General features: G+C 70.1%; 61 protein-coding genes (2 of these 61 running past the window's edge). 16 read left to right on the top strand and 45 right to left on the bottom strand.

Translation table 11 applies throughout. The features are described from left to right. Window positions 1–126, bottom strand: the 5' portion of a protein-coding gene (gene rpmI, locus ACR3ZA_RS11695) for a 50S ribosomal protein L35 (protein ID WP_473662121.1). 69 nt of this gene lie to the left of the window's left edge; only the first 126 of its 195 coding nucleotides appear in the window; the start codon lies at window positions 124–126; its stop codon lies beyond the left edge, outside the window. Beyond that, entirely contained in the window at window positions 119–790 is a 672-nt protein-coding gene (gene infC, locus ACR3ZA_RS11690) for a translation initiation factor IF-3 (protein WP_473662246.1), read from the bottom strand. The genes rpmI and infC overlap by 8 nt, the downstream gene beginning before the upstream one ends. A 192-nt stretch (window positions 791–982) precedes the next feature. On the opposite strand from infC, the gene ACR3ZA_RS11685 reads away from it, so the two are divergent. Then, a complete protein-coding gene (locus ACR3ZA_RS11685) occupies window positions 983–1,324 on the top strand; it encodes a DUF1844 domain-containing protein (protein ID WP_473662120.1) in 342 nt (113 codons plus the stop codon). Here the strand turns inward: ACR3ZA_RS11685 and ACR3ZA_RS11680 are convergent. The 6 genes from ACR3ZA_RS11680 to ACR3ZA_RS11655 all read right to left on the bottom strand — a co-directional run bounded on the left by ACR3ZA_RS11680 (window position 1,317) and on the right by ACR3ZA_RS11655 (window position 5,701). Beyond that, window positions 1,317–2,075: an SseB family protein gene (locus tag ACR3ZA_RS11680; protein ID WP_473662119.1), complete on the bottom strand. Its 759-nt coding sequence runs from the start codon at window positions 2,073–2,075 to the stop codon at window positions 1,317–1,319. The genes ACR3ZA_RS11685 and ACR3ZA_RS11680 overlap by 8 nt on opposite strands. Window positions 2,076–2,083: 8 nt before the next feature. Continuing rightward, window positions 2,084–2,833 (bottom strand): bifunctional 1-(5-phosphoribosyl)-5-((5-phosphoribosylamino)methylideneamino)imidazole-4-carboxamide isomerase/phosphoribosylanthranilate isomerase PriA, encoded by a 750-nt coding sequence (priA, locus tag ACR3ZA_RS11675; protein WP_473662118.1) that lies wholly within the window; start codon window positions 2,831–2,833, stop codon window positions 2,084–2,086. A gap of 94 nt (window positions 2,834–2,927) precedes the next feature. After that, a complete protein-coding gene (gene hisH, locus ACR3ZA_RS11670) occupies window positions 2,928–3,563 on the bottom strand; it encodes an imidazole glycerol phosphate synthase subunit HisH (RefSeq protein WP_473662117.1) in 636 nt (211 codons plus the stop codon). 16 nt (window positions 3,564–3,579) lie between these two features. Beyond that, window positions 3,580–4,185: an imidazoleglycerol-phosphate dehydratase HisB gene (gene hisB, locus ACR3ZA_RS11665; RefSeq protein ID WP_473662116.1), complete on the bottom strand. Its 606-nt coding sequence runs from the start codon at window positions 4,183–4,185 to the stop codon at window positions 3,580–3,582. Between the two features lie 10 nt (window positions 4,186–4,195). Next, entirely contained in the window at window positions 4,196–5,284 is a 1,089-nt protein-coding gene (locus tag ACR3ZA_RS11660) for a histidinol-phosphate transaminase (RefSeq protein WP_473662115.1), read from the bottom strand. A 69-nt stretch (window positions 5,285–5,353) separates the two neighbouring features. Then, the gene (locus tag ACR3ZA_RS11655; RefSeq protein ID WP_473662114.1) at window positions 5,354–5,701 is read right to left on the bottom strand and encodes a LysM peptidoglycan-binding domain-containing protein; all 348 of its coding nucleotides are present in this window, start codon (window positions 5,699–5,701) and stop codon (window positions 5,354–5,356) included. Window positions 5,702–5,968: 267 nt separating this feature from the next. On the opposite strand from ACR3ZA_RS11655, the gene lexA reads away from it, so the two are divergent. Next, window positions 5,969–6,646, top strand: a complete 678-nt coding sequence (gene lexA / locus ACR3ZA_RS11650; protein WP_473662113.1) for a transcriptional repressor LexA — start codon at window positions 5,969–5,971, stop codon at window positions 6,644–6,646. On the opposite strand, the gene hflX is transcribed toward lexA, so the two are convergent. After that, entirely contained in the window at window positions 6,643–8,184 is a 1,542-nt protein-coding gene (gene hflX / locus ACR3ZA_RS11645; RefSeq protein ID WP_473662112.1) for a GTPase HflX, read from the bottom strand. The genes lexA and hflX overlap by 4 nt on opposite strands. A gap of 42 nt (window positions 8,185–8,226) precedes the next feature. Between hflX and ACR3ZA_RS11640 the strand changes: the two genes are divergently transcribed. Next, window positions 8,227–8,886 carry a methyltransferase gene (locus ACR3ZA_RS11640; RefSeq protein ID WP_473662111.1) on the top strand — a complete coding sequence of 220 codons (660 nt, stop codon included), beginning with the start codon at window positions 8,227–8,229 and terminating at the stop codon, window positions 8,884–8,886. Here the strand turns inward: ACR3ZA_RS11640 and dapF are convergent. The 18 genes from dapF to ACR3ZA_RS11550 all read right to left on the bottom strand — a co-directional run bounded on the left by dapF (window position 8,883) and on the right by ACR3ZA_RS11550 (window position 27,093). Beyond that, on the bottom strand, window positions 8,883–9,758 hold the full coding sequence (dapF, locus tag ACR3ZA_RS11635; RefSeq protein WP_473662110.1) for a diaminopimelate epimerase: 876 nt from the start codon (window positions 9,756–9,758) through the stop codon (window positions 8,883–8,885). The two genes, ACR3ZA_RS11640 and dapF, sit on opposite strands and share 4 nt — an antisense overlap. Window positions 9,759–9,767: 9 nt before the next feature. After that, a complete protein-coding gene (gene miaA, locus ACR3ZA_RS11630) occupies window positions 9,768–10,694 on the bottom strand; it encodes a tRNA (adenosine(37)-N6)-dimethylallyltransferase MiaA (RefSeq protein WP_473662109.1) in 927 nt (308 codons plus the stop codon). Between the two features lie 16 nt (window positions 10,695–10,710). Continuing rightward, on the bottom strand, window positions 10,711–12,246 hold the full coding sequence (miaB, locus tag ACR3ZA_RS11625) for a tRNA (N6-isopentenyl adenosine(37)-C2)-methylthiotransferase MiaB (RefSeq protein WP_473662108.1): 1,536 nt from the start codon (window positions 12,244–12,246) through the stop codon (window positions 10,711–10,713). A gap of 38 nt (window positions 12,247–12,284) precedes the next feature. Then, complete coding sequence (locus ACR3ZA_RS11620; protein ID WP_473662107.1) at window positions 12,285–12,968, bottom strand: regulatory protein RecX; 684 nt, start codon at window positions 12,966–12,968, stop codon at window positions 12,285–12,287. Between the two features lie 34 nt (window positions 12,969–13,002). Then, on the bottom strand, window positions 13,003–14,142 hold the full coding sequence (gene recA, locus ACR3ZA_RS11615; RefSeq protein WP_473662106.1) for a recombinase RecA: 1,140 nt from the start codon (window positions 14,140–14,142) through the stop codon (window positions 13,003–13,005). 305 nt (window positions 14,143–14,447) lie between these two features. Beyond that, entirely contained in the window at window positions 14,448–14,672 is a 225-nt protein-coding gene (locus ACR3ZA_RS11610) for a DUF3046 domain-containing protein (RefSeq protein WP_473662105.1), read from the bottom strand. A gap of 81 nt (window positions 14,673–14,753) precedes the next feature. Continuing rightward, a complete protein-coding gene (locus tag ACR3ZA_RS11605; RefSeq protein WP_473662104.1) occupies window positions 14,754–15,071 on the bottom strand; it encodes a helix-turn-helix domain-containing protein in 318 nt (105 codons plus the stop codon). Window positions 15,072–15,195: 124 nt separating this feature from the next. Further along, window positions 15,196–15,681, bottom strand: a complete 486-nt coding sequence (locus ACR3ZA_RS11600; protein WP_473662103.1) for a nicotinamide-nucleotide amidohydrolase family protein — start codon at window positions 15,679–15,681, stop codon at window positions 15,196–15,198. Window positions 15,682–15,688: 7 nt separating this feature from the next. Next, window positions 15,689–16,345, bottom strand: coding sequence for a CDP-diacylglycerol--glycerol-3-phosphate 3-phosphatidyltransferase (pgsA, locus tag ACR3ZA_RS11595; RefSeq protein ID WP_473662102.1), 657 nt, complete (start codon window positions 16,343–16,345; stop codon window positions 15,689–15,691). Between the two features lie 5 nt (window positions 16,346–16,350). Further along, window positions 16,351–19,140 carry a DNA translocase FtsK gene (locus ACR3ZA_RS11590; protein ID WP_473662101.1) on the bottom strand — a complete coding sequence of 930 codons (2,790 nt, stop codon included), beginning with the start codon at window positions 19,138–19,140 and terminating at the stop codon, window positions 16,351–16,353. Between the two features lie 82 nt (window positions 19,141–19,222). Next, window positions 19,223–20,452, bottom strand: coding sequence for an FtsX-like permease family protein (locus ACR3ZA_RS11585; RefSeq protein ID WP_473662100.1), 1,230 nt, complete (start codon window positions 20,450–20,452; stop codon window positions 19,223–19,225). Then, window positions 20,449–21,174 (bottom strand): ATP-binding cassette domain-containing protein, encoded by a 726-nt coding sequence (locus ACR3ZA_RS11580; RefSeq protein ID WP_473662099.1) that lies wholly within the window; start codon window positions 21,172–21,174, stop codon window positions 20,449–20,451. The genes ACR3ZA_RS11585 and ACR3ZA_RS11580 overlap by 4 nt, the downstream gene beginning before the upstream one ends. Then, window positions 21,174–22,184, bottom strand: coding sequence for an efflux RND transporter periplasmic adaptor subunit (locus ACR3ZA_RS11575; RefSeq protein ID WP_473662098.1), 1,011 nt, complete (start codon window positions 22,182–22,184; stop codon window positions 21,174–21,176). The genes ACR3ZA_RS11580 and ACR3ZA_RS11575 overlap by 1 nt, the downstream gene beginning before the upstream one ends. A 126-nt stretch (window positions 22,185–22,310) precedes the next feature. Continuing rightward, on the bottom strand, window positions 22,311–23,030 hold the full coding sequence (locus ACR3ZA_RS11570; RefSeq protein WP_473662097.1) for a hypothetical protein: 720 nt from the start codon (window positions 23,028–23,030) through the stop codon (window positions 22,311–22,313). 56 nt (window positions 23,031–23,086) lie between these two features. Continuing rightward, a complete protein-coding gene (locus tag ACR3ZA_RS11565; protein ID WP_473662245.1) occupies window positions 23,087–24,673 on the bottom strand; it encodes an RNase J family beta-CASP ribonuclease in 1,587 nt (528 codons plus the stop codon). A 116-nt stretch (window positions 24,674–24,789) separates the two neighbouring features. Beyond that, entirely contained in the window at window positions 24,790–25,767 is a 978-nt protein-coding gene (gene dapA, locus ACR3ZA_RS11560; RefSeq protein ID WP_473662096.1) for a 4-hydroxy-tetrahydrodipicolinate synthase, read from the bottom strand. A 10-nt stretch (window positions 25,768–25,777) separates the two neighbouring features. Beyond that, on the bottom strand, window positions 25,778–26,290 hold the full coding sequence (locus ACR3ZA_RS11555; protein ID WP_473662095.1) for a dihydrofolate reductase: 513 nt from the start codon (window positions 26,288–26,290) through the stop codon (window positions 25,778–25,780). Further along, the gene (locus ACR3ZA_RS11550) at window positions 26,287–27,093 is read right to left on the bottom strand and encodes a thymidylate synthase (RefSeq protein ID WP_473662094.1); all 807 of its coding nucleotides are present in this window, start codon (window positions 27,091–27,093) and stop codon (window positions 26,287–26,289) included. Before ACR3ZA_RS11550 ends, ACR3ZA_RS11555 begins: the two co-directional genes overlap by 4 nt. 50 nt (window positions 27,094–27,143) lie before the next feature. Between ACR3ZA_RS11550 and ACR3ZA_RS11545 the strand changes: the two genes are divergently transcribed. Further along, a complete protein-coding gene (locus tag ACR3ZA_RS11545) occupies window positions 27,144–27,569 on the top strand; it encodes an OsmC family peroxiredoxin (RefSeq protein ID WP_473555097.1) in 426 nt (141 codons plus the stop codon). After that, window positions 27,509–28,489 carry a TIGR01777 family oxidoreductase gene (locus ACR3ZA_RS11540; RefSeq protein WP_473662244.1) on the top strand — a complete coding sequence of 327 codons (981 nt, stop codon included), beginning with the start codon at window positions 27,509–27,511 and terminating at the stop codon, window positions 28,487–28,489. The genes ACR3ZA_RS11545 and ACR3ZA_RS11540 overlap by 61 nt, the downstream gene beginning before the upstream one ends. On the opposite strand, the gene ACR3ZA_RS11535 is transcribed toward ACR3ZA_RS11540, so the two are convergent. Next, entirely contained in the window at window positions 28,464–28,907 is a 444-nt protein-coding gene (locus ACR3ZA_RS11535) for a tetratricopeptide repeat protein (protein ID WP_473662093.1), read from the bottom strand. The two genes, ACR3ZA_RS11540 and ACR3ZA_RS11535, sit on opposite strands and share 26 nt — an antisense overlap. A 4-nt stretch (window positions 28,908–28,911) precedes the next feature. Next, window positions 28,912–29,661, bottom strand: coding sequence for a 4-hydroxy-tetrahydrodipicolinate reductase (gene dapB, locus ACR3ZA_RS11530; RefSeq protein ID WP_473662092.1), 750 nt, complete (start codon window positions 29,659–29,661; stop codon window positions 28,912–28,914). Between the two features lie 53 nt (window positions 29,662–29,714). On the opposite strand from dapB, the gene ACR3ZA_RS11525 reads away from it, so the two are divergent. Further along, a complete protein-coding gene (locus ACR3ZA_RS11525; RefSeq protein WP_473662091.1) occupies window positions 29,715–30,188 on the top strand; it encodes a GNAT family N-acetyltransferase in 474 nt (157 codons plus the stop codon). Window positions 30,189–30,206: 18 nt separating this feature from the next. Here the strand turns inward: ACR3ZA_RS11525 and ACR3ZA_RS11520 are convergent, their stop codons facing one another. Both ACR3ZA_RS11520 and ACR3ZA_RS11515 read right to left on the bottom strand, forming a co-directional pair. Next, entirely contained in the window at window positions 30,207–30,809 is a 603-nt protein-coding gene (locus ACR3ZA_RS11520; RefSeq protein ID WP_473662090.1) for a histidine phosphatase family protein, read from the bottom strand. Window positions 30,810–30,825: 16 nt separating this feature from the next. Further along, entirely contained in the window at window positions 30,826–32,196 is a 1,371-nt protein-coding gene (locus tag ACR3ZA_RS11515; RefSeq protein ID WP_473662089.1) for an insulinase family protein, read from the bottom strand. Between the two features lie 277 nt (window positions 32,197–32,473). Here ACR3ZA_RS11515 and ACR3ZA_RS11510 point away from each other — a divergent pair, with 277 nt between their 5' ends. Then, window positions 32,474–33,076, top strand: coding sequence for a TetR family transcriptional regulator (locus ACR3ZA_RS11510; protein WP_473662088.1), 603 nt, complete (start codon window positions 32,474–32,476; stop codon window positions 33,074–33,076). Window positions 33,077–33,094: 18 nt separating this feature from the next. Here ACR3ZA_RS11510 and ACR3ZA_RS11505 read toward each other — a convergent pair whose 3' ends face one another. Beyond that, window positions 33,095–34,102, bottom strand: a complete 1,008-nt coding sequence (locus tag ACR3ZA_RS11505; protein WP_473662087.1) for an aldo/keto reductase — start codon at window positions 34,100–34,102, stop codon at window positions 33,095–33,097. Between the two features lie 232 nt (window positions 34,103–34,334). Between ACR3ZA_RS11505 and ACR3ZA_RS11500 the strand changes: the two genes are divergently transcribed. After that, entirely contained in the window at window positions 34,335–34,676 is a 342-nt protein-coding gene (locus tag ACR3ZA_RS11500; RefSeq protein ID WP_473662086.1) for a hypothetical protein, read from the top strand. Window positions 34,677–34,746: 70 nt separating this feature from the next. On the opposite strand, the gene ACR3ZA_RS11495 is transcribed toward ACR3ZA_RS11500, so the two are convergent. After that, complete coding sequence (locus tag ACR3ZA_RS11495) at window positions 34,747–37,014, bottom strand: polyribonucleotide nucleotidyltransferase (RefSeq protein ID WP_473662085.1); 2,268 nt, start codon at window positions 37,012–37,014, stop codon at window positions 34,747–34,749. A 323-nt stretch (window positions 37,015–37,337) separates the two neighbouring features. On the opposite strand from ACR3ZA_RS11495, the gene ACR3ZA_RS11490 reads away from it, so the two are divergent. Together ACR3ZA_RS11490 and ACR3ZA_RS11485 are read left to right on the top strand one after the other, a co-directional pair. After that, a complete protein-coding gene (locus ACR3ZA_RS11490; RefSeq protein ID WP_473662084.1) occupies window positions 37,338–37,544 on the top strand; it encodes a dodecin domain-containing protein in 207 nt (68 codons plus the stop codon). 40 nt (window positions 37,545–37,584) lie between these two features. Continuing rightward, complete coding sequence (locus tag ACR3ZA_RS11485) at window positions 37,585–38,214, top strand: VTT domain-containing protein (RefSeq protein ID WP_473662083.1); 630 nt, start codon at window positions 37,585–37,587, stop codon at window positions 38,212–38,214. On the opposite strand, the gene ACR3ZA_RS11480 is transcribed toward ACR3ZA_RS11485, so the two are convergent. Beyond that, the gene (locus tag ACR3ZA_RS11480; RefSeq protein WP_473662082.1) at window positions 38,162–39,394 is read right to left on the bottom strand and encodes an MFS transporter; all 1,233 of its coding nucleotides are present in this window, start codon (window positions 39,392–39,394) and stop codon (window positions 38,162–38,164) included. The two genes, ACR3ZA_RS11485 and ACR3ZA_RS11480, sit on opposite strands and share 53 nt — an antisense overlap. A gap of 78 nt (window positions 39,395–39,472) precedes the next feature. Between ACR3ZA_RS11480 and ACR3ZA_RS11475 the strand changes: the two genes are divergently transcribed. Both ACR3ZA_RS11475 and ACR3ZA_RS11470 read left to right on the top strand, forming a co-directional pair. Further along, complete coding sequence (locus ACR3ZA_RS11475) at window positions 39,473–40,354, top strand: LysR substrate-binding domain-containing protein (protein ID WP_473662081.1); 882 nt, start codon at window positions 39,473–39,475, stop codon at window positions 40,352–40,354. Window positions 40,355–40,367: 13 nt separating this feature from the next. Continuing rightward, window positions 40,368–40,550: a DUF5302 family protein gene (locus ACR3ZA_RS11470; RefSeq protein WP_473662080.1), complete on the top strand. Its 183-nt coding sequence runs from the start codon at window positions 40,368–40,370 to the stop codon at window positions 40,548–40,550. Between the two features lie 54 nt (window positions 40,551–40,604). Here the strand turns inward: ACR3ZA_RS11470 and ACR3ZA_RS11465 are convergent, their stop codons facing one another. Beyond that, complete coding sequence (locus ACR3ZA_RS11465) at window positions 40,605–41,249, bottom strand: CE1759 family FMN reductase (RefSeq protein WP_473662079.1); 645 nt, start codon at window positions 41,247–41,249, stop codon at window positions 40,605–40,607. A 1-nt stretch (window position 41,250) separates the two neighbouring features. Then, window positions 41,251–42,378 carry a CE1758 family FMN-dependent luciferase-like monooxygenase gene (locus tag ACR3ZA_RS11460; protein WP_473662243.1) on the bottom strand — a complete coding sequence of 376 codons (1,128 nt, stop codon included), beginning with the start codon at window positions 42,376–42,378 and terminating at the stop codon, window positions 41,251–41,253. Window positions 42,379–42,550: 172 nt separating this feature from the next. Here ACR3ZA_RS11460 and trxA point away from each other — a divergent pair, with 172 nt between their 5' ends. Together trxA and ACR3ZA_RS11450 are read left to right on the top strand one after the other, a co-directional pair. Further along, window positions 42,551–42,928, top strand: coding sequence for a thioredoxin (gene trxA / locus ACR3ZA_RS11455; protein WP_473662078.1), 378 nt, complete (start codon window positions 42,551–42,553; stop codon window positions 42,926–42,928). Window positions 42,929–42,968: 40 nt separating this feature from the next. After that, window positions 42,969–43,370, top strand: a complete 402-nt coding sequence (locus ACR3ZA_RS11450) for a hypothetical protein (protein WP_473662077.1) — start codon at window positions 42,969–42,971, stop codon at window positions 43,368–43,370. Between the two features lie 7 nt (window positions 43,371–43,377). On the opposite strand, the gene ACR3ZA_RS11445 is transcribed toward ACR3ZA_RS11450, so the two are convergent. Beyond that, window positions 43,378–43,806, bottom strand: coding sequence for a hypothetical protein (locus ACR3ZA_RS11445; protein ID WP_473662076.1), 429 nt, complete (start codon window positions 43,804–43,806; stop codon window positions 43,378–43,380). Window positions 43,807–43,837: 31 nt separating this feature from the next. Continuing rightward, window positions 43,838–45,727 carry a CASTOR/POLLUX-related putative ion channel gene (locus ACR3ZA_RS11440; RefSeq protein ID WP_473662075.1) on the bottom strand — a complete coding sequence of 630 codons (1,890 nt, stop codon included), beginning with the start codon at window positions 45,725–45,727 and terminating at the stop codon, window positions 43,838–43,840. A gap of 153 nt (window positions 45,728–45,880) precedes the next feature. On the opposite strand from ACR3ZA_RS11440, the gene ACR3ZA_RS11435 reads away from it, so the two are divergent. Then, a complete protein-coding gene (locus tag ACR3ZA_RS11435; protein ID WP_473662074.1) occupies window positions 45,881–46,888 on the top strand; it encodes a hypothetical protein in 1,008 nt (335 codons plus the stop codon). Here the strand turns inward: ACR3ZA_RS11435 and ACR3ZA_RS11430 are convergent. The 5 genes from ACR3ZA_RS11430 to ACR3ZA_RS11410 form a co-directional block, all read right to left on the bottom strand. After that, on the bottom strand, window positions 46,885–47,793 hold the full coding sequence (locus tag ACR3ZA_RS11430) for a cation diffusion facilitator family transporter (RefSeq protein WP_473662073.1): 909 nt from the start codon (window positions 47,791–47,793) through the stop codon (window positions 46,885–46,887). The genes ACR3ZA_RS11435 and ACR3ZA_RS11430 overlap by 4 nt on opposite strands. Before the next feature lie 83 nt (window positions 47,794–47,876). Next, window positions 47,877–48,455: an RdgB/HAM1 family non-canonical purine NTP pyrophosphatase gene (gene rdgB / locus ACR3ZA_RS11425; RefSeq protein ID WP_473662072.1), complete on the bottom strand. Its 579-nt coding sequence runs from the start codon at window positions 48,453–48,455 to the stop codon at window positions 47,877–47,879. 1 nt (window position 48,456) lies between these two features. Then, window positions 48,457–49,209 (bottom strand): ribonuclease PH, encoded by a 753-nt coding sequence (rph, locus tag ACR3ZA_RS11420; protein WP_473662071.1) that lies wholly within the window; start codon window positions 49,207–49,209, stop codon window positions 48,457–48,459. Between the two features lie 20 nt (window positions 49,210–49,229). Continuing rightward, window positions 49,230–50,585 carry a UDP-N-acetylmuramoyl-L-alanine--D-glutamate ligase gene (gene murD, locus ACR3ZA_RS11415; protein WP_473662070.1) on the bottom strand — a complete coding sequence of 452 codons (1,356 nt, stop codon included), beginning with the start codon at window positions 50,583–50,585 and terminating at the stop codon, window positions 49,230–49,232. Continuing rightward, the gene (locus ACR3ZA_RS11410; RefSeq protein WP_473662069.1) at window positions 50,572–51,924 is read right to left on the bottom strand and encodes a MurL-like N-terminal domain-containing; all 1,353 of its coding nucleotides are present in this window, start codon (window positions 51,922–51,924) and stop codon (window positions 50,572–50,574) included. The genes murD and ACR3ZA_RS11410 overlap by 14 nt, the downstream gene beginning before the upstream one ends. Before the next feature lie 41 nt (window positions 51,925–51,965). On the opposite strand from ACR3ZA_RS11410, the gene ACR3ZA_RS11405 reads away from it, so the two are divergent. Next, window positions 51,966–53,258, top strand: a complete 1,293-nt coding sequence (locus ACR3ZA_RS11405) for a nicotinate phosphoribosyltransferase (RefSeq protein ID WP_473662068.1) — start codon at window positions 51,966–51,968, stop codon at window positions 53,256–53,258. 27 nt (window positions 53,259–53,285) lie between these two features. Here ACR3ZA_RS11405 and ACR3ZA_RS11400 read toward each other — a convergent pair whose 3' ends face one another. Together ACR3ZA_RS11400 and ACR3ZA_RS11395 are read right to left on the bottom strand one after the other, a co-directional pair. Next, complete coding sequence (locus ACR3ZA_RS11400) at window positions 53,286–53,561, bottom strand: DUF3039 domain-containing protein (protein WP_473554980.1); 276 nt, start codon at window positions 53,559–53,561, stop codon at window positions 53,286–53,288. Between the two features lie 4 nt (window positions 53,562–53,565). Beyond that, window positions 53,566–53,572 carry the end of a hypothetical protein gene (locus tag ACR3ZA_RS11395; protein ID WP_473662067.1) on the bottom strand. The gene runs 1,616 nt beyond the window's last position, so only the last 7 of its 1,623 coding nucleotides appear in the window; its start codon lies beyond the right edge, outside the window; it ends in the stop codon at window positions 53,566–53,568.

Genomic DNA, 53,572 nt, shown 5'->3' with positions numbered 1-53,572 from the left:
ACGCGTGAGCTTCGAGGACTTGCGCTCGAGGTTGTGACGCATGCCCGCGCCCTGCTTCACGACCTTGCCGCTGCCGGTGACCCGGAAACGCTTCTTGGCACCCGAGTGCGACTTCTGCTTAGGCATTCTTCTCTCCTGCGGTGGTGGGCGCCGCGACTTCCTGCGCCTCGCTCTGGGCACCGGACTGGGTCCGTGCCTTGGTCTCGGCCTTCTTGGCCTGGGCTTCGGCTTTCGCCTCGGCCTTGTTCTTGTGCGGTCCGATCACCATGACCATGTTGCGACCGTCGATGGTCGGCGTGGATTCCACGGTGCCGAACTCGGCAACATCTTCGGCGAAGCGCTGCAGCAGACGAACACCCTGCTCGGGTCGGGACTGCTCACGGCCTCGGAAGAGGATCATGGCCTTCACCTTGTCGCCCGCCTGGAGGAAGCCCTCCGCGCGCTTGCGCTTGGTCTCGTAGTCGTGCTTGTCGATCTTCAGACGGAAGCGAACCTCCTTGAGGATCGTGTTCGCCTGGTTGCGCCGAGCTTCCTTCTGCTTCTGGGCCTGCTCGTACTTGAACTTGCCGTAGTCCATGATCTTCACCACGGGCGGCTTCGAGGTCGGGGAGACCTCGACCAGGTCCAGGTCGGCCTCCTGCGCCAGGCGCAGGGCGTCCTCGATGCGGACGACGCCGACCTGCTCTCCGTTGGGTCCGACGAGGCGGACCTCGGGGACACGGATCCGGTCGTTCGTTCTGGGATCGCTGATGCGGAACTCCTTCGTGTGTGTGCGTAGCCCTGCTGCCAGGCACGAACGAAGACGAATTCCCTGTCGCGCGTCGAGTCGACGCCCTTCATCAATGCACCCTGGCTACCGCGTGAGCGGCGGAGTGCAACTGACCCGATAACCTGTTGGAAGCGGTCGGCGGGTGGGATTTCTCCACTTTCGTGTCCGGGGATCTGGCCCCGGAGCCCGCATCAGAATAGCAGAGGACAGCGCGTGAGCGAAGAGCAGGGTTACGACGACGAGATTCGCGACATCGCGGACGTGCCGGCGGTCGAGGTGATCAACACCGTCGCGGTGCACCTGCTGAGCGCGGCGGCCGTCAAGACCGGGCTCGCGGACGACCCCGACATGGCGACCGACCTCGACGAGGCGCGCAAGCTCATCGACGCGCTCGCCGGCCTCGTGACGGCGTCGGCCCCGCACCTCGGCGACCACCACGCGCGTGCGCTGCGCGACGGTCTGCGTTCGGTGCAGCTGGCCTTCCGCGAGGCGTCCGCGTTCCCCGACGAGATCGGCAAGGGTCCGGGCGAGAAGTGGACCGGGCCGGTCAACTAGCCGGACGGATCCCCACCCCGAGCGAGTCGACCCGCTCGGCGATGATCGGCTCGTTCGCCCAGCGTTCCGCGAGGCGCGCCACGAGCTCTTCGAGCGCCGTCGCATCGAGTCCCGGTTCGACCGTCAGCCGGATCTGAAGCTCCGGGCCCGCGAGCCGCGCCTCGGGATCTCCGGCGAGGGTATCCAGCTCGGACACGGCTGGCTCCCCCTCGATCGCGCGCTGCAGCACGGCGCGGACCTCCGCGTCGGCGTAGGACGGCGTCCAGCTCTCCCCCAGCGCCAGGGCGCGGAAGGCGGGTCGCCGCAGCACGAAGCCGTTCTCGCTCGCGGGATCGATGGCGATCAGCTCCGTGCCTTCGGTGGCGGCGGCGATCGCGACCCGCGGGGCCTGGATCGGAATCGGTCGCGCCTCCGGGTTCCAACGGCGCATCGACTCGACACCGCTGAACGCGGGGAGCACCGCGCGCCCGTCCGGCCCTTCGACCGTGACGATGGAGAGCTCCTGCGTCTTGTCGACCAGCTGGCCGTGAGCGCCCACGCCCTCGTCGCCGCGGACCGCGATCAGCGGGATGAGGAGGCGCACCTCGTGAAGCACCGCGATCAGCCGAGGCAGGTCGAGGTCTCCCGTGCGGAACGCCGCCACCGCGTCGCTCAGCCGCGGATCGGGCGAACCGTCATCGCTGCTGGGGGCGGTCTCCGGAAACGAGCGCCCCGCCCACGGGACGCCGGCGGAGTCGGTGGCGCCGGTCACGGCTCGGATCAGCCGCCGGCGACGTCGAGCGCCTCGGGCAGCGTGAACGCCCCCGAGTACAGCGCCTTGCCGATGATCGCGCCCTCGAGCCCGAGCGGCACGAGCTCGCGCAGCGCCGCGATGTCGTCGAGGTTGGCGATGCCGCCGGAGGCGATGACGGGCTTGTGCGTCTTCTCCATGACCTGACGCAGCAGCTCGATGTTCGGGCCCTTGAGGGTGCCGTCCTTGGTGACGTCGGTCACGACGTAGCGGGCGCAGCCGGCGGCCTCGAGGCGCTCCATGACGGTCCAGAGATCGCCGCCCTCCTGCGTCCATCCGCGCGCGGCGAGCGTCGTGCCGCGCACGTCCAGACCGACCGCGATCGCCTCGCCGTAGGCGCCGATCACATAGGAGGCCCACTCGGGGTTCTCCAGCGCGGCGGTGCCGAGGTTGATGCGCTTGGCGCCGGTCGCGAGCGCCGCCTCCAGCGTCTCGTCGTCGCGGATGCCGCCGGAGAGCTCGATGTTGACGTGCTTGGGTGTGTTCTTGATGACCTTCTTGATCACCGCGCGGTTGTTTCCGCGACCGAACGCCGCATCCAGGTCCACGAGGTGGATCCACTCGGCGCCCTCATCGGCCCACTGGTGCGCCGCGTCAACCGGATCGCCGTAGCTGGTCTCGGAGCCGGCCTCGCCCTGCGTCAGTCGAACGGCCTTGCCGCCCGCGACGTCGACGGCGGGCAACAGGGTCAGGGCAGGGGCGATATTGAATTCGCTCATCTCGGTCTTCCCGCGGGGAGTTCACAACCCGCAAACAAGATTCAGATCGTAGCGCGGTTTCGTGGACGCCGTGACCGCGGCCGCGGCCGCGCGCTCAGAGTCCGCGCAGCCAGTTCTTCAGCAGCGCGATGCCCGCGGCGCCGGATTTCTCCGGGTGGAACTGCGTGGCGGCGAGCGGACCGTTCTCGACAGCGGCGACGAAGCGCTCCCCGTGCTCGGCCCAGGTGACCCTCGGCGCCGGGAATGCGCCGGTCGCCTCCAGACTCCACTCGCGTGCCGCGTAGGAGTGAACGAAGTAGAACCGCTCGTCGCGGATGCCCGCGAACAGCCGGGAGTCCTCGGGCGCGTCGACCGTGTTCCAGCCGATGTGCGGCAGCACGGGCGCGTGCAGCTCCTCGATCGTGCCGGGCCACTCGCCCAGGCCCTCGACATCGCTGCCGCGCTCGATGCCGCGTTCGAACATCACCTGCATGCCGACGCAGATGCCCAGCACCGGGCGCCCGCCGGCGAGCCGGCGCTCGATCAGCTCACCGCCGCGAACGCTCTCCAGCCCGGCCATGACCGCCGCGAACGCGCCGACTCCGGGCACCAGCAGCCCGTCGGCCGCCGCCACCCGGTCGCGGTCGGCCGTGAGCTCGACGCGCGCGCCGGCCAGCTCCAGGGCCTTGGCGGCGGAGTGGACGTTGCCGGATCCGTAGTCCAGGACGACGACCGACGGGGATGCCGTCACGAGCGACGCCCCTCGGTCACAGCGAGCCCTTCGTCGACGGCACGCCGCTGACGCGCGCGTCGGGTTCGACGGCGCGACGGAAGGCGCGCGCGAGCGCCTTGAACTCGGCCTCGGCGATGTGGTGCGGGTCGCGACCGCCGAGCACCGTGAGGTGCACCGTGATGCCGGCGTGGAAGGTGATCGCCTCGAGCACGTGGCGCACCATCGAACCGGTGAAGTGGCCGCCGATCAGGTGGAATTCGAAGCCCTCGGGCTCGCCGGAGTGCACCAGGTACGGACGCCCGGAGACATCCACGACCGCGCGCGCGAGCGCCTCGTCGAGCGGCACGTGAGCGTCGCCGTAGCGACCGATTCCCGACTTGTCGCCGAGCGCCTGCTTGATCGCCTGGCCCAGCACGATGCCGGTGTCTTCGACGGTGTGGTGCACATCGATCTCGGTGTCACCGTGGGCGCGCACCGTGAGGTCGATGAGCGAGTGCTTGGTGAACGCGGTGAGCAGGTGATCGAAGAACGGAACCGTCGTGGAGATGTCGGCGATGCCGCTGCCGTCGAGGTTGAGTTCGAGTTCGATGCTCGACTCGCTCGTCTGACGGCGCAGGCTCGAGACGCGGGATGTGCTCATGCCTGGGAGTCTATCGAGCGCCGCCCGGCCCCAGCTCGGCGAGGGCCGCAAGGAACGCGCTCGTCTCGCTTCGGGTGCCGGCGGTGACGCGCAGCGACCCGGGGATGCCGACGTCGCGCACCAGGATGTCTCGCTCGAGAAGCGCCTCGAAGGTGGCCTTGGGCGATTCGAGGCCCTCGAAGAGCACGAAGTTCGCCCAGCTCTCGAACGGGCGGTATCCGAGCTTCGGGAGCTCGACGAGCAGCCGGTCGCGCTGACCGCGGATGTCGTCGACCATCGCCAGCATCGCGGGGGCGTGCTCGAGCGCCGCGACGGCAGCTGCCTGCGTGAGCGCGGACAGGTGGTACGGCAGCCGCACCAGCCGGAAGGCGTCGACCACGGCCGGCTCCGCGGCGAGGTAGCCCAGCCGCGCCCCGGCGAACGCGAAGGCCTTGCTCATCGTGCGCGAGACGAGCAGGCGCTCGCGGCCCGCGAGCAGCGTGAGCGCGCTCGGAGCCCCGTCGGGCATGAACTCGGCGTAGGCCTCGTCGACGAAGACGATCCCGTCGGTCGCGGCGTAGGCCGCCTCGATGGTCTCCAGCGGCACGGGGGTGCCGGTCGGGTTGTTGGGCGCGCAGAAGAACACCAGATCGGGCTGCTCGCGCTCGATCGCGGCGACCGCGGTCGCCGCCGAGATCTCGAAGTCGGCGTCGCGCGTCGCCTCGACCCACTCGGTGCCGGAGCCGTGCGCGATGATCGCGTGCATCGAGTAGGTCGGCGGGAAGGCCAGCACCTTGCGGCCGGGGCCGCCGAAGGCCTGCAGCGTCTGCTGGATGATCTCGTTGGAGCCGTTCCCGGCCCAGATGTTCTCGGGGTTCAGGTCGTGACCGAGGTAGGCCGCGAGGGCCTCCCGCAGCGCGGTGAACTCGCGGTCGGGGTAGCGGTTGATCTGCAGCACCGCCCGCGCGAGCGACTCCACGATGTGCCGCGCCGTGTCTTCGGGGATCGGGTGCGTGTTCTCGTTGACGTTGAGCGCGTAGCGCACGTGCAGCTGCGGTGCCCCGTAAGGGGTCTGACCGCGGAGGTCGTCACGAATCGGGAGGTCGGAGAGCGATACCACTCGCCGAGTCTACTGAGGGTCGCGGAGCTCAGTCGGGCCCGCGAGCGCTGCCCGACGCAGCCTCACCGATCAGGGAGCGTAGGCGGTCGGAATGGCGAGCTTCTGCCCCGGCTCCACCGCGCTCGACGCCAGCTGGTTCAGCGCCATGATGTCGGCGATGACCTCGCGCGGGTCGGCCCCGGGGGCGAGCGTCTCGGCGACCTGCCAGAGCGACTGCCCCGGCGCGACCGAGACATAGCTGAAGGTGTCGAGGGAGGCCGTGGCGCCCGCATCGGCGCTGGGCGCGCCCACGCCGAGCGCGAGCGCCAGCAGCACGAGCGGGATGGCGGCCAGCGTGCCGAAGACGGCACGACCGCGCGGGGTGAGCCGCAGACGCGGCAGTGCGACGACGGTCGGATTCATCACCATGGTGCTCATCTGTCGTTCCTCGCTCTCGAGTCGTTGGACAGCTCGGATCCGGTCACGGCCGGGCGACCGGATCCGAAGCTGTGTTCCGAACATATCTTCGATCGAACATATGTTCAAGTACTGATCGGGAGTTTCTCGCAGCCGATGTGCGACACACTCGAACATTTGTTTGCTCGGGCGAGTCGGAACGGATACAGTTTCGATCGTTGAGGAGATTCGACCAGAGGCCACCGACATTGGGCTCACCTCGACATACAACGCCTTCAGGAGGATGCGATGAGCGAGATCGATTCGACCGAGAACGGTCGCCCGGGAACCCGCCGGCGCACCAGCCTGAGCGACAAGCAGCGCGCCATTCTGGAATTCGTGCAGCGCTCGGTCGCCTCGCGGGGCTACCCGCCGAGCATGCGCGAGATCGGCGACGCCGTCGGCCTCGCCTCGCTGTCGAGCGTGACGCACCAGCTGGGGCAGCTCGAGCTGAGCGGCTACCTGCGCCGTGACCCCAACCGCCCGCGCGCCCTCGAGGTCCTCATCGATCTGCCCGGAACCGACGAGGCCGAGACCGCCATCCCGGTCGGCGATGCCGCCATGGTGCCGCTGGTCGGCCGAATCGCCGCCGGAATCCCGATCACCGCCGATCAGCAGGTGGATGAGGTCTTCCCGCTCCCCCGCCAACTCGTCGGCAAGGGCGACCTGTTCATGCTCAAGGTCGTCGGCGAGTCGATGATCGACGCCGCGATCTGCGACGGCGACTGGGTGGTCGTGCGCCAGCAGCGCGAGGCGCAGAACGGCGAGATCGTCGCCGCCATGCTCGACGGCGAGGCCACCGTGAAGGTCTTCCGTCAGCGGGACGGCCACACCTGGCTGCTGCCGCGCAACTCCGCCTTCGAGCCGATCCTCGGCGACGAAGCCGAGGTGCTCGGCAAGGTCGTCGCGGTGCTCCGCTCCGTCTAGTCGGTCTCGACGGCCTCCGCCGCGTCGCTCGCCCCCACCGCCGCGCGCAGCTGCTCCGCCACCCGCGCGGTGGCCAGCAGCGACAGGCGCGTGCCGGCCTCCTCGTACGCGGTGTCGACGACGCGCGCCCGCTGGTGCGCGAGCGACACCAGATCGCCGCGATCGTACGGCACCAGGATGTCGAGCTCGACATCGGGGTGCGGCAGCAGTTCGGCGATCCGCGCGCGCAGCTCGTCGATGCCCTCCCCGGTGCGGGCCGAGACGAAGACGGCGCCCGGCTCCAGCCCGCGCAGCAGGATGCGGTCGTTCTCGTCGACCAGATCCGCCTTGTTGAAGGCGACGATCTCGGGAAGGTCGCGCGCCCCCACATCGCCGATCACGTCGCGCACCGTCGCGAGCTGCGCCGCCGGGTCGGGATGCGAGGCGTCCACCACGTGCACGATGACGTCGGAGTTGCCGACCTCCTCGAGCGTCGAGCGGAACGCCTCGACGAGCTGGTGAGGCAGGTGGCGCACGAAGCCGACCGTGTCGGCCAGGGTGAACTGGCGCCCGTCCGGCGTCTGGCTGCGCCGCACCGTGGGGTCCAGCGTCGCGAACAGCGCGTTCTCGACGAGCACGCCCGCGCGCGTGAGGCGGTTCAGCAGACTCGACTTGCCCGCGTTGGTGTAGCCCGCGATCGCGACGCTCGGCACCTCGAACCGGTCGCGGTTCGCCCGCTTCGCCTCCCGCGCGGGAGCGAAGCCCTTGATCTGGCGGCGAAGCTTCGCCATGCGGGTGTGGATGCGTCGCCGGTCGAGCTCGATCTTCGTCTCACCCGGTCCGCGGCTTCCCATTCCGGCACCCGCGCCGCCAACCTGGCCACCGGCCTGACGGGACATCGATTCACCCCAGCCGCGCAGCCGCGGGAGCAGGTACTCGAGCTGCGCCAGTTCGACCTGGGCCTTGCCCTCGCGGCTCTTGGCGTGCTGGCTGAAGATGTCGAGGATGACCGCGGTGCGGTCGATCACCTTCACCTTGACCCGATCCTCCAGGGCGCGACGCTGGCTGGGCGAGAGCTCGGTGTCGGCGATCACGGTGTCGGCGCCCAGGTGAGCCACGATCGAGCGCAGCTCCTCCACCTTGCCGCGGCCCAGGTAGGTCGAGGCGTCGGGGTGCGGTCGGCGCTGCAGCAGCCCGTCGAGCACGACGGCGCCCGCCGTCTCGGCCAGCGCGGCGAGCTCGCGCAGCGAGTTCTCGGCGTCTTCGAGGGCGCGTGCCGCATTGCCCGAGCTCGAGTACACGCCGATCAGCACGACGTTCTCGAGCCGCAGCTGGCGGTACTCGACCTCGGTGACATCCTCGAGCTCGGTCGAGAGACCGGCGACGCGGCGCAGCGCGGCGCGCTCCTCGCGGTCGAACTGCTCGCCATCGAGCTCGGACTCGTCGGAGGTCTCGTGCAGGGCGGCCGCGCGGCCGCGTCCGAATACGGAGATCTTGTCGGCGCGCGCGTCCTCGCGCCCCAGGACGCGGTCCAGCATCCGGTCGTCTTCTTCAGTCATGGACTCTCACCCTCTGGTGCGGTAGTTCGGTAGATTCTCTGCATGGCCCCGCCCGATCATTACTTCTCGTCGGAGCCCGGAAGTGGATACGTGCCGCGAGAGATCACGGTCCGTCTCGCGGGCGAGGACCGTGTCCTCACCTCCGCGCCCGGGGTCTTCAGCCCGGAGCGCCTGGATGTCGGCACGAACGTCTTGCTGTCGAATGTGCCAGCGCCGCCGCCAGGGGGAAACCTGCTCGACCTCGGCTGCGGCTGGGGACCCATCGCTCTGTCGCTCGCGCTCGAGTCGCCCCACGCCACCGTGTGGGCTGTCGACGTCAATCAGCGGGCGCTCGACCTCGTGCGCCAGAACGCCGCGCGTCTGGGTCTCGACAACATCACTGCCTGTACACCTGACAATGTTCCCACAGATGTGCGGTTCATGACGATCTGGTCGAATCCTCCGATTCGCGTCGGCAAGAGCGAACTGCACTCGATGCTCTCCAACTGGCTGCCACGCCTCGAAGTCGGGACGGATGCCTGGCTCGTGGTGCAGCGAAACCTCGGCTCCGACTCGCTGCACCGGTGGCTGCAGGCAGAGTTCCCCGACGACCTCACGGTCACGCGCGCCGCCACCAACAAGGGCTATCGAGTGCTGCGGGCGCGACGCCGCTCCGGCTCGGGACTCACCGAACCGATCTCGGTCATCCCCGACGCGAACTAGAGCTCCAGCGCGCCGTCGAAGACGAGCGCCGCGGGGCCGCTGAGCGCCACGTGCGACTGTCCGTCGACCTCGAACACGCGCACCCCGACGACACCGCCGGGAACCGTGACGCTCCAGACGTCCGGTGCGCCCTCGCCGGCCCAGTGCCGGGTCGCAAGGGCCGCCGCCGCGGCGCCCGTGCCGCAGGAGAGGGTCTCGCCGCTGCCGCGCTCGTGGACGCGCATGCGGATGTGCCCGACACCGGCCTCGACGAGCGGGTCGGCGGGCACCACGAATTCGACGTTCGCGCCGTTGGGCGCGGCGGGAAGCAGTTCGGGGGCGCTCGTGAGCTCCAGCCCGTCAAGCTCTGCGGCGTCGCTCAGCGCCACGACGACGTGCGGGTTGCCGACACCGATCGCGAGTCCCGGCCGCGGCACGTCGAGCCCGTCGGCGTCGACGCGCACTTCACCGTCGGCGACGAACCACGCGCCGAGATCCACCTCGAAGCCCTCGGCCGTCCGGGTGAGGTGGCGAACACCGCCCCGCGTCCCGATCGCGACCGTCTCGCCGACCTCAAGATCGATGAGGCCCCGATCCAGCAGGAAGGCGCCGTAGACGCGGATGCCGTTGCCGCACATCTCCGCGGGACTGCCGTCGGCGTTGTGGTAGTCCATGAACCACTCGGCGGTGGGATCCTCGTCGAGCGTCGCGGCTCCCTCCGGAAGCCGTGCCGAGCGGACCGCGCGGATCACGCCGTCGGCGCCCACCCCGAAGTGGCGATCCGAGATTGCGGCGAGGGCGTGCTCATCGAGCGTGCGCTCGCCGTCGGGGTCGGCGAAGAGGACGAAGTCGTTGCCGGTGCCGTGCCCCTTGGTGAAGGCGAGAGTGCTCATGCTTCGAGCCTATCCGCGCGCCGTCGACAGCGCCGTGCGCACCACGTCGGTCGCCGCGCCGGCCCGGCCCGGGTCGCGAGCCTCGAACCAGTGCGTGTCACGGTATCGGCCGAACCAGCTCACCTGTCGCCGCGCGTAGCGGCGGGTCAGCGCGGCCGTCTGCTCCATCGCTTCCTCGGCGGTGATCGCACCGTCGAGCTGGGCGAGGGCCTGCGCGTAGCCGATCGCGCGGCTCGCGGTCGTGCCGAGTCCCGCGGGGCGCAGCTTCTTCACCTCGTCGACCAGACCGCCGGTCCACATGCCGGTGACGCGCCGGTCGAGGCGCTCCACGAGGGCGGCGCGCTCGTCGCGAAGTCCGATCGTCGTGGTGGGGTGCCACAGCTGCGTCTCGCTCGGAAGCCCCGCCCCGAACGGTCCCCCGGTGATCTCGATGACCTCCAGCGCCCGCACCAGGCGCCGGCCGTTGTGCGGGCCGATCGCCTCGGCCGCGGCCGGATCCACCTCGCGGAGCCGACGGTGCAGCAGCCCCGGGCCCTCGGCCTCGAGCTCGGCCTCGAGTCGCGCGCGCACCTCGGGATCCGTGCCGGGGAACTGGAAGTCGTAGATGACGCTCGAGACGTACAGCCCGCTTCCGCCGACGAGGACGGGGACCGCCCCACGGCCGACGATGTCGTCGACGAGCGCACGCGCCTCCACCTGGTAGCGGGCGACGCTCGCCTCCTCGCGCGGCTCGAGCACATCGAGCAGGTGGTGCGGAATGCCCCGGCGCGCCACCGGGCCGAGCTTGGCGGTGCCGATGTCCATGCCGCGGTAGAGCTGCATGGCATCCGCGTTGATGATCTCGGCGGGAATGCCGACGGAATCCAGCCGCTCGACGAGGTCGAGCGACAGCTGGGACTTGCCGGTCCCCGTGGGACCGACGATGGCGACGATCATGCGCGACGTCGCCGGGTCACCGGAGGTCGGTTCCCGGACCGATCCGGAGGCTCGGCAGCCCGAGGTTGACGGTGCGCTCGGCCCCGACGACGCCGTCGCTCGGCGCGGGAACGGCGCAGCTCTCCGCCTCCGAGCGGTCCCACGCGTCGCCGGCGCGGGTGCGGCGCACCTCGAGGCGCTCCCCCGCAGGGGCGGCGATGAGGAAGTGCGGCGAGCTGCGCGTGACGGTCACCCGGACGACGTCGCCGGGGCGCGGGATGTCGCTGCCCTCGGGCACGTCGAAGTGCACGAGCCGGTTGTCTTCGGCCCGTCCGGAGAGGCGCTCGCGCTCGGCATCGCGGCGGCCTTCGCCGGCCGCCACGAGCACCTCGAGCTCCCGCCCGACGAGCGCCTGGTTCTCTTCGCCCGAGATGCGCTCCTGCAGGGCCACCAGCCGCTCGTAGCGCTCCTGGACGACCGCCTTCGGCACCTGGTCGGGCATCGTGGCCGCGGGCGTGCCGGGACGGATCGAGTACTGGAAGGTGAAGGCGCTCGCGAATCGCGACGCCTCGACCACGCGCAGCGTCTCGGCGAAGTCCTCTTCGGTCTCGCCGGGGAAGCCGACGATGATGTCGGTGGTGATCGCAGCGTGCGGGATGCGCTCGCGCACGCGGTCGAGGATGCCCAGGAAGCGCTCGGAGCGGTAGGAGCGACGCATCGCCTTGAGGATGCGATCCGAACCGGACTGCAACGGCATGTGCAGCTGCGGCATCACGGTCGGCGTCTCTGCCATCGCGTCGATGACGTCGTCGGTGAACGCCGCTGGGTGCGGGCTGGTGAAGCGGATGCGCTCCAGCCCCTCGATCTCGCCCGCGGCGCGCAGGAGCTTGGAGAAGGCCTGCCGGTCGCCGAACTCGACGCCGTAAGAGTTCACGTTCTGCCCGAGCAGGGTGACCTCGATCGCCCCGTCGTCGACGAGCAGCTGGATCTCGGAGAGGATGTCGCCGGGACGGCGGTCCTTCTCCTTGCCGCGCAGGCTCGGCACGATGCAGAACGTGCAGGTGTTGTTGCAGCCGACCGAGATCGACACCCATCCGCTCGACACCGAGTCGCGTCGGGTCGGCAGAGTCGAGGGGAACACCTCGAGGGATTCGAGAATCTCGAGCTGCGCCTCACCGTTGTGGCGCGCGCGCTCGAGCAGGGTGGGCAGCGACCCCATGTTGTGCGTGCCGAACACCACATCGACCCAGGGCGCCTTCTCGAGGATGACGTTCTTGTCCTTCTGGGCGAGGCAGCCGCCGACGGCGATCTGCATCCCCTCGCGCTCGCGCTTCGTCGACGCGAGGTGGCCGAGGGTGCCGTAGAGCTTGTTGTCGGCGTTCTCGCGCACGGCGCAGGTGTTGATCACGACGACGTCCGCCGGGGCGCCGTCGGCGCGCACGTAGCCGGCGGCTTCGAGCGATCCGCTCAACCGCTCCGAGTCGTGAACGTTCATCTGGCAGCCGAAGGTGCGCACCTCGTAGGTGCGGGCCGCCGTCGAGGCGTCGGTGGGCTGCGCATCAAGAAGAGTCATGATCGCCCCAGTTTACGCCGGGCCTTGCGCCGCCTTGCTCAGCGGAACCGGACGGAACTCGCGGAGCGCTCGGGGAGCGCGTGCGCGACCGCCGCGCGCACGGTGCTGCCGTCGTAGCCACGCCGAGCCAGATACCCGCTGAGCCGCCGCACCGCGGTTTCGCGGTCGTAGCTGCGCAGCTGGCGGGCCCGCGCCTCGGCGAGCTCTTTGGCCCGAGCGAGTTCGTCGCTGCTCTCGACGAGTTCGAGCGCGTACTCGATCGCGGCGGGCGAGAGCAGCCGACGGGTGAGCTCGGCGGCGACCCCCTGGCGCCCGAGCCCCTTGCGCTCCTGCAGACGCCCGACAAGGTCTTGGGCCAGAGCGGTGTCGTCGATCAGCCCGACTCCTTCGAGCCGCTCGAGCTCGGACTCGATCGTCTCCTCGTCGAGCTCCCGCGCGCGGAGCGTGCGCTCGACCTCACGCCGGGACATCCCTCGCCGGGTGAGCGCGTGGAGGGCGACGTTCTCGGCGCGCTTCCGGGCGCGCTCGGTATCGCGCTCGACCGCGTCGTCGACGACCTGACGCAGCGTGACCGGTTCATCGTGCTCGCCCTCGGCGGACTGGAACTCGGCGGACCGGAGCTCGGCGGACTGGAACTCGGCAGCCGCAACCGGCGGACCCTCCGGCGGCCGCGCCCCGGGCAGGTAGGTGACCGGGGCGAGCCGCTCTTCGGGATTCGTCATCAGCTTCTCCGTCTGCGTCGTCGTCTGAGGACGATTACGCGTTCGCCACCTTCGCGAGCGGGGCCGGTTCGGCCTTCTCCGCGGGAGCCGCGGCACCCGCCTTGCCCGTCTTGGCCGCGGCGGCCTCGGCCGCCGCCGCCTCGTCGGCGAGAGCCGCAGCGGCCGCGGCCTTGCCGAGTGCCCCGATTCCGAGCTTGCTGAGGATCTTCGTCTCGATCTCGTTCGCCATCTCGGGGTTCTGGATCAGGAAGTTGCGGGCGTTCTCCTTGCCCTGCCCGAGCTGATCGCCGTCGTAGGTGTACCAGGCACCGGACTTGCGCACGATCGAGTGCTCGACCCCGTAGTCGATCAGGCTCCCCTCGCGAGAGATGCCGACCCCGTAGAGGATGTCGAACTCGGCCTGCTTGAAGGGCGGCGCCATCTTGTTCTTGACGACCTTGACGCGGGTGCGGTTTCCAACCGCATCGGTGCCGTCCTTGAGGGTCTCGATGCGACGGATGTCGAGTCGCACGGAGGCGTAGAACTTGAGCGCCTTGCCGCCGGCTGTCGTCTCGGGGCTTCCGAAGAAGACACCGATCTTCTCGCGCAGCTGGTTGATGAAGATCATCGTGGTCTGCGTCTGGTTGAGACCACCGGTGAGCTTGCGGAGCGCCTGCGACATGAGTCGTGCCTGGAGTCCGACGTGGCTGTCGCCCATCTCGCCCTCGATCTCGGCCCGCGGCACGAGTGCGGCCACCGAGTCGACCACGATCAGGTCGATCGAGCCGGAGCGCACCAGCATGTCGGCGATCTCGAGCGCCTGCTCACCGGTGTCGGGCTGCGAGACGAGCAGCGCATCGATGTCGACACCGAGCTTCGCGGCGTACTCGGGATCGAGCGCGTGCTCCGCGTCGATGAAGGCGGCGATGCCGCCGTTGCGCTGCGCGTTGGCGATCGCGTGGAGCGTCAGCGTCGTCTTTCCGGAGGACTCCGGTCCGTAGATCTCGACGATGCGGCCGCGCGGAAGCCCGCCGACGCCGAGCGCGACGTCGAGGGCGATGGACCCGGTCGGGATGACGGCGACAGGGGCACGCTCGTCGCTGCCCAGACGCATCACCGTTCCCTTGCCGAACTGACGGTCGATTTGTGCGAGTGCGGTCTCGAGGGCCTTCTCGCGGTCTGCGGGTGAGGGCATGATCGGTTCTCCTTCGGTTCGGCGACGCCGTCTGACGGTGTCGCGGGGTGATGCGCCCATCGACTGTCGTTCCTGCGGGGTCCGATGGTGCCAGGACTCCGCGCTTCCGACAGGGCTGTCAGAGTGTGCTCTCCGACGAGGTTGACGCTACGCTCCGGCACCGACATTGGCGGTCAGGCACGGCGCTCAACGTGAACAACTCGTCTTCGAACGACTCTGGTGAGGAGACTATCCCGAATCGAATGAATGTTCGACACGCGGCGCGACGGCGTGTCGTCGACGCCGACCGCGCTGTCGCGAGGCCGTCAGCCCCGCGGCGGGGCGGGGCGCCCGGCCCCGTGCCAGCGGTCGATCGGAACCTCCTGCTCGCGGCACAGCGCGATCCACACCTCACGCGGCGCCACCCCGCGCGCCAGCGCCTCGGCACCGGTGCGGTTGCCCAACTCCACCAGGGTCGTGTCGCGCAAGAGCACGCGACCGAACGCACCGAACTCACCCTCGAGCGCGCGCTCGAACTCGCTGAGCTTCATGACCCTCCTCGAGGATGCCGCCGGGCGGCGGGAACGACGAAGCCCCGACCGAGGTCGGGGCTTCGCATGTCTTGGGGACGACTACCGGACCGCGAGATCCGCGTCGAATTCGGCGACCAGGTCGTCGGGGAGCGTGTCGGGCACCACCGAGTCGGCCTCGACGCCCTCGATCACGGCCAGGCGGTCGCCCACCTCGCGCATGATGACGGAGATCGGCGTCTCGAGCGCCTCGGCGACCGACGCGAGGATCTCAGAGCTGGCCTCTTTCTGACCGCGCTCAACCTCGCTGAGGTAACCCAGGGCCACGCTCGCGCGGCCGGCCACCTGTCGCAGCGTCATCGCCTTCTGCAGACGGTAGTCACGGAGAACATCGCCGATTTCCTGACGGACCAGAACCATGGTGTCCTCCTCACTCAGTTCCGCGGGGTTGCTCACGCTACCCCATCGAATACCGAAAACTCTAATCTCTTCCGCCTGCGGGATTGCTGGGACGGCAGCAGATGTAACGTGATCGAAACGCCCGCTATTCCGCGATCTTCTCGATCAGCAGCATCAGGGATTCGGAGACGACGGCCCGGCGGATTGCCTCCCGATCGCCGTCCAGTCGCAGCGCCCGCACCGACTCCCCCGCCGCCGTCGCCACGGCGATGAAGGCGGTGCCCGGCGCGTGGCCGTCCTGCGGATCCGGACCGGCGACGCCGGTGGTCGCCAGGCCGAAGGTCGCCGGTTCCTCACCGGGGCCGAGCCGGGCGCGCGCGCCGCGCGCCATCTGGGCGGCGACGTCGGCATCGACCGCGCCGACCCGCTCCAAGAGCTCCGGCTCGACGCCGAGCAGTCGCGCCTTGAGGTCGGTCGCGTAGGCGACGACGCCGCCGCGCACCACGAGCGAGGCACCGGGAACCGTGATCAGCTCCGCCACGAGGAGCCCGCCGGTCAACGACTCCGCCACCGCGATCGTCTCGCCCCGCCGCGTCAGCGTCTCGACGATCTCCACGGCGAGCGTGCGCATCGACGGGTCAGCCGTGCGTGCGGGCGACGCGAATCGCCTGCCAGATGTACTGGACGCCGCTGACGACGGTGAGCACGAGCGCCGCAGCCATGAGAGTCCAGTTGACCCAGAGCACCCAGTCGCCCAGCCACTCCCAGAGCGGCACCAGCGCGAACGAGATGGCGACCGCCTGGATCACCGTCTTCAACTTGCCCAGGAAGCCGGCCGCGATCACCCGGTCTTTCAGCAGCGCGAAGCGCATCGCGGTGATGCCGAGCTCGCGCACCAGGATCACGATGGTGACCCACCACCAGAGCTCGCCCAGCAGCGACAGCGCGACGAGTCCGCTCAACACGAGCCCCTTGTCGGCGATCGGGTCGACGAGCTTGCCGAAGTCGGTGACGAGGTTCTGACGTCGCGCGAGCATGCCGTCGACCGAGTCGGTCGCGATCAGCACGACGAACATGATGCCCGCGATCAGGCGCCATTGGCCGTGCTCGCCGCCGTCGAGGAAGAGCAGCCAGAGGAACACCGGGGTGAGCAGGATGCGCACGACGGTGATGATGTTGGCGAGGTTGCCCATGCTCGCGGGGGTGTCGCCGTGGCGGGCGACTCGGCCGCGCATCGGGTTGGGTCGCTTCGCGGGCGACTCGGTGCCCTCGGCGCCGGTCGGGGTTTCAGCCACCCGGATCACTCCCTGCCGGTCAGATTCCAGGCGTCCTCGTCCGAGGGGCCCTCCTCCTCAGGATACCCACTCGTCATGGCCTCGATCGGGTCGACGGGGGCGGCGGGCGACCCCGCGGCAGGGGCGGATGCGGCCCGCGCGGGCGCGGCCGCCGGCCCGTCACCGCGGAGCTGCGCGAGCACCTCGGGAAGCTGCTCGGGCGTCACCAGCACGTCGCGCGCCTTGGAGCCCTCGCTCGGGCCGACGATCTCGCGCGACTCGAGCAGATCCATCAGGCGGCCCGCCTTCGCGAAGCCGACCCGGAGCTTGCGCTGCAGCATCGAGGTGGATCCGAACTGGGTGTTGACGACCAGCTCGGCGGCCTGCAGCAGCACGTCCAGGTCGTCGCCGATATCGGCGTCGATCTCGCGCTTCTCGGTGACCGCGGCGACGTCGTCGCGGTACTCCGGGCGAGCCTGCTCGGTGACGTGCTTCACGACGGCATCGATCTCGTCCTCGGTGACCCAGGCGCCCTGCACGCGGATCGCCTTCGAGGCGCCCATCGGCAGGAACAGCCCGTCGCCCTGGCCGATGAGCTTGTCGGCGCCGGGCTGGTCGAGGATGACGCGGGAGTCGGTCATGCTCGACACCGCGAAGGCGAGCCGCGACGGCACGTTCGCCTTGATGAGACCGGTGACGACGTCAACGCTCGGACGCTGCGTCGCGAGCACCAGGTGGATGCCGCTGGCTCGCGCCAGCTGGGTGATCCGCACGATCGAGTCCTCGACGTCGCGCGGGGCGACCATCATCAGGTCGGCGAGCTCGTCGACGACGACGAGCAGGTACGGGTACGGCTGCAGGACGCGCTCGCTGCCTTCGGGCAGCTTGATCTCGTCGGCGAGCACCGCGCGGTTGAAGTCGTCGATGTGACGGAAGCCGAACGACGCCAGGTCGTCGTAGCGCATGTCCATCTCTTTCACGACCCACTGCAGCGCCTCGGCCGCCTTCTTCGGGTTCGTGATGATGGGCGTGATCAGGTGCGGAACGCCCTGGTAGGCGGCCAGCTCAACGCGCTTGGGATCGACGAGCACGAGCCGCACCTCGGCGGGCTTGGCGCGCATCAGAACGCTCGTGATCATCGAGTTGATGAAGCTCGACTTTCCGGAGCCGGTCGCACCGGCGACCAGCAGGTGCGGCATCTTGGCGAGGTTGGCGATCACGAAGCCGCCCTCCACGTCCTTGCCGAGCCCGATCGTCAGGGGGTGCGCCGTCTTCGTCGCCGCGCCGGAGCGGAGCACGTCGCCGAGCGACACGATCTCGCGGTCGCGGTTCGGGATCTCGATGCCGATGGCGCTCTTGCCCGGGATCGGCGACAGGATCTGCACCTCGTTGGAGGCGACGGCGTAGGAGAGGTTCTTGGCGAGCGCCGTGACGCGCTCGACCTTCACCCCGTGCCCGAGTTCGATCTCGTAGCGCGTGACGCTCGGCCCGCGACTGAAGCCGGTGACCTTCGCGTCGACCTGGAACTGGCCGAGCACGCCGGTGATCGCGGCGATGATCTCATCGTTCGCCGACGTGCGCGCCTTGGGCGGCGTGCCGGGAGCGAGCACCGAGGCGGGAGGCAGCCGGTAGGGACGCCGCGGGCTGGCGGCACGAGCCGGGGGGTCGACCTTCGGAACCACGACGGTGTCGCCGTCCTCGAAGTCGCCCGCGGCGCCGCGCTCGCTCGTCGAGTCGGAGAAGCCGGGCAGGAGATCGGCGAAGTCCTCGCGGATCTCGGTCGCCGCCGGGGCGACCTCGCCGGTGAAGCGCTTGACGGCGTCTTCGGCCTTCACGAGCTCGTCGAGCAGGTCGATGTTGAAGTCGCTCGGCTCTTCGGGCGTCGCCGACAGCGCCACCGGTGCGACGACCTCGGTCTTCTCGTCGCGCCCGATCACGGGGCTGTCGAAGGCCGCCTCGCCGCGATGCTTGTTGCGGCGCCACCACGGCATCGAGTTGGGGTCGTCGACCTCGAGTCCGAGATCGGTGAGCGACCCAAACTCCGTGGTCGCCGTCGGCGTCGCGGCGGCGGGTGCCGCAGGCTCCGGAAGCTGCGCCCCGAAGAGGTAGGCGTAGAGCTCGCGCAGCCGCGCCCCGATGCGATTCGGGGGCGTCTTGGTCATGATGAGCAGCGAGAGCACGAGCAGGGCGCTGGCGACGATCACGCCGAGCCAGGCGACCCCGAGCTGCACGAACACCTGACCGACGACCCAGCCGAGGATCCCGCCGCCCCGGGCGAGCGCCACGGCGCCGTCGCTCGGCTGCGGCGCCCCGGCGAAGAGGTGGCAGAGCGCGCTGATGCTCGCCAACAGGAATCCGAGACCGATTCCGATGCGGGTGTTGTCGTGAACGCTCGACGGATGCCGGAACAGCCACACGGCGAACACCGTCATGATCACGGGCAGCGCGAACGCGACCCGCCCGAGCAGGCCGCCGAAGGTGTAGGCGTCGAGCGCGATCGCGACCTCGTGCGTGGGGTTGAACCATTCGACGACCGCGCCGGCGGCGGCCAGCAGCACCAGGAAGAACGGCACACCGTCGCGGCGCTCGTCCTTCGCGAGGCTCTCTTTGCCGAACAGCCGCGCGGCGCCGCCGACCGTGTGCGCGACGGCGAGGTAGGCGGTGGTCGCGAAGCCCGGTTCGTCGGCGGTCGTCGTCGGGCGCTTGTTCGCGGGGAGCTTCTTGGTCGGCTGAGCCCGCGTCGACTGCGAGCGCGCGCCAGAGGAGCGCGACCCGGAACGGGCGCGCGAACTCGTCGACCTGGTGCTCGTGGCCATGTCGTCACGGTACCCGCGGCGACCGACGGGGCCGCGGAGGCGGGGCGCGTGTCCCTCGCCGGAGCTGTCGTGCGGGCCCCGCTCAGTACCGGATCGCGTCGATCACCTTCACCCGCACGGCGACCAGCGCGGGGAACAACCCGGCGAGCGCGCCGACCCCGACCGCGGTCGCCAGGCCGATCAGCGCCGCGTCCACCGGGAACGGCGGCACGTCTTCGACGTAGGCGAAGACGTACTCGGCGGTGAGCGGGTTCTTCAGCACCAGAATGCTCAACGCGACCCCGGCGATGCCGGCCACGGTCGTCGCGACGACGGATTCCATCATCACCGAGAAGAACACGCGACCCGCCGTGGCGCCGAAGCTGCGCCGGATGCCGATCTCGCGGATCCGGTGCTTGACGGTGACGAGGGCGATGTTCAGCAGGCCGAGCGCGCCGAGCAGCAGGATCAGCACCGCGACTCCGCCGATCATCAGCTTGAGCATGAGGAACGGATCCTGGCCATCTCCCCAGGTCTGGTAGTCCTGGCGGTACGCGTCCACCTGGACGCCCTCGCCGAGTGCGCCGGCGATGTCGCGCCGGACCGCCTCCTGCAGCGGCTCGGCGAGCTCGGGCGGAACCCACATCTCGAGACTCGGGCTGGCGTACTGCCGCTCCGAGTTCGGCACCAGCAGATCGACCGATGAGTACAGCGCGGTGACCATCGGCCAGGTGTCGTAGATCGACGACGGCGTGATCCCGACCACGACACCGACGGTGGGCTGCTCGCCCGAGAGCAGCTCGATGGTCGGATGGGTTGCCAGCGGCGGCGCGCCCAGCTGGTTCCAGAGGTACTCGTTGATGATCACCGCGGGAGCGAGTCGCAGCTCGTCGCGCTCGGTGAACCAGTCCCCCTCGGCGAGGGCGACGCGGTGCATCGTGCCGTAGTCGGCGTCCACCAGGATCAGGCTGCTGTCGACCACTCCGTAGAGCGTCTGCACGCGCGTGCCCGAGTTGTAGACGCGGCTGGTCCAGTCGATCGAGTACCGCTGTGATGCCGTCGAGAAGGCCGCGCCAAGCGCTTCCGCGTCGGGGGCTCCGCCGGATTCCGGGTCGTACGCCGTCACCGTCACGAGCGCCGGACGCCCGCTCGAGCGCTCGTACTGCTCGATCTGCGACTGCTCGACGATCGCACCGCCGGCGACGACGGTGGTCAGGGCGGCGACCGCGACCCCGACGCCGATCAGGCTCATCAGCACCCGCGTGCGATGGATGCGCAGCTCCGACCAGGCCTCGACCACCGAGCCGACGAGGCCCGTCCACCACCGCGTCACAGCGTGACACCCCCGGCGGCGAGCGCCGCCACCCGATCCGCGTCGACGGGGGCCAGCACGCCCTGGTCGAGCCGGTAGTGCCGACGCGCGAGGGCCGCGACGTGGGGATCGTGCGTGATCGTGATGAGGGCCGCTCCCGACGACTCGGCCACCGAGTCGAGAAGCTCCATCACCGCCGCTCCCGTCTCGACGTCGAGCGCGCCGGTCGGCTCGTCGGCGAGGATGACCCGCGGACCGCGAACCAGGGCGCGCGCGATCGCGACGCGCTGCTGCTCCCCGCCGGAGAGCTGGTCGGGGGTGGAGGCGAGGCGCGCGGCCAGCCCGACGCGGTCGAGCATCTCGGTGGCGAGCCGCTGCCGCTGCCAGAACTGGCGCCCCGTCGCGTACAGCAGCGGCGTCATCACGTTCTCGAGCGCGGTCCGCCCCGGGAGCAGATTGAACTGCTGGAAGATGAAGCCGATGTCGCGGCCGCGACGTCGATCGCGCGCTCCGGAGCTCAATCGCTCCAGCGGGGTGTCATCGACCTCGACGAGGCCGCTGGTCGGCGAGTCGATCAGGCCGAGGATGTTGAGCAGCGTCGACTTGCCGCTTCCGGAGCGGCCGACGATGCTCACGTGGTCGCCGACCTCGATGTCGAGGTCGACGCCGCGCAGAATTTCGAGCGGAGGCCCGTCGGGCAGCGTGACCGTGCGGGTGACGCCGCGGAGTCGCAGCAGCGGCATCAGCAGTCCTCGCCGATGACCTCGCCGCTGTCGGGATCGATGACCGGGCGGCAGTCACCGTCGATGATGACCCCACCGCCGTCGATGGGGATGCCGTCGCCCCCGGACGCGCCGGGAATGAACTGGAGCACCATCTCCCCTTCGACGAGACCGTCGACGATCTCGACCGAGATCCCGTCGTTGAGCCCGAGCGTCACCGCGCGCTCCTCGGTCGTCCCGTCCGGGAGCACGACGTAGACCAGTCCCGCTTCGGCGGCGCCGAGCACGGCGGTCATCGGCAGGGTCAGCACGTTCTCGGCGACGCCCCCGGCGATCGTCACCTGGGCGGTCAGGCCCGCGAAGACGCGCACGTCCTTCGGGACGGTGCAGCGCACCGTGGTCGCGGATCCGCTCGCCCCCTCCGCGTCATCGGCGGTGGGGGTCAGAATCCGCAGCTTCGGGCACACGAATGGGGCCGGTCCGCCGTTGATCGCGACGCTCGCCTCAGTCGGCTGCTCGACCAGGCGGTACAGCTGCTCCGGCGGGATCGTGGCGCTCACCTCGAAGGTGGCGGGGGTGATCTTGGCCACCGACGCCCCCGCGGCGACGCTCTCCCCGAAGAACAGGCTCGATCCCGAGACGACCCCCGCCGCGTCCGCCTTCAGCACCAGCCACCGCGTGCCGCCGTCGCTGCCGTCCGAGTTGACGACCAGAGCGCGCACCTGCGCGAGCTCCTGCCCCTTCTTGACCGTGTCACCGTCCTTCACCGACACCGAGCGCACTTCGCCGGAGAGGCTCGGCACCACCGAGACCGCGGGCGCCGGGGCGATCGATCCGTCGAGCACGATGTCGTTGCTGATCGTGCCGATCGACACCGGGATCTGCGGTTCGACGATCTCGCCGGTCGGGAACTCGGGAGCCGAGGCGCTCTCGGTGTCCGCGAAGAACGCCAGCTTGACCAGCGCCGCGCCGATCGCCACCAGGACGATCAGCCGCAGAATCGGAAAGACCCAGGTTCGTGCGATCCCCACCGGTAGCTCCTTGCTCCGCCGTCACCTCGGCGCGCGCGCGTCGAGGATCCCTCACAGGACAGAACTCATCACACCACGAGATCAGTCCGCACAACACCCAACGTTGCGCGCGATCTCGTCGTCAGGTCAGAACGGGCAGACCCCGGCGATGTTGCCGCTCGCCACCACGGTGAACGTCTGGCTTCCGTAGGAGGCATTGATGTAGCGCACCGTGTCGGCCTCGCCCGGGTTCCAGTAGGGGGTATCGAACAGGCCGTTCTCACGCGCGATCTCGAGCTGAAGCTTGCCGGCCTCGCCTTCGACGACCACCAGATCGGTCAGATCTCCCTCGATCACCGTCGCGTCGGGGTAGGCCGCGAAGACCACGGTGTCGGGGTCGCCGATGCGCACCCCCTTCGTCGTGGGGATCAGGTACGTGAACAGGTCGATGCGCGTGATGACGCCGCCGGGCTGCACGTTGACGCCGAAGTAGGCCGAGTCGCTCGCGTCGCGATACAGGTCATTGGCGATCCAGAGTGCCGCAAGCGGGTCGCCGAGGTCGATGCCGGCGTCGAAGCCCGTCTCGGCGTCGGTGCAGGCGGCCGGGTCGAGGTGCACGAGCCCCAGCTCGGCGTCGTCGTCGACCGGCTGGCCGAGCACCAGATCGTTCATGCCGTCGGGCCCGATCGCGAGGTCTTCGGGCGCGATCGGCCGCGTCTCGGTCGGCGTCGGGGTCGCCACCGGAGCGGCATCGATCACCGTCTCGGTCGGCTCGGGGGCAGGGGTCTCCGGCGCGCATCCGGACAGCAGGACGGCGCCGATGACGGCGAAGGACAGGACGACGGCGCGGCGGCGCGAGGTAGGCATGGCTTAAGGTAACCCGCCCGAGTCACCCTCACCAACACGCCGAGGCGCTCCGTCGCTCACGCTTCGATAACGACCGGAACGATCATCGGGCGACGGCGGTGCTGCGTGTTCACCCAGCGCCCGACGGTGCGCCGCACCACCTGGCTGTAGCCGTGCGCGTCGCGCATCCCGTTGTCGGAGGCCTCGGTGAGCGCCTTGATGATCTGCGGTCGCACGTCGTCGAAGACGGTCTCGTCTTCGGCGAAGCCGCGCGCCTGGATCTCCGGCCCGACGATGACCTGCCCGGTCTGGGCGTCGATCGCGACGAAGATCGAGATGAAGCCCTCCTCGGCGAGGATGCGACGGTCCTTGAGGTCGGCGTCGGTGATCTCGCCGACGGTCGACCCGTCCACGTAGACATAGCCGAGGTCGAGTTGGCCGACGACGGTCATCTCGCCGTCGCGCAGGTCGACGACGATGCCGTTCTCGCCGATCACCGTGTTCTTCCGCTCGACGCCGGACTCGATCGCGAGCTCGGCATTGGCGTGCAGGTGGCGGGTCTCGCCGTGCACCGGCAGCACGTTCTTCGGCGTCAGGATGTTGTAGCAGTAGGTCAGCTCGCCCGCGGAGGCGTGCCCCGAGACGTGCACCTTGGCGTTGCCCTTGTGCACGACGTTGGCGCCGAGCTTCATTAGGCCGTTGATGACCCGGTAGACGGCGTTCTCGTTGCCGGGGATGAGGCTCGAGGCGAGGATGACGGTGTCGCCCTCGCCGACCTCGATGCGGTGATCCTGGCTCGCCATGCGCGCCAGCACCGCCATCGGCTCGCCCTGCGAGCCGGTGCTCATGTAGACGACCTTGTCGTCGGGCAGGTTGAGCGCCTTCTTCAGGTCGATCAGCACGTTGTCGGGCACGTTGAGGTAGCCGAGTTCGGCGGCGATCCCCATGTTGCGCACCATCGAGCGGCCGACCAGGGCCACCTGGCGACCGCTGCGCGCGGCGGCGTCGAGCACCTGCTGCACGCGGTGCACGTGGCTGGAGAAGCTGGCGACGATGACGCGGCGCGTGGCGCGCGAGATGACGCTCTCGAGCACCGGGCCGATGTCGCGCTCACGCGCCGTGAAGCCGGGAACGTCCGCGTTGGTCGAGTCGGGCAGGAACAGGTCGACGCCCTCCTCGCCGAGCCGCGCGAAGGCGCGCAGGTCGGTGATGCGCCGGTCCAGCGGCAGCTGATCCATCTTGAAGTCGCCCGTGTGGAGCACCAGCCCGGCGCTCGTGCGGATCGCGATCGCGAGCGCATCCGGAATCGAGTGGTTGACGGCGATGAACTCGAGCTCGAAGGGACCGAGCTTCTCGGTCTGCCCCTCCTTGACGGCCATCGTGAACGGCGCGATGCGGTGCTCCTTGAGCTTCGCCTCGATGAGCGCCAGCGTCAGCTGCGAGCCGACGATGGGGACGTCCTTGCGCATCTTGAGCAGATACGGCACGGCGCCGATGTGATCTTCGTGACCGTGGGTCAGCACGACCGCGAGGATGTCGTCGAGCCGGTCCCGGATCGGGGTGAAGTCGGGAAGGATCAGGTCGACGCCGGGCTGGTGCTCCTCGGGGAAGAGCACGCCGGCGTCGACGATGAGCAGCTTGCCGTCGAGCTCGTAGACCGTCATGTTGCGGCCGATCTCGCCGAGGCCGCCGAGCGGGACGACGCGAAGGGTGCCGGGCTCAAGCGCCGGCGGGTCGAAGACCTGGTTCACTGTTCTCCTTGCGGGCCGAAGCCCGGCGTTTAGCGGGTCGTGCCCGCGACTTTCGGCAACGCTCCCCCCGCGGCCGCATTGCGGTCGGGGCGGAAGCGGGACGGGTCGACGCCCGCGATGCCGGTGACGAGCGCCAGCTCGTCTTCGATGAGAGCTGCCTCGTGCTCTTCGGGTCCGACGAGCGGCAGGCGCACGCGCGGGCTCGAGATGCGGCCGAGGCCATGCAGGATGTACTTCGCTGCGACGGTGCCGGGCACATGCGTCATCGTCGCGCGCACGAGCGGCTCCAGGGCGCGATGCGCCTCGGTCGCGGTGCGCAGGTCGTTGCCGTTGACGGCATCGACGATCGTCCGGTACGACGCCGGGGCGATGTTGGCAGTGACGCCGATGAGTCCCACGGCGCCGATCGACAGGTGCGGCAGCACGTTGGCGTCGTCACCGGAGAAGTAGAGGAGGTCGGTCTGGTTGAGCACGCGGCTGACCTCGCTGAAGTCGCCCTTGGCATCCTTGATCGCCATGATGTTCGGGTGCTTGGCGGCGCGCAGGATCGTCTCGTACTTGATCTCGACGCCCGTGCGACCCGGGATGTCGTAGAGGATCACCGGCAGATCGGTGGCATCGGCGACCATGCGGAAATGGGTGAGGATGCCCGCTTGCGTGGGCTTGTTGTAGTACGGCGTGACGATCATGATGCCGTCGGCGCCGACCTTCTCGCTGTGCTTGTACAGCTCGATCGCATGCGCGGTCTCGTTCGAGCCGCCGCCCGTGATGATCTTGGCGCGACCGGCCGCCACCGACTTGGCGACCTCGACCAGGCGCACCTTCTCGGGGTCGGTCAGCGTGCTGGTCTCCCCCGTAGTGCCGGTGACCACGATGCCGTCGGCGCCCTGCGAGATGAGCGAATCGATGTGCTTCTCGACGTCGTCCCAGTGCACTTCGCCGTCGGCCGTGAACGGAGTCACGAGCGCGACGAGCACCTGACCGAAGGGGTTCTCAAGCGTCGACACGTAGTACAGGCTATCGGGCCGCGCGGCGGTAGCTCACAAAGCGGTAGCGCAGCCCGGTGAGCGATTCCCACCATTCGTCGGGGCCCTCGGGCGCGGTGGCGACCGCTGCCCACTCCGGTCCGAGCTCGGGCGCATGCGCGTCGCCGTCGACCTCGACGTCGATCTCGGTCACCTCGAGCCGGTCGGCGAGCGCGATCGTGGCGGCGTAGAGCTGCGCGCCGCCCATCACCCAGGCGCCGGGGCCGGCGAGCGCCAGCGCGGCCTCGACCGAGTGCGCCACCTCGGCGCCCGGAGCGACGAAGGTCTCGTCGCGGGTCACCACGATGTTGCGCCGATCGACGAGGGGACGGAACCGCGGCGGGATCGACTCCCAGGTCCTGCGCCCCATGACGACCGCGTGGCCGAGGGTGAGCGCCTTGAAGCGCGCCATATCCTCCGGGAGGTGCCAGGGCATCCCCCCGTCCGCCCCGATCACGCCGCCGCGCGCCTGCGCCCAGATGAGCCCGAGCTCGGTGGCGGTCATACGGCGACGGCGGCCCGGATCGCCGGGTGGTGCTGGTAGTCGTGCACCGTGAAGTCCTCGAAGCGGTAGTCGAAGATGCTGTCGCGCGGCGTGGAGAGCTCCAGGCGCGGCAGCGGGAACGGGTCACGGCTCAGCTGCTCGGTGACCTGCTCGACGTGGTTGTCGTAGATGTGGCAGTCGCCGCCGGTCCAGACGAAGTCGCCCAGCTCGAGCCCGGTCTGCGCCGCCACCAGATGGGTCAGCAGCGCGTAGCTCGCGATGTTGAACGGCACGCCGAGGAACAGGTCGGCGCTGCGCTGGTAGAGCTGGCAGGAGAGCTTGCCCTCGGCGACGTAGAACTGGAACAGCGCGTGGCATGGCGCCAGCGCCATGGTGGGGATGTCGGCCGGGTTCCAGGCGGTGACAATCAGGCGCCGCGAGTCCGGGTTGACCCGGATCTGCTCGATCACGTCGCTGATCTGGTCGATCTGCTCGCCGCTCGGGGTGGGCCAAGAGCGCCACTGCACCCCGTAGACCGGACCGAGCTCGCCGGCCTCGTCGGCCCACTCGTCCCAGATGGTGACGCCGTGCTCGTGAAGCCAGGCGATGTTGGACTCGCCACGGAGGAACCAGAGCAGCTCGACCGCGATCGACTTGAAGTGCACACGCTTCGTCGTGATGAGCGGGAAGCCTTCCGCAAGGTCGAACCGCAGCTGGCGCCCGAAGACGCTGCGGGTTCCCGTCCCGGTGCGATCGGACTTGTGAACACCCGACTCCAGGGTCTCGCGGAGAAGGTCCTCATAGGGTGTCGGAATCGCGCTCATCGAGTGCGATGCTAACCGACGTAGAGTGATTTCCGATCGAGGAGGATGCGATGACGGTGACAAGCGAAGCCACGACCCTGTGGTTCGGCGATCTGACGAGCGGCTCGGGGACCACCTCGCTGGACTCCTCCGACGCGGCCGAGTTCCCGGTGACCTGGGCTGCCCGCTCCGAGGGCGTCGCCGGGCAGACCAACCCCGAGGAGCTCCTGGGCGCGGCCCATTCGGCCTGCTTCTCGATGGCCTTCTCGAACGAGCTCACCAAGGCGGGCTTCCCTCCCGAGAGCCTCCAGGTGACCGCGGCGGTCACCTTCCAGCCCGGCGAGGGCATCACCGGCTCGCACCTGCTGGTGAGCGCCAAGATCCCCGGCATCGGCGAGGAGCAGTTCGAGGCGATCGCCGAGAGCGCCAAGCAGAACTGCCCCGTCTCGCAGGCCCTGACCGGGATCCCGATCACGCTCGAAGCGAGTCTCGCCTGAGCGCGTCAGCGCCTCTGCGCGTCCTCGTCTCGGGAGCCTCGGGGTTCATCGGCACCGAGCTCGTCCGTCAGCTGCGCGCCGAGGGCCACGAGGTGCGGCGACTGGTGCGACGTCAGCCGCGCGCCGACGACGAGGTGAACTGGGCGCCCGCCTCGCGCACCATCGACTATCGCGTGATGGACGAGGTGGATGCGGTCATCAACCTCTCGGGCGCCTCGATCAGCCGCATCCCCTGGACTCCGGGATACCGCAAAGTGCTGCGGCAGTCGCGCATCGACACCACGCGCACCCTCACCGAGGCGATGAGCATGGCCCGCACTCCCCCGCGCGTCTTCATCAGCGCCTCGGCGGTCGGCTACTACGGGGATCGCCCCGGCGAACGCCTGACGGAGACCTCGAGCGCCGGCGAGGGGTTCCTCTGCGACCTGGTCGCCGAATGGGAGCAGGCCGCCACCCTCGCCCCGAAGGCCACGCGGGTGGTGCAGGCGCGCAGCGCCGCCGTAGTCGGGGCCGGCGGCGGGGCCCTCACCCCGCTGGCGCTGTTCACGCGGCTGGGACTCGCCACCCGATTCGGCACCGGAGGCCAGCACTGGAGCTGGATCAGCCGCCACGACGAGGCGGCGGCGCTCATCCACCTGCTGCGCTCACCGCTTGACGGGCCCGTCAACCTCGTCGGCCCGGTGCCCGCGACCTTCGATCGGGTGGCGGCGACGATCGCCCGCGAGGCGCATCGCTGGTACTTGCTCCGCGCCCCGGAGTGGGCGATCCGGCTGCTGCTCGGCGAAGCCGGTCAGCATCTGCTGCTCGATAGCGCGAAGGTGATTCCGGAGCGGCTCGCCGCCGACGGCTTCGAGTGGACGCATCCGCGCATCGAGGACGCGGTCGCCGCCGCGTTCAGCGAGCGTCGCGCTCGAGCCTGATCGCGGTGCGCGTCGCCCAGCGCGCGCGGCGGCGGTCGCCGCTCGCGTCGTAGGCGAGCGCGAGCCGGTACCAGGCGCGCCAGTCGCTCGGCTCCGCCTCGACCGCCTGCTGGTAGGTCGGGAAGACCGCCTGGGCGGCGGAGCGATCGACGCGCCCGCTCGCCGCGACCGGAAGTGCGTCGCTCGGCAGACCGCCCTCCGCCTCGAGTCGTCGGGCGAGCCGTTCGGCGCGCACGCCGAACACCACCTCGGCCACGATGGTGCCCGCCGCCAGCAGCGGAAGCACGAGCAGGGCGATGCCGATCGCGACCGGAACAATGCCGTCGAGGCCGATCATGAGCACGCCGTAGCGGATGGCGAAGACCAGGTAGAGGGCGAGCAGCGCCCCCATCACGACGACGCCGATGCGGGTCGTCATCGGCTCAGCTCCTCCGCCGCGGCGCGCCGAGGCCGAGCAGCTTGTCGAGTCCGACGGTCAGACCGGTGTGCTCGCGCGCCGCGCGCAGGCTGACCAGAATGCCCGCCTCATAGGAGGAGTCGGAGAGCGTCTGGTGGCTGATCCGCACCGTCTCGCCGGTGCCGCCGAAGCGCACCTCCTGCTCGGCGAGGACGCCGTCCATGCGGAGGCTGTGGATGGGCACACTCGCGACCTGCTGGCCCCGCGCGCGCTGATCGTTGTGGGGCGCCAGCACCGGACCGCAGTCCGCGCGCGCCACCCCGATCAGCTCGGCCGTGCGGACGGCGGTGCCGGAGGGCGAATCGACCTTTTCGGCGTGATGGCTCTCGACGATCTCGATCGAGTCGAAGTGCGGGGCCGCGAGCGTCGCGAGCCAGGTCGCGACGGCGGAGCCGAGCGAGAAGTTGGGCACGATCACGACGGCCGCCTCGGGCAGCGTGCGCAGCTTGGCGCGAAGCGCGTCGATGCGGTCCGCGCTCCAGCCCGAGGTGCCCACCAGGACGGGGATGCCCCGCTCGAGCGCGGCATCCACCACGCTCGCCGAGACTGAGGGAATCGTCAGGTCGACGACGAGATCGGCGCCGTCGATGAGCTCGATCGGGTCGCGCGATCCGACGAGCGCGTGCACCTCGAACTCGGGCTCCTGCTCGACGAGTCGTGTCGTGAGCCTTCCCATGCGACCCGAGGCTCCGACGATCGCGACACGTGTGACCATGAGGTCATGGTAGCGACCCGCGGCGGTCGGGCTCGTCGGCGTAGCCTGTGCAGGTGCTGCAGTTCGTGCCCACCCGAACCGATGACCCGCTCGCTCGCGAGCTGCTCACCGAGTACTTCACGAGTCGTCAGCTGGGTTTCATCTCCCGCCCCGAGGGGTACCGGGTCGTGTTCCCCGACACCGCTGCGTTCCTGCCGCCGGCCGGCGTGTTCTTCGTGGTGACCGAGACGTCGACGGAGGCTGAGCCGCGTGTGCTCGGCTGCGGCGGCATCCGGCTGCTCGACGCCGAGCGAGCCGAGATCAAGCATCTGTGGATCCGCGAGCATGCGCGCGGCCTCGGCGCGGGCCGTTCCCTCCTGCTCGCCCTCGAGGAGGCCGGGCGCGAACTCGGCGCCCGCACCGCGGTGCTGGACACGAACCAGAGTCTGACCGCCGCGCAGCAGCTGTACCGCTCGGCGGGCTACCTCGAGACGGCGCCGTACAACGACAACCCCAACGCGACCCACTGGTTCGCGAAGCCGCTGTAGCTGCCCGCCGCGGCGGACTCAGTAGGGCTGTTCGACCGAGAGACCGGTGCGCAGCTCGGGCGGAAGGTGTCCGAGATCGTTGTGCGTGACCAGCACCGCAGGCTTAGCGGAGCGCACCCGAATGATCGTGAGCCCGCAGTTGGCCTGGTTCACTCCAAGCCAGCGCCACGGTGCCGCACCGAAGGTCTCGCGCACGAACCAGCCGATGACGAAGTTGTGCGTGATGAGCAGCTCGTGGCGGTCCTCCCGGGCGGGCGCGATCCACTCGGCGGTGGCGTCGGTCATCTGCGCCTCGCCGGCGGCGATCTGCTCGTCCGTGACGCCGCCGAAGAAGGCCTCGAAGCCGTGGGGAAGGTCCGGTGTCGGCCCGGACGGAATGCAGTCCATCAGGAGCATGTGCGGCTGGATCTGCACGGCGGGCATGCGGGAGCCGATGATCTGGGCCGTCTCCTGCGCACGCTCGAGCGGCGAGGTCCAGGCCGCGTCGAACGGCACCCCGCTCAGCCGATCGGCGATCGCCTCGGCCTGGCGAACCCCGCGGGGGCTCAGCGGGCCGTCGGGCAGACCGTGCTCGGCGTCCAGCTGTTCGCCGTGGCGCACCAGGTACAGATATCGCGACATCGAAGGATCCCCCGGATCAGGCAGCAGTCGGCTCGACGTCGAGCTTCGTGAACGTGTCAGGCTGCACCGCGCCGACGGCGGCGATGGAGAGCGGGCCGGCGACCAGCTCGGCAGCCAGGTCGCGCACCTCGTCGCGGGTGACCGCGCCGAGTCGCACGAGCGTCTCGTCGAGGTCCGCGAACTCCCCCAGCGTCAGCTCGCTGCGGCCCAGGCGCGACATGCGCGCGTCGGAGTCCTCGAGCGCGAGTGCGGAGGCTCCGCCGAGCTGGCCGCGGGCGCGCCGCAGCTCGTCCTCGCTGATGCCCTCGTCGGCGAGCTTGCGGAACTCGGCGAGCATGAGCTCGGCGACCTCGCCGGCGCGGGCGGGCGAGCACCCGGCGTACAGGCCGAAAAGCCCGCCGTCGGAGTAGCCGGAGGAGAAGGAGTAGACGGAGTAGGCCAGGCCGCGCTCCTCGCGGATCTCCTGGAACAGGCGTGACGACATGCCGCCACCGAGCACGGAATTCAGGATCGCCAGGGCAGGGCGCCGCGCATCGACCGCGGAGATTCCGGGAACGCCGAGCATCAGGTTGACCTGTTCGAGCGGTCGGATGACGAGGCGGCTCACCCCGCCGACGCCCGAATCCAGGGGCGCCGCCGGGTGAGCGACGTCGCTGCGCCGAGGCACCGGCGCGGCCGGCGCATCGCTCGACCAGCCGGCGCGGTCCAGCGCTGCGATGGTCGCACTCACCAGTTCGTCGTGGTCGATGGCACCGGCCACCGTCACGACCAGGTCCTGCGGACGGTAGTTCCGCTGGTAGTGCGCCCACACCGCGTCGCGGCTGACGGCCCCGATCGACGCCGGGTTGCCGCCGATCGGTCGACCGAGGGGATGGTCGCCGAAGACCGCTTCGAAGATCCTCTCGCCGGCGACGTCGCCCGGGTCGTCATCGGCCATCGCGAGCTCTTCGAGAATCACGCCGCGCTCGCTCTCGAACTCCCCGGACTCGAGCACCGAGGAGGTGAACATGTCGGCCAAGACGTCGATCGCCATCGGCACATCGACGTCGCGCACCTTCGCGTAGTAGCAGGTGTGCTCCTTCGCGGTGAGGGCGTTGTGCTCGCCGCCGACCGAGTCGAAGGCGACCGCGATGTCGAGAGCGGAGCGCGTCGGGGTGCCTTTGAAGAGCAGGTGCTCGAGGAAGTGGGTGGCACCGTAGGTGACGGGCTCCTCGTCGCGAGATCCGACCGCGACCCAGAATCCGACGGTGGCGCTCTGCGCTCCGGGGACCTGCTCGCTGAGGATGCGCGCGCCGTTCGGAAGGAGGGTGCGGCGGACCCGGGTCGACCCGGAGGCGAGGATCTCGAGTTCGGGAGTTTCCAGCGGGAGCCGCACTGCGCCATTCATCACCGCGAGCCTACGTCATCCGTTCGAGACGATGACGCCCCGCGACACGCTGACCTGAGAATTCCACAAATGCCTGGCCCTTTCGCGAAACCAGGCGTACGCTCGAATTCAGAGACAGGCGGCGCCCTACCGCCATGCCTCGGGATGCACCCTCATCCCTGACAACTGAATAGCACCTGCATCAACCCGAGGTCTGACCCAGACCATCCACCGCCCGGACACCGGCGTCGACGACGACAACGGCGTCCCGACAGAACCCGCCCGAGGAGTCGCTGTCATGTTCGTTCCCGTACCCGAAAAACTCGATCAGCGCCCGCTGGCCCCGGCCAAGCAGCGCATTCTCGAGACCGCCGACGTGCTGTTCACCCGCGAGGGGATTCGCGCCGTCGGGGTCGACTGGCTCATCGAAGAGTCGCACGTCACCAAGGCGACGTTCTACAAGCACTTCCGGGCGAAGGACCGCCTCGTCCTGGATTACCTCGCCGATCGGCACCGCCGAATCGCACTCGACGTCGCGCTGCGCCTGAGCGCGATCTCCGATCCCGCCGACGCGCTGAACGCGCTGCGCGATTGGACCGCCGCGGACGTCGGCAACCCGGCTCTGCGCGGGTGTGCATTCCTGTCCGCCGCCGTCGAGTACCCGGAGAGCGAGCACCCGGTCCGAGTCAGTGTCGGCGTCCACCGCGCCTGGCTCCACGACCTTTTCGAGTCGCTGCTGACACAGCTGGGCCACCCCGAGCCGCGCAACGGTGCGGAAGACCTGATGCTCGCGCGCGACGGCGCCCTGCTCGGCGGCTACGCGGGCGACCCCGCGAGTGCGCGCGGTGCCCTGCAGCGGATCTTCCAATGCGTGTTGACCTCGGCGGCCGTTCCCGTCTGACGCGGTCCCGACCCGGAGCTACGAGCTCGCCCGATCGAGGTCGAGGAGCTGATGGCGACTGAGGCGAAGCCTCGACGCCGCCGCGAAGTCATCCACGTGCTCGGCGCGACTCGCCGAGACGACCGGCGCGACCACGTTCGGCTTGCTCAGCAGCCAGGCGAGTGACACCGCCGCGGGCGTGGACTCCTGCTCGCCCGCGACCTTGTCGAGCGCCGCCAGCACGCGCAGACCCGTCCGGGTGAGGTACTCGGCGACCTCGCCGCGACGGTCCGAGCGAGCCACATCGGCCCGCGACCGGTACTTGCCGGTGAGGAACCCGCTCGCGAGCGCGAATCGCGGCATCACCGCGAGCTCGAGATCACGCGCGACGCGGGCGACCTCCTGCTCGTGCTGTCGGCGGTGCATCAGGTTGTACTGGTTCTGCACCGCGACCATGCGGGCGACGCCCAGTTGCGCCGAGGCGATGCGCGCCTCCACCAAGCGGTTCCCGGCATGATCGGAGGCGCCGAACGCCTGCACCTTGCCGGCTCGAATGAGCTCGTCGACGGCCAGCAGCGTCTGCTCGAACGGAACCTCCGGGTCATCGATGTGCAGGTAGAGCAGGTCGATGCGGTCGGTGCGCAGCCGCCGCAGCGAGTCCTCGACGGCGGCCGAGATCGCCCGCGCCGTGACCCCGGGATGATCCGCCCCCTTGCCGACCTTGGTGGCGACCACCAGATCATCGCGGTTGCGACGGAACCGCATCCAGTTGCCGATCATGATCTCGCTGCGTCCACCCGCATACGAGTCCGCGGTGTCGATGAAGTTGCCGCCGAAGTGCGTGTAGCGGTCGAGGATGCGCTCCGTCTCCTCGGCGTCCGCCGTCCAGCCGAAGACGTTGCCGCCGAGGGCGACCGGAAAGACGCGGAGGCCGGAACTCGCGATCGCCCGACGCACCGAGACGACCCCGTCGACGACGACCGCGGTCTCGTTCGTGCCCAGGGTCGGAGCCGGAGAGACCGTGCTGGTCTGCTCGTGTCGCTTCACTCCCGGCACCTCCTCGAACTCGAGGCACGGTGTGGTTCGCGACGCGCCACGTCGGGGGGCCTCGAGCGACGCAATGCGCTCAGAGTAACTCTCACGACCGCATCCGCGGCGCCAAGTGGCCGAATCGTTACGGCGCGGCGCTCGCTGGCGGCTTGAATCGCGCCTTGAGTTCCCTGTGCCTGTGCCTGCGAATGCGCCGCCCCGGCGTCGCAGGTGGCACCGTGGATGCGTGATGACCGAATCCACGCGCACCGCGTCGCGCTCCCGCCGGGGTGCCGCCGTCGCCGCGTGGGTGGCTCTCTCGACGGTCGGCACGGCGGGCGCGATCGCGACGCTCTGGCACCTGCGCCCACGATGGACGAGCTGCGTGGCCGACGCCATCGAGCGTGGGTGCGTCTCCGGGGTCTCCAGCGTGACAGCCATGGCGAGCGCCGTCGCCTTGATGACCGTGCTCGCGGCCATCGTGCTGGTCGCCGCGTTCGTGCGCGGCGGAATGCGACTGCCGCTGCTCGTCGCGGCCAACGCGGCGGGCGTCATCGTCTTCGCGACCGGCCTGATCGCCTCGATCGGCTGAGCGCCGTCCGCGGAAACGGAACAAGGCCCGCCCCGCCGAAGCGGAACGGGCCTTGCCGTGAGACGAAGGATCAGCCCTCGACCGGAGCCTCCGGGCTCTCAGCAGCGGCGCTGTCGTCACCCGCGGCCTCGTCGACCACCGGGGCGAGCGAGAGCTTTCCGCGGTCGTCGATCTTGGTGATCTCCACCTGGATCTTCTGGCCGACGCCGAGCACGTCTTCGACGTTCTCGACGCGCTTGCCGCCGGCGAGCTTGCGCACCTCGCTGATGTGCAGCAGGCCGTCCTTGCCGGGGGTCAGCGACACGAAGGCACCGAAGGTCGCGATCTTGACGACCGTTCCCAGGTAGCGCTCGCCGACCTCGGGCTGCAGCGGGTTGCCGATCGCGAGGACCTGCGCGCGGGCCGCCTCGGCCGAGGGACCGTCGACGGCGCCGATGTACACGGTGCCGTCTTCCTCGATCGAGATGTCGGCGCCGGTCTCGTCCTGGATCGCGTTGATCGTCTTGCCCTTGGGGCCGATCAGCTCGCCGATCTTGTCGACCGGGATGTTGACGCTGATGACGCGCGGCGCGGTCGGCGCCATCTCGTCGGGGGCGTCGATCGCCTGGTTGATGACCGCGAGGATGGCCGTGCGGGCCTCCTTGGCCTGCTTGAGCGCACCGTCGAGCACGCTCGAGGGCAGACCCGCGAGCTTGGTGTCGAGCTGGATCGCCGTGACGAACTCGCTCGTGCCGGCGACCTTGAAGTCCATGTCGCCGAGCGCGTCTTCGGCACCGAGGATGTCGGTGAGGGCCGCGTAGCGGGTCTCGCCGTCGACCTCGTCCGAGATGAGGCCCATCGCGATACCGGCGACGGGGGCCTTGAGCGGCACACCGGCGTTCAGCAGCGACAGGGTCGAGGCGCACACCGAGCCCATCGACGTCGAGCCGTTGGAGCCGAGAGCCTCGGACACCTGACGGATCGCGTAGGGGAACTCCTCACGCGGCGGCAGCACCGGCACGAGGGCGCGCTCGGCGAGGAAGCCGTGCCCGATCTCGCGACGCTTCGGGCTTCCCACACGGCCGGTCTCACCGGTCGAGTAGGGCGGGAAGTTGTAGTGGTGCAGGTAGCGCTTCTTGGTGACGGGGTTCAGCGAGTCGATCTGCTGCTCCATCTTGAGCATGTTCAGCGTGGTGACACCCAGGATCTGGGTCTCGCCGCGCTGGAAGATCGCCGAGCCGTGAACGCGCGGGATGACCTGCACCTCGGCGTCGAGCGCCCGGATGTCGGTCAGGCCGCGGCCGTCGATGCGGATGCCCTCGGTCAGCACGCGGGTGCGCATGACCTTCTTGCTGACCGACTTGTAGGCGGCGCTGACCATCGGCGGCACGTCGCCGCTGAGCTGACCGGCGTCGACCTTCTCGTTGATCGCGGTCTTGACGCGCTCCTTGAGCTCGTCGTCGGCCTTCTGACGCTCCTGCTTGTCGGCGATCTGGTAGACCGTCTTGAGGTCGTCGTAGGCGATCTCGGCGACCGCGTTGTAGGCCTCGTCCGAGTAGGGCGGGAACAGCGGGTAGTCCTGGATCTCCTTGGCCGACTGCGCGGCGAGCTCGGCCTGAGCCTTCGCGAGCTGACGCAGGAACGGCTTGGCGGCCTCGAGGCCCTGGGCGACGACGGCCTCGTCGGGCTTGGTCGCGCCGCCGCGGATGAGCTCCCAGCTTCCCTCGGTGGCCTCGGCCTCGACCATCATGATCGCGACGTCCTCGTTGCCGTTCTCGTCGGTGACGAGGCGGCCGGCGACGGTGAGGTCGAAGACGGCCTCGGCGAGCTGGCTGTGCTTCGGGAAGGCGACCCACTGGTCGCCGATGAGCGCCATGCGGATGCCGGCGACCGGTCCGTAGAACGGCAGGCCCGAGATCTGGGTCGAGGCGCTCGCGGCGTTGATGGCGAGGGCGTCGTAGAACTCGTCGGGCGCGATGCTGAGCACCGTGATGACGATCTGGACCTCGTTGCGCAGACCCTCGACGAAGGTCGGGCGCAGCGGACGGTCGATCAGACGGCAGACCAGGATCGCCTCGGTCGAGGGGCGACCCTCGCGACGGAAGAACGAACCGGGGATCTTGCCGGCCGCGTAGGAGCGCTCTTCGACATCCACCGTGAGGGGGAAGAAGTCGAAGCCGTCGCGCGGGTGCTTGCCCGCGCTGGTGGCGCTGAGGATCATGGTGTCCTCGTCGAGGTACGCGGCGACCGCGCCCTGGGCCTGCTGCGCGAGGCGACCGGTTTCGAACCGGACGGTGCGCGTGCCGAACTTGCCGTTGTCGAGAACGGTTTCGGCGAACTTGATTTCGGGACCCTCCATGGGCCTCTCCTTAGCTGCCATGCATCCGGCATGGCGTTTCTCGCGAAGGAGCAGGAGTAGGCAGGAAGGGAACCGGCGAATGCCGCCGGGATTCTGCTCTGGTCAACAGTAGAAGCGCTCCGACTCGCGACCTCGCGACCTTCGGAAGACCACCACCGGTGACCAGCTTCGTGCCGGCCTGCTCCGTGATGTTCCCACGGCGTTGTCTCCGCGCGCGGGCAATCGCCGAGTGGCGATCAGTTTGATGCTAGCAGTTTGCCCCGGTGAGGCGTTGAATGAGAACGCGGGTCGCGATCCGCGCCCGCCTGATTCAAGGAGGAATCATGGCCACTGTGGCTCGAGTCACCACCATTACCGCGCGCTCCGAGACCAGCTTCGAGGACGCCACCCGATCGGGAATCGAACGTGCGAGCACCACGATCCGCGGGATCACGGGCGCCTGGGTCAAGGAGCAGCAGGTCTCCGTCGAGGGCGGCGCGATCACCGCCTGGCAGGTGACGCTCGAGGTGACGTTCGTCCTCGAGGACTGACCGACACCGGATGTTCACCCGGGGCGCGTAGAACGCCGGGGTGACAACCGATCCGTGGCCGCTCGAACTGGCGGCCTCGCCGTGGCTCTACCCGCTCGTGTTCGCGCTCGTGGTCGGCGACGCCTTTCTGGTGGTGCTCCCGAGCGAGACGGTCGTGGTCGCGCTCGGCGCGCTCGCCGGCGCGACCGGAACGCCGTGGCTCGTCGTGCTGGTCCCGGTCGCAGCCGTCGGCGCAACGACCGGCGACCTGCTGTGCTTCCTGATCGGACGCAGGGTGGGCCTGGAGCGCTGGGGGTGGCAGCGCCGCGGCCGGCTCGCGGGGGCGCTCGCACGGGCGCGCACCACGATCGAACGCCGCACCGCGGTGCTGGTGTTCACGGCACGCTACGTGCCCTTCGCCCGGATCGCCGTCAACCTCACGGCGGGCGCCTCGGGGATTCCGCTCCGCCGGTTCCTGCCGCTCTCGGCCGCCGCGGGACTGGGCTGGGCGATCTACAACGTCGCGATCGGCGCCGGATTCGGGGCGATCCTGCGCGACGAGCCGCTGCTGGCGATCGTTTGCTCGGTCGCGGTGGCCATCGCGGTCGGCGTCACCGTCGATCTGCTGATCGGACGGCTCAGCCGCGCGCGAGCCGGCGATTCGCCGCCAGCACCAGAGCCGCCACGATGAGGGCGAACGTCACGATGACGGGCGTGATGGGGAACATGCTCACGGCGATGCCGACCAGCACCACCGGCACCGTCAGCCCGAGGTAGGCGATCAGATAGATCGCGGCGAGGACTTCTCCCCGGCGTTCGGCATCGGCGAGACCGGCCGCGGTGGCGATCGCGTCGCGGAAGAGCAGTCCGACTCCGCCGCCCGCGACGATGCCGGAGGCGACGAACACGGGAACCGAGGCGAGCGCGACACTCGCGACGAGAAGACCGAGCCCGAGCAGCAGCGCCACCACCGCCACGCGCCGCTGGCGCGCGCGGGCGACCGCCGTGAAGGCGATCTGGGCTGCGGCCGCGGAGGCGAACACCGCGAAGGTCACACCGCCGGCGGCGAGCCGCGAAGGCTCATGCAGTGTCACCGCGAGCACGGTCGGCGCGAGCGAGGTGAAGAGCCCGAACACCGCGAAGCCGGTGAAGGCGGCCACGCCCGCGGCGACGAAGGCGCTGCGCCCGGTGCGCGGGACCGCCGCCCGCTGCGGCCGGTACGCCGGTCGCTCTTCGCGATGCTCCACCGTCTCGGGAACGAGCGCCACGGCGAGCGTGATCGCGACGAGGACGACGAGGAAGACCACGTAGGGCACGTGGAGCGGATCGGGCGCGAACTCGGCGAGGACCCCCGAGACGAGCGTGCCGAGCGCCAGCCCCCCGGTGTTCACCACCGTGGCGACGGTGTTCGCCCAGCGCGGGCCCTCGCCGGGGCGGGCCACGGCCCGCAGCTCGCTCAAGTGCGCGGTCGCCGAGGCGGTCAGGGCACCCACCCCGACGCCGGAGACGAAGCGCGCGATGAGGAGGCCGGCGACGTCCTGCCAGGCGAGGAACATCACCGCGGAGACGACCGCGAGCGCCGCCGAGATCAGCACCATGCGGCGGCGGCCGAACCAGTCGCTGAGGTGCCCGATGAGGAAGAGGCTCGCGATCACCCCGACCGCGTAGGTTCCGAAGATGACGGTGATGACCCAGGTCGGGAATCCGTCGCGGCTCTGGTAGATCGCGTAGAGCGGGGTCGGCACCGTGGAGAAGGCGAGGATCAGCAGGAACGCCACCGCGATGACCCAGAACCCGCTGCCGTGGCGCAGCCTCCCGGGTGCGGTGCGCGCAGACGGCCGGATGACGGGGATCGAGTCGGTGGTGGTCACTCGACCATCATGCGCGCGCGGACGCATCGATCAAAACGAATGCTTTGGATCAGAGCAATCGATATCTACGATTGGCTCATGGACTCCCGTCAGCTCGAGTACTTCGTCGCCGTTGCGGAGGAGCTCAACTTCACGCGCGCCGCCGACCGGGTGTTCGCCGCCCAGTCGACCGTCTCGGCGGGGATCCGCGCGCTCGAGCGCGAGCTCGACCTGGCGCTGTTCGAGCGCACCCCGCGCCAGGTGCGTCTGACGCCCGCCGGCGACGCGCTGCTGCCGGATGCCCGCCGCGCCCTCCACGCACTGGAGGCCGTGCATGTGCGCGCGCACGACGACGGAGTGATCCGCGGCCGCCTGCGCGTCGGCGTCTTCAGCAATGTGCACGTCGTCGACCTGCCGAGCCTGATGGGGGAATACCACCGGCGACATCCCGAGGTGGAGGTGCAGCTGGGCGCGTCGCCGACCGGCTCGACCGGGTTCGCCGACGATGTGCGCACCGGCCGTGTCGACGCGGCGTTCCTCGGTCTGCCGACCGTGCCGGACGGCCTGTATGCCCAGCGCCTCGCGGTCTCCTCCTTCGTCGCGGTGCTCCCGGCATCGCACCGTTTGGCCGAGTGGACCACGGTGCCCCTCCGCGAGCTGGTGACGGAGCGCTTCGTCGATGTCGGAGCCGGCTTCGGCAACCGCGTCACGTTCGACGCCGCGCTGACCACGCGCGGATTGGCGCGGCACGTCGCCGCCGAAGTGCCGGATCTCGGCGAAGTCCCGCGCTTCGTCGCCGAGCACCTCGGAGTGGCCGCGATTCCGCAGATCACCTACGTCGACACCCCGGGATGCGTCACCCGCCCGCTCGACGACGACATCGAGTGGCGTCTCACCGTCATCGGGCGCTCCGAGCTGAGCAGGGCGACGCGGGCCTTCTTCGACCTGCTCGCCGAGCGGTTCCCGCGCGCCGTCGCGTGACTAGGCTCAGCCCATGAACGAGAACACACCGGAGGGCTCACCCGCCGACGAGACCAAGCGCAAGTTCCGCGAAGCGCTGGAGCGCAAGAAGCAGGGGCACAGCAACCCCACCGGCCACACGGGCGGGGAGTCCGCCGTCCGCGGCGTCCACGCCAAGGCCGATCTGAAGCGCGAGTTCCGCCGCAAGAGCGGCTAGACGCCGAACGGGGCGGCACCGAATCCGATGCCGCCCCGCCTCGCGCCGTGCGAGCTACGTCTCCTGGAACCCGCCGACCCCGGTCGGGCTGAAGCCCGCGGGCAGTGCGAAGGGGTCGCGCACCCGCTGCGAGCGGTCACTCGCGATCGCAAGCGCGGCCAGCTCCCGCGCCGCCCGGTCGATCCGCTCGGGCAGCCCGCCCGAGGAGGCGTCGCCCGCGCTCCCCCAGTCGCTCGACGCGGCGTACACCGCGGTCGGCACGACGACGCTGTGCAGGTAGGTGAACAGCGGTCGCAGCGTGTAGTCGAGCGCGAGCGAGTGCCGCTCGGTGCCGCCGGTCGCGCCGATCAGCACGGGCATCCCGGTGAGCGAGTCCGGCTGCAGGATGTCGATGAACGACTTGAACAGCCCCGAGTAGCTGGTCGTGAAGATCGGGGTGACCGCGATGAGCGCGTCCGCGCCCACGATCTTCTCGATCTCGGCCTCCAGCTTCGGGCTCGCGAACCCGGTGAGCATGTTGTTGGTGATGTCGGTGGCGACGTCTCGAAGCTCGAGCACGCTGACCTCCGCCTCGACTCCCTCATCGGCAAGGCGACGGCGGGTCGCCTCGACCACGCGGTCGGCGAGCAGCCGAGTGGAACTGGGCTGGCTGAGACCAGCCGCGATGACGGCGATCCGGCGGTTCGGTGCGGCAGTCATCTCAGGCCTCCGTCGCGGTCAGCTCGGGCGCGGCATCGGCAGACGTCGCGGCCGACGCCTCGCGCGCGGCGAGACGGTTGGCGTGGGTCGGCGCATCCGGCACGTTCGCGGGGCGGTTCTGGGCGAGCTCCTTGCGGAGCACGGGCACCACCTCGCTGCCGAGGATGTCGAGCTGCTCGAGCACCGACTTCAACGGGAGCCCGGCGTGGTCGATCAGGAACAGCTGGCGCTGGTAGTCGCCGTAGTAGTCGCGCATCGCCGCGTAGCGGTCGATGACCTGCTGCGGACTGCCGACCGTGAGCGGCGTCATCTCGCTGAAGTCCTCGAGGCTCGGGCCGTGCCCGTAGACCGGCGCGTTGTCGAAGTACGGGCGGAACTCGGCGACGGCATCCTGCGAGTTGGCCCGCATGAAGACCTGCCCGCCGAGACCCACGATCGCCTGGTCAGGCGTGCCGTGGCCGTAGTGCTCGAAGCGCTGCCGGTAGTAGCCGATGAGCTGCTGGTAGTGCTCCTTGGGCCAGAAGATGTTGTTGGCGAAGAAGCCGTCGCCGTAGTACGCGGCCTGCTCGGCGATCTCGGGGCTGCGGATCGAGCCGTGCCACACGAACGGCGCGACGCCGTCGAGCGGACGCGGGGTCGACTGGAATCCCTGCAGCGGCGTGCGGTACTTGCCCTGCCAGTCGACGAAGTCCTCGCGCCAGAGCCGGTTCAGCAGCGCGTAGTTCTCGATGGCGAGCGGAATGCCCTCGCGGATGTCCTGCCCGAACCAGGGATACACGGGACCGGTGTTGCCGCGCCCGAGCATGAGGTCGACGCGACCGTCGGCGACGTGCTGCAGCATCGCGAAGTCCTCGGCGATCTTCACCGGGTCGTTCGTGGTGATGAGCGTGGTGGCGGTCGAGAGCAGCAGCCGCTCGGTGGTGGCGGCGATGTAGCCGAGCGTGGTGGTCGGGCTCGACGAGAAGAACGGCGGGTTGTGGTGCTCGCCGAGCGCGAAGACGTCGAGACCGACCTCTTCGGTGTGCTTGGCGATCGTCAGGATGTCCTTGATGCGACGGTTCTCGCTCGGCGTCTGCCCCGTGGTGGGGTCGGGCGTCACATCGCTGACGGTGAAGACTCCGAACTGCATGGCGTCCATCGTGGGTCTGCTTTCTCTCCGGTCCTTTTCCATGCGTTCGCATGGATACGGTGGAGTCAACCTCGCCGACGCCCGGTCTATTCCCGCCCCGGTTCCCCGAGCAGCGAAAGCCCGGCGGACGGCGCAGCCTGCGGCGGCGGCGCGGATTGCCTACCCTGGAACCATGGCGACAGTAGAGCTGACCGAGCAGACCTTCGAAGACACCGTCCTGGGCGAGGGCATCGTGCTCGTCGACTTCTGGGCCGAGTGGTGCGGACCGTGCAAGGCGTTCGGCCCCGTCTACGAAGAGGTCTCCAACGACAACTCCGACATCACGTTCGGGAAGGTCGACACGGATGCGCACCAGGGCCTGTCGAGCGCCCTCGGCATCCAGTCCATCCCGACCCTCATGATCTTCCGCGACGGCATCGGCGTCTTCCAGCAGGCCGGCGCCCTGCCGCGGCCCGCCCTGGACTCGCTCGTCGAGCAGGTGCGCGCGCTCAACATGGACGAGGTGCGCGCCCAGGTGGCCGCGCAGCAGTCGGGCGACGCCCCCGCCTGAGCGCGGCCGTCGAGGCGCTGCGCCTGGCTAGAGTGTGCGCATGACCGACTCGACCGAATCCGTTGTTCCGGCCACCGAGGCCCCGGCCCGCAAGCGCCGCGGCCTCGGCATCACCTCGCTCGTCCTGGCGATCCTCGCGGTCGTCGGCGACCTGATCACGATCGTGGTGGCGATCACCTCGATCGCCTCGTTCGACCAGGATCTGACGAGCGGGTTCGGACTTCTCGCGGTGTTCCTGGGCGTCGGGGCGATCGCCCTCGTGGGCGGGCTCGTCCTCGCCGGGATCGCGCTCATCCTCGCGATCATCGCGCTGATCATCGACCACGGCCGGCTCCCGGCGGTGTTCGGGCTCGTGCTGTCGCTCGGCGTGGTGGTCTCCCACCTCGCGATCATCCTGCCGATCGCGTTCGGCGTCGCGAACTTCCCCGGCCTCACGGCCTAGTCCGCGGTCAGCGCACCGCACCCATCAGCAGTTCGACGCGGAGCGCCCCGCGCTTCTCGACGATCCGCACGGGGATGCGCGGCTTCAGCCCCGAGTCCTCGAGGCGGCGAAGCGTGTCATCGACGATCGACTCCAGCCCGCGCGGCACCTGACCGACGACGCCGCTCACCCGGCGGCCGGTGAACAGCCGGACCTCGATCGGCGCGTCCACGCCCTCCTGCTGCATCGTCCGCGGCGACATCGCCGTCTCGATCGAGGCGTCGCCCGCCTCGACGACGGCGCGCAGCTCCTCCTGGTGCGGATCGCTCCCCGCCAGCCGGATCACGGTGCCCTTGCGACGCGCCCTCAGCGCGTAGTCGTACTGACCGAAGTCGCCCGCTCCGCGGTCCTCCTTGGGAAACGTCGTGTCCTCATCGCGCCGTCCGAACAAGCCCATGACTGCGAGCGTAGCGGGCGCGGCCGCCCGCCTAGTGCTCGGCGATGACGATCACTCGGTCGTCGGGCGCGAAGCGAACAAGGTCGGCCTTGTGCGGGTTGAGGTGCACGCCGTAGTCGCGCTGGGGGTCGCGCGCCTCGCTCGCAACCCGATAGCCGATCGCCGTCTCGCCGTGGCGGCGCGCGGCGGCGAGCACCGTGTAGAAGTTCGCGCTCTCGCCCGCGGCGATGTAGTGCGAGGCGGGCCGCAGGTAGATCTCGTTCCCCTGACTCGAGAACACCTGATCGAAGACCTCGGCGAGCCGGCGGTTCTCGGCCAGCTGGCTCATCATCAGGCTGACCAGCTTCTCGCTCACGATGTAGTCGTCGGCGTTCGTCACCTCGGCGAGTTCCCGGTTGCGATCGTCGAGCATCTCGGTGACCACGTTCAGGTGGACGCCGAGCCGGTCGGCGATGTCGCGCAAGTGCAGCAGCGTGATCAGCGTGCGCGCGTCGGCGCGCCCTGGTGTCGTCTGCTCGCGCTCCGCGTTGACGACGATGTGGTCGGCCTCCCCCACCGAGAGCGAGTCCAGCAGCGCCCGGCTCGTCGGGTCTCCGAACTGATACTCGACGCCCAGATTGGCCAGCGCCGGCATCTCCGGCGCCGGATGGGTCGACACGATCAGCACCGTGGATCCGGGCGCCACGTACTCGTTGAGCTCCACCAACATCCCCGTGAGCCCCGCACTGACGCCGAGCACGATCGTGCGCTCGGGTGCCAGAGCCTCGGTGTCGCGCGCGGCGATGACCCGCTCATCGACCTCCCCGGCCGCCCCGAGCGCGATCGTGCTGTCGTCCTCGGCGATCACGACGATCTCATCAGCCGCGTCGTAGCGCGAGTCGGCGGTCGGGTTCAGGATCACCGCGTCCCGCGTGACGAAGCCGAGGACGGCGGCATCCGGGAAGGCCGCCTGGATCTCGGCGTAGCTGCGACCGTCGAGGCTCGGCTGCCGGGTGAAGTAGATCTCGTCGCCGCCGAAGTCGAGCAGGTCGGTGTAGACGACGCTCAGACCGCTCTGGCGACAGGTCTGCACCGTCACCCGGGCGATCAGCTCGCTCGCGAGCACCCAGTGCGCCTCATCGCGGCCCACCAGCCGGGCAGCCTCGAGGTTGGTCGCGTCACGAAGCTCGCCGACCAGGTGATACGGCTCGGCGCGACGGTGGGGGTTGTTCGTGAGGGCGAGCGCCGTGCGAATGACGGTCGAGTCGGGGTCGTCATCGCCCTCCGGGGCGAGGACGACGATGCTCCGTGCGCTGTGCGGGCTGCCGATCTCCAGGTCGACCAGGCTCATCGGATCACCGGAGCGGCAGATGACGCGCGTGCGCCCGGTGGACCCGACCTCGTCGCGAATCGCCTGCTCCATCTCGACCTTGTCCTCGTCCGCGAGCACCACGATCGTGCTGCGCCGTTCGGAGGCATTGGCGAGGACGAGCTCGGAGATGACGGTGAAGACCTTCGGGCTCCAGCCGAGAATGAGCACGTGATCGTCTTCGATGACGCGCGAGCGGCCCTTCCGCAGATCGTCGATCTTCGCGTCGAATGCCCCCGAGACGATGCCGATCAGGCTCGCGACGATGATCAGCCCGCCGATCGTCACGAGCAGCATGAGCACCCGGAACATCCAGCCCTCGTCGCCGCCCATGGTTCCCGGGTCGAGGGTGCGCATCAGGCTGTTCCAGAGCAGATCGCTCGGATCCGCGCCCGGTTCGTTCTTGCCGTCCGGCCAGACCCGGAGGGCCACCCAGGCGAGAAGTCCGAGGGCGAGCACGAACACCGCGGTCGCCAGACCCAACAGCGCCATGATGGCGCCGGTTCCGCGCGACATCCAGTTGTCGAAGGAGTACCGGAGGCGTTCGCGGAGGGTCGGTCGCGGTGCGGTCACGGGCAGATCCTCCACGGGTCACGGGCAGTGACGTCACTGTAGCGGGAGCGCCGCGTCGGCGTCGCCTGACGCGTTCCGGGACGTCACGCCGAGGCACTAGATTGTGAGCGATCGTCGCCTCGAGGTGAGGCGGCCGCGAACGGGGGCAGCGACGTGGACGAGCAGCGCGACAGCGGCGGCTGGGTGAGCCCCGGCGGCACCCCGGCGACGCCGAAGCCGCCCACCGGCACGGAGCCGGCAGCCGCCGCAGAGGCAGCCGCGAGCGGTCCCGTCCCCGCGCCGGCACCTGCGGCTGCCTCGCCCGAGCGGCGCGGGCTCAGCACCGGCGCCAAGGCGGCGATCTGGATCGGCTCGATCACTCTCGGACTGCTGATCATCGGCGGCATCGTGGCCGTCCTCGTCGCGGTCGTGACCACGGTGACGAACTCGCTCACCGAGCTGGACGGCGACTACTCGGCTACGGAGCCGCTGCTTCGCGGCGACCCGGGTGAACCGCACGCCGCGGCTCCGCTGAACTGCACCGACCGCTGCATCACGGGACTCGACCTCCCCGCCGTCGTGCTCACCGAGGAGGAGCGCGACGCCCTCGAACTGCCCGAGAACTGGGGCGTCTTCGGCGACTACCCCGAGACCACGCCCGGCGCCGAGCACAGCGCGTCCGAGCGCGTCTGGCGCGGGGAGAAAGCCGAGCCGGACGAGTGCTTCGTCACCACCTCGGCCGCCCCGATCGCCTTCGGCGTCGATGAGCGCCCCCGCTACGACGGCAGCACGGTGCACTTCGTCGGCAGCTTCGGCGATGCCGACTACTGGCAGTCGGCCACCCAGTACGCGCGAGTGTTCTCCGACTCCGCTGCCGCGGTCGAGCACATGGAGACCGTGGATGCGCTGCTGGCGGGCTGTGATCAGTACACGATGGGCTCCGGGCTCTCCGCCTGGTCGCCGCTGGTGACCCCCGCACCCGCCCTCGACCTTCCCGACGAGGTCGCCGCGGTCGGCTGGCGCGAGGACGAGGCCGGCAGCCGCTACTACGCCTACGATCTGCAGCGCGGCAACGTCGTCGTTCGCGTCACCATGTCGGCCTGGCAGTCGTCCGAGCTCGAGTTCCGCGAGGCTGTGCAGGCCATCGCGGAGCGACTCGCCGCGATCGAGGTCGCCGACTAGCGGTGCGTGTGCGGCTCGCGCTCCGCGTGGTCGGCGGGTTCGAGCTGGAAGGTCGAGTGCGCGACGTCGAAGTGCTCGGTGAGGCAGGCGCCCAGCCGCTCCAGCAGCGCACCGGTGTCGCCCGAGGCGAACAGCTCGGCGTCGACCACGACGTGCGCGCTGAACACCGGTGACCCCGAGGTGATCGCCCAGACGTGCACGTCGTGCACGGCGATCACGCCCTCCGTCGACTCGAGGTGCTCGCGGATCTCGGCCACGCTGGTCTCGCGGGGCGCCGACTCGGTGAGCACGCGCACCACATCGCGCAGCAGCACCAGCGCGCGCGGCACGATGAGGGCGGCGATCACGAGCGACGCGATCGCATCCGCCGGAATGAAGCCGGTGACGAGGATCACGACCGCCGCCGCGATCGCCACGATCGATCCGATCAGATCGCCCAGCACCTCGAGGGCGGCGCCGCGCATTCCGAGGGACTCGCGCTCCCCGCCGCGCAGCACCAGCAGAGCCGCGACGTTCGCGACGAGCCCGGCGGCGGCGACCAGCAGCATGGGAACGCCGATGACCTCGGCCTCGGCCGGATCCAGGAGCCGCCGCACGCCCTCCACGGCCACGGAGACGGCGACCACCGTCAGCAGCACGCCGTTCGCCAGGGCGCCCAGGACCTCAGCCCGCTGGAAGCCGAAGGTGTGCCGGTCGGTCGCCGGCCGCGCGGCGATGACGCTCGCGACCAGCGCGACGGTCAGCCCGATGACGTCGCTGACCATGTGCCCGGCATCGGCGAGCAGCGCGAGCGAGCCCGACAGGATCGCCCCCACCACCTCGACCACGAGGAACACCCCCACGATCGCGAGCGCGATCGCCAGGCGGCGACGATTCGCCGTTCCGTGCGCGTGGTCATGGCTCATGCCCACCAGCCTAGGCAGGGCGACGAACCCGCGGCCCGGCTTTCGTCCTGTCGGGAACGATGACGATTCTCAGTCGCGCGCGCTCAGCCGTACAGCTCGCGCATCCGCACGACGAGCGCGCCGAACGCCCGCGCGCGGTGCGAGATCGCGTTCTTCTCCTCGGCCGTCAGCTCGGCGGAGCTGACCTCCAGGCCTTCGGGACGGAAGATCGGGTCGTAGCCGAAGCCGCCCTCACCCGCCGCCGCCGTCAGCACCTCGCCAGGCCACTCCCCCACCTCGACGATCTCCCGGTCGCCGTCGACGAGCGCCGCGGCGCACCAGAAGCTCGCGGCGCGGTCGGAGACGCCATCCAGATTCGAGAGCAGAAGCTCGAGGTTGTCGCGGTCGTTGCGCGTGCCCGCGTACCGCGCCGAGTGGATGCCCGGCTCGCCGCCGAGGGCCCGGACGGCGATGCCCGAATCATCGGCGATCGCCGGGAGGCCGGAGTGCGCCGCCGCCGCGCGCGCCTTGATGAGCGCGTTCGCCGCGAAGCTGTCGCCGTCCTCGATCGGCTCGGGGCCGTCGTAGCCGACGATCTCATGCGGACCGAGCCGGTCGCCGAGGATCGCCCGCAGCTCGACCACCTTGTGGGCGTTGTGGGTGGCGAGCACGAAGGTGGTCATCTCAGCTCCCGGTGAAGACCTGGGGCGCCGTCACGCCGAGGGCTGCGGCCTGGATCTGGGCGAGCTCGGCGGTTCCGGAGAGGGCGAGCTCGAGCAGGGCATCGAGTTCGCGCTTGTCGAACGGGGCGCCCTCGGCGGTGCCCTGCACCTCGACGAACAGCCCGCGCCCGGTGACGACGACGTTCATGTCGGTCTCGGCGGCCGAGTCCTCGACGTAGGGCAGGTCGAGCACCGGCTCGCCGTCGACGATGCCGACGCTGATCGCCGAGACGGAGTCGATGAGCGCCTTCGCGTTCTTGCCGATGAAGTTGTTGGCGCGGCCCCACTCGACCGCGTCGAACAGGGCGACGTAGGCGCCGGTGATCGCCGCAGTGCGGGTGCCGCCGTCGGCCTGCAGCACGTCGCAGTCGATCTGGATGGTGTTCTCGCCGAGCGCCTTCAGGTCGATGATCGGACGAAGGCTGCGGCCGATCAGGCGCGAGATCTCGTGTGTGCGTCCTCCGACGCGTCCCTTGACGGACTCGCGCCCCATGCGCTCATTGGTGGAGCGCGGCAGCATGCCGTATTCCGCCGTCACCCAGCCGCTGCCGGAGCCCATCTTCCAGCGAGGCACGCCGTTGGTGAAGCTCGCGGTGCACAGCACCTTGGTCTTGCCGAACGAGATGAGCGCGCTGCCTTCGGCCTGCTCGCTCCATCCGCGCTCGATCGTCACGGGTCGAAGCTGGTCGGCGGCGCGTCCGTCGGAGCGAGGCATGGGTGTCCGTTCTGTTGAGGTCATGCAGACGCCGTGGCGGCGATCGCCCGGCGGAAGTCGGCGGCGCGGTCCGCGTAGTCGCGGTAGCGACCGTAGCTGGGCGCCGCGGGCGAGAGCAAGACGATGCCGTCGTCGATGACCTTGCGCGCGGTGCGGATCGCGGCATCCATCCCGTCGACCGGCACCGTGAGGATGCCGGTGGGCGCGAGCGTCTTGAGGATGCGGGGCCCGCTGTCGGGCAGCCCGATCACCGCGGCGACGGGATGCTGCTGCAGATACTCGGCGAGCGGCGCGTAGTCGACGCCGCGGTCCTGACCGCCGACGATGAGCACCAGATCGCGAGTGTCGAGAGCTTCGAGAGCCGCCACCGCGGCGAACGGGCTCGTCGAGAGCGAGTCGTCGATGAAGACCAGTCCGCTCGGGTCGGCGACCCGCTCCAACCGATGCTCGAGCGGGCGGAACCCGGCGAGCGCGGCGAGCGCGGCCTTGGGGTCGAGCTCGGTGCCGGCGGCCTCGACCGCGGCGAGCGCGAGAGCCGCGTTGCGCAGGTTGTGTCGCCCGACGAGCTGCAGCGTGCTGGCGTCGACGAAGCGGCTGCCGTCGCGCAGGATCTCCCGCGCCCCGGCGCGCCCCGCGACGCTCCACCGACTCTCGGCGCTCCCGACCCGCTCCACCTCGACGTCGGGGTGGAAGCGCTCCAGCGCGGCCGCCAGCCGCGGGTCTTCGCCGTTGACGATGACCCGGCGCGGACCGTGCGCGATCAGGTTGAGCTTGTCGGCGTAGTACCGTTCCTCGCTGCCGTGCCAGTCCAGATGCTCAGGGAACAGCGCCGTGAGCACGACGACATCGGGTGAGGTCGTCACCGACGAGGACTGATAGCTCGACAGCTCGGCGGCGTAGCGCTCGGCGTCAGGGAGGTTCAGCAGCGGGACGCCGATGTTGCCGCCGAGCTCGCACCGCACGCCGTGCGCAACCGAGATCGCCTGGACGAGGGCGGCAGTCGTCGACTTGCCTTTGCTCCCGGTGACGGCGGTCGTGCGGGCCGCGTTGTCGCCGAGCCACAGGTCGGTCGCGGAGGTGAGACGCAGCTTCGCCTGATCGACGGCGCGACGCAGCGCACTGTGCGGCGGGATCCCGGGCGAGGCGATCGCCACCTGGATGCGCTTGCGGCGCAGCGTCGCGGCGCTCGGGGCGATCAGCAGCGGCACGGCCGCACCGAAGCGCCCGCGCCAGGCCGACGCCGAGTCGCCGTCGCGTTCGTCGGCGGCGTACAGCCCCTTCACACCAGAGCCGAGAAGGTGCTCCGCGAGCGCGACGCCTTCGCGCCCGGTGCCGAGGATGACGGTCCGCCGCCCCGCGAGGTCAGACCAGCGCACGGCGAGCCCTCTCGTAGATGTCGGAGATCGCCAGTGCCTCCGATTCGCCCAGGATCCGCTCCTCGAGCGTCGCATCGCCGGCAGCCAGTTCGGGTGCTTCGGCCAGCAGGGCGCGAATCACCGGCGCGTCGGCCCAGCGTGGAATGCGGGAGACGAGTGTGACCGCGACCGAGCTCTCGGCCTCTTCGCCGACGCACTCGAACGGCTTGTGGTCGCCGAGCCCGAGCAGCGCACGGAAGCCGGGCAGCTGCGCCTCGTCGGCGAAGAGGTCGTGGCCGATGATCCCGAGCAGGCGATCCGGTGCGAGGTGCGGGGCCAGCGCGAGAAAGACGAAGCGGCACTTGTCGCACTCGCCGCACCAGGTCGGCGTCGCCCCAGCGAGCCGGAAGGCGCGGTTGCAGCTGACGATCGCCGCGTCGTAGCGCGTCGTCGCAGCGAAGCCACGCGCGATGCGCAGCTCGCTGAACGGACGCAGCAGTGAGAAGGATGCGCCGCGCAGCCCTGCCTGCGCTTCGAGCACCGTCGACAGGAGCCGCTCGGCCTCGAGGCTCTTCGACCACTGGTGGTTGACGCTCTGCCCGTTCCACTCGAGCGTCGGGTCGGAGGCGGAGCTCTCGTTCGACATCACCACGGGCCCGAGACCCAGCAGCAGCGACTGCGCCACGGCGGTGAGCGTGTTCATCGCCGTGACCGGCACATGTCCGTTGAGCGCGCCGCGCGCGTTGAGGTCGAGCAGCGCGGGATCGAGCCGGCGGCGGGCGGCGATCAGCGGCAGCTCGCTCGCCTCGGCGACCCGCGTGATGATCGCGTTCGGGTTGACGGCGAACTGCACCGGCTCCAGGCCGACGGCGCGCAGCGACTCGACCGAGACGACGGAGTCCTTGCCGCCGCCGATCGGCACGAGCGGCGCTCCTTCGGCATCGCGGACCGGCAGCGCGGGCGCGAGCTCGGCGGCGAGGATCTCGGGATCCAGCAGCGACGGGAGCCCCGCACGGTAGGCGAACTCGGCGAGGCCGTTGCGCAGCACCTGGCGCAGGTACTCGACCGCCTCGGCCGTCAGTCCCGGCACCGCGAGCTCGACGCGCGGCGGTGCGGCCGCCTTGAAGTAGCTGAGCCCCAGCACGGCACCCAGCAGCGCCAGGACGCGCTGCAGGCGCTCGGCATCGTCGTGGGACATCACCGGTGCGGCCGGACCGGTCGTGAACGTGATCGACTCGGTGAAGCGCAGCGGCTCGCCGGTCCCCACCAGCTCGAAGTCGAACTCGGCGACCGCCGTCGCGGCATCGAAACGCGCCGCCGCGTAACGGAATGCGGTCACCGACCGCGGCTCGAAGCTCATCCCCCTCAGTCTAGGCGGCGACCCGGTCCTAGGCTCGGAGCATGACGAGTGCGCTCTTCACCGACCGGTACGAGCTGACCATGATCGACGCGGCCCTGCGCGCCGGCACCGCGCATCGGCGCACGGTGTTCGAGCTGTTCGCGCGGCGTCTGCCCGACGGACGCCGGTTCGGGGTCGTGGCCGGCACCGGGCGACTGCTGGAGCTGCTGCGCGACTTCCGCTTCGGTGCCGACGAGCTGGAGTGGCTCCGCGCCGAGCGCATCGTCTCGGACGAGACCTTGGCGTGGCTCGCCGACTTCCGCTTCTCCGGCACGATGCGCGGCTACCGCGAGGGCGAGCTGTACTTCCCCGGCTCCCCGATCCTCGTGGTGGAGGGCACCTTCGCCGAGGCCGTCGTGCTCGAGACGCTGGCGCTGAGCATCTTCAACTACGACTCCGCGGTCGCCTCGGCCGCCGCGCGCATGGTCGCGGCCGCCGACGGCCGCCCGCTCGCGGAGATGGGGTCGCGCCGCACCGGCGAGCACTCCGCCGTCGCCGCGGCGCGCGCCGCCTATCTGGCGGGCTTCGCCGCTTCCAGCAACCTCGAGGCGGGGCGCAGCTGGGGCGTGCCGACGATGGGCACCGCGGCGCACTCCTTCACGCTCCTGCACGACTCCGAGACCGATGCCTTCCGCGCCCAGCTCGACGCGCTCGGCAGCGGAACGACGCTGCTGGTCGACACTTTCGACACCCCGCGCGGGGTCGAGACCGCGGTGCGCGTCGCGGGACCGGAGCTCGGCGCGGTGCGCATCGACTCCGGCGAACTGCGCACCGTGGTGGCTGCGGTCCGGGCTCAGCTCGACTCGCTCGGGGCCACCGGCACCCGCATCACCGTGACGAACGACCTCGACGAGTTCGCGATCGCGGCCCTGCGTGCGGCACCGGTCGACTCCTATGGCGTCGGCACGGCCGTGGTGACCGGGTCCGGCGCCCCGGCCTCCGGGATGGTCTACAAGCTGGTCGCGGTCGACGGCGAGTCCGGCTGGCGCTCCGTCGGCAAGACCTCCGAGGCCAAGGCCACCATCGGCGGACGCAAGCAGGCGTTCCGCGCGCTGCGGGCGGGCGTCGCGACGAGCGAGGACATCTACGTCGACGATCCTCCGGTGGCCGCGGGCGCCGAGCTGCGCGAGCTCATGACCGAGCTCGTGATCGCCGGAGCACCGGTCGCGGAGCACCTCGGCGCCGACGGCCTGCGCCGCGCGCGCGCGCATCACGCCCGCGTGATCGGCGAGCTGCCGGATGCCGCGCTCGCGCTCGCCCACGGCGAACCTGCGATTCCGACGCGCTACCTCTAGCCCCGGCCGGCGCGGGACGCTCGGCTGCTACTCGTCGCGCATCCGCTCGTAGACCTTGAGGCAGTCCGGGCACACCGGGAACTTGTCCGGGTTGCGGCCGGGCGTCCACTTCTTGCCGCACAGCGCTCGCACCGGCTTGCCGGTCACGGCCGACTCGACGATCTTGTCCTTCTTGACGTAGTGGGCATAGCGGTCGTGGTCGCCGTCCTCGGTGAGCTCCTCGTTGAGGAGCTTCTCGAGTTCGCGATCGAGCACATCGGTGCCGCCGCCCTGTCCGGGCTCACCGGGAAGCGTGTCGCTCATGGCTCTAGTTT

The sequence above is a fragment of the Herbiconiux sp. J20-20 genome (assembly GCF_057365085.1).
Note: the sequence above shows the minus strand (reverse complement) of the source record. Positions and strands in the feature narration are given on the sequence as shown.

Coding starts and splice junctions, on each gene's coding strand:
- priA (WP_473662118.1), bottom strand. CDS start 2,833: ATGAGCGAATTCAATATCGCCCCTGCCCTGACCCTGTTGCCCGCCGTC.
- hisB (WP_473662116.1), bottom strand. CDS start 4,185: ATGAGCACATCCCGCGTCTCGAGCCTGCGCCGTCAGACGAGCGAGTCG.
- ACR3ZA_RS11655 (WP_473662114.1), bottom strand. CDS start 5,701: ATGAGCACCATGGTGATGAATCCGACCGTCGTCGCACTGCCGCGTCTG.
- lexA (WP_473662113.1), top strand. CDS start 5,969: ATGAGCGAGATCGATTCGACCGAGAACGGTCGCCCGGGAACCCGCCGG.
- hflX (WP_473662112.1), bottom strand. CDS start 8,184: ATGACTGAAGAAGACGACCGGATGCTGGACCGCGTCCTGGGGCGCGAG.
- ACR3ZA_RS11640 (WP_473662111.1), top strand. CDS start 8,227: ATGGCCCCGCCCGATCATTACTTCTCGTCGGAGCCCGGAAGTGGATAC.
- dapF (WP_473662110.1), bottom strand. CDS start 9,758: ATGAGCACTCTCGCCTTCACCAAGGGGCACGGCACCGGCAACGACTTC.
- miaA (WP_473662109.1), bottom strand. CDS start 10,694: ATGATCGTCGCCATCGTCGGTCCCACGGGGACCGGCAAGTCCCAGCTG.
- miaB (WP_473662108.1), bottom strand. CDS start 12,246: ATGACTCTTCTTGATGCGCAGCCCACCGACGCCTCGACGGCGGCCCGC.
- ACR3ZA_RS11620 (WP_473662107.1), bottom strand. CDS start 12,968: ATGACGAATCCCGAAGAGCGGCTCGCCCCGGTCACCTACCTGCCCGGG.
- recA (WP_473662106.1), bottom strand. CDS start 14,142: ATGCCCTCACCCGCAGACCGCGAGAAGGCCCTCGAGACCGCACTCGCA.
- ACR3ZA_RS11610 (WP_473662105.1), bottom strand. CDS start 14,672: ATGAAGCTCAGCGAGTTCGAGCGCGCGCTCGAGGGTGAGTTCGGTGCG.
- ACR3ZA_RS11605 (WP_473662104.1), bottom strand. CDS start 15,071: ATGGTTCTGGTCCGTCAGGAAATCGGCGATGTTCTCCGTGACTACCGT.
- ACR3ZA_RS11600 (WP_473662103.1), bottom strand. CDS start 15,681: ATGCGCACGCTCGCCGTGGAGATCGTCGAGACGCTGACGCGGCGGGGC.
- ACR3ZA_RS11590 (WP_473662101.1), bottom strand. CDS start 19,140: ATGGCCACGAGCACCAGGTCGACGAGTTCGCGCGCCCGTTCCGGGTCG.
- ACR3ZA_RS11580 (WP_473662099.1), bottom strand. CDS start 21,174: ATGCCGCTGCTGCGACTCCGCGGCGTCACCCGCACGGTCACGCTGCCC.
- ACR3ZA_RS11570 (WP_473662097.1), bottom strand. CDS start 23,030: ATGCCTACCTCGCGCCGCCGCGCCGTCGTCCTGTCCTTCGCCGTCATC.
- ACR3ZA_RS11565 (WP_473662245.1), bottom strand. CDS start 24,673: ATGACGGTCTACGAGCTCGACGGCAAGCTGCTCATCGTCGACGCCGGC.
- ACR3ZA_RS11555 (WP_473662095.1), bottom strand. CDS start 26,290: ATGACCGCCACCGAGCTCGGGCTCATCTGGGCGCAGGCGCGCGGCGGC.
- ACR3ZA_RS11550 (WP_473662094.1), bottom strand. CDS start 27,093: ATGAGCGCGATTCCGACACCCTATGAGGACCTTCTCCGCGAGACCCTG.
- ACR3ZA_RS11545 (WP_473555097.1), top strand. CDS start 27,144: ATGACGGTGACAAGCGAAGCCACGACCCTGTGGTTCGGCGATCTGACG.
- ACR3ZA_RS11535 (WP_473662093.1), bottom strand. CDS start 28,907: ATGACGACCCGCATCGGCGTCGTCGTGATGGGGGCGCTGCTCGCCCTC.
- dapB (WP_473662092.1), bottom strand. CDS start 29,661: ATGGTCACACGTGTCGCGATCGTCGGAGCCTCGGGTCGCATGGGAAGG.
- ACR3ZA_RS11520 (WP_473662090.1), bottom strand. CDS start 30,809: ATGTCGCGATATCTGTACCTGGTGCGCCACGGCGAACAGCTGGACGCC.
- ACR3ZA_RS11515 (WP_473662089.1), bottom strand. CDS start 32,196: ATGAATGGCGCAGTGCGGCTCCCGCTGGAAACTCCCGAACTCGAGATC.
- ACR3ZA_RS11510 (WP_473662088.1), top strand. CDS start 32,474: ATGTTCGTTCCCGTACCCGAAAAACTCGATCAGCGCCCGCTGGCCCCG.
- ACR3ZA_RS11500 (WP_473662086.1), top strand. CDS start 34,335: ATGACCGAATCCACGCGCACCGCGTCGCGCTCCCGCCGGGGTGCCGCC.
- ACR3ZA_RS11495 (WP_473662085.1), bottom strand. CDS start 37,014: ATGGAGGGTCCCGAAATCAAGTTCGCCGAAACCGTTCTCGACAACGGC.
- ACR3ZA_RS11490 (WP_473662084.1), top strand. CDS start 37,338: ATGGCCACTGTGGCTCGAGTCACCACCATTACCGCGCGCTCCGAGACC.
- ACR3ZA_RS11475 (WP_473662081.1), top strand. CDS start 39,473: ATGGACTCCCGTCAGCTCGAGTACTTCGTCGCCGTTGCGGAGGAGCTC.
- ACR3ZA_RS11470 (WP_473662080.1), top strand. CDS start 40,368: ATGAACGAGAACACACCGGAGGGCTCACCCGCCGACGAGACCAAGCGC.
- ACR3ZA_RS11465 (WP_473662079.1), bottom strand. CDS start 41,249: ATGACTGCCGCACCGAACCGCCGGATCGCCGTCATCGCGGCTGGTCTC.
- ACR3ZA_RS11460 (WP_473662243.1), bottom strand. CDS start 42,378: ATGCAGTTCGGAGTCTTCACCGTCAGCGATGTGACGCCCGACCCCACC.
- trxA (WP_473662078.1), top strand. CDS start 42,551: ATGGCGACAGTAGAGCTGACCGAGCAGACCTTCGAAGACACCGTCCTG.
- ACR3ZA_RS11450 (WP_473662077.1), top strand. CDS start 42,969: ATGACCGACTCGACCGAATCCGTTGTTCCGGCCACCGAGGCCCCGGCC.
- ACR3ZA_RS11445 (WP_473662076.1), bottom strand. CDS start 43,806: ATGGGCTTGTTCGGACGGCGCGATGAGGACACGACGTTTCCCAAGGAG.
- ACR3ZA_RS11430 (WP_473662073.1), bottom strand. CDS start 47,793: ATGAGCCATGACCACGCGCACGGAACGGCGAATCGTCGCCGCCTGGCG.
- rdgB (WP_473662072.1), bottom strand. CDS start 48,455: ATGACCACCTTCGTGCTCGCCACCCACAACGCCCACAAGGTGGTCGAG.
- rph (WP_473662071.1), bottom strand. CDS start 49,209: ATGCCTCGCTCCGACGGACGCGCCGCCGACCAGCTTCGACCCGTGACG.
- ACR3ZA_RS11410 (WP_473662069.1), bottom strand. CDS start 51,924: ATGAGCTTCGAGCCGCGGTCGGTGACCGCATTCCGTTACGCGGCGGCG.
- ACR3ZA_RS11405 (WP_473662068.1), top strand. CDS start 51,966: ATGACGAGTGCGCTCTTCACCGACCGGTACGAGCTGACCATGATCGAC.
- ACR3ZA_RS11400 (WP_473554980.1), bottom strand. CDS start 53,561: ATGAGCGACACGCTTCCCGGTGAGCCCGGACAGGGCGGCGGCACCGAT.